Genomic DNA, 55694 nt, shown 5'->3' on the forward strand with positions numbered 1-55694 from the left:
GTGGTGAGCGGGCAGCCGCGGGGGGCGAGGGCGGCCCGGTAGGTGCCGTCGTAGAGGTTGCCGAGCGGGTCCCGCACGAAGTGGCAGCGGCGCACCGTGCCCTCCCCGTCCACGGAGATCACCGACTCGCCGGTGCGGCAGGGCAGCCCGGCGCTGGCGTGCGGGTGGCGGCTGTAGGGGAACAGCGGGTCGAGGCGGGTCCAGCCGTCGGCCTCGGGGCCGGTGTAGGTGTGGCCGTCGGCGGCGTTGATCCACAGGTAGACGTGGTCGGGCAGGTCGGCGCGGAGCCTGCGGGCGGCGTCCAGGTGTTCGGGCAGTCCGACGATGCCGACGCTGAAGCGGATGCCGCGCGCGGCCAGTTCGCGGCATTTGGTGAGGAACCGGTCGTAGGGGGTCTGGCCGGGGTGGAAGGTGCACCAGAGGGCGAGGGTGTCGGGGTCGGCGTCGGCCAGCCAGTCGGTGCGGCAGCTGAGGTTGGTCTGGATCGCGACGCGGCGGATGTGCGGGAGGTGGGAGAGTTCCGCGAGGGTGCGCCGGTACCAGGAGCGCACCAGCCCCTCGCCCCAGGGGGTGAAGAGGATCGACAGGCGGTCGTCGGTGTTCGCGGTGGCCCAGGCGGCGAACCGCTCCAGGGCGGCGCGGTCGGCGCGCAGTTGGTCGCCGGTGTCGCGTCGCTTCGCGAACGGGCAGTAGGGGCAGTCGTAGTCGCAGGAGGCGAGCGGGCCGCGGTACAGGAGGGTCAGGTCCATGACGGGCCGGTCACTTCCGCTCGTAGGCGGCCATGGCGGAGCGCACGGCCGGGGAGAACAGGTCGGGGCCGATCGCGTCGGAGTGGGCGAGGCCCTCGGGGGTCAGGCGCAGCACCGCGCCGTCGTCGGTGAGCCAGCCGCGGTCGGCGAAGCGGGTCAGTTCGGGGCCGAAGTGGTCGGCCGGGGCGGCGCCGAAGCGGGCCAGGTAGTCGGCGTGCTCCAGCCCCTCGGCCTGCAGGAGCGACTGGAGCAGATGGCGGCGGCGCGCCTCGTCGGTGTCGATGCGGCGGCCGATCTCGGCGTGCGCGAAGTCGGCGGCGGGGCGGGCGACGTAGTCGTCGATGATGCCGCGTATCTCGTGCATGTCCACGGCGTAGTCGAAGGAGTAGTGCAGGCCCGAGGTGTAGGAGCGGGCGCCGCAGCCGAGGCCGATCATGCCGTCGGTCTGGCAGGCGTAGTCGTCGGCGGTCTGCGGCGGGGCGTCGGCGCGGCGGAACATCCGCATCGACTGCTGGACGTAGCCGTGGGCGAGGAGGTGGTCGCGTCCGGCGCGGTACAGGCGCAGCCGCTGCGCGTCCCAGGCCGGGTCGGTGTCCGTGCCGGTGCGGCGGCCGAGGCCGGTGAGGGGGCGGACGTAGAGGGGGTAGAGGTACAGCTCCTCGGGCCGCCAGGCGAGAGCGGCGTCGAGGGAGTGGCGCCAGGTGTGCTCGGTCTGGCCGTCGATGCCGTAGATGAGGTCGATGTTGAGGACGGGGATGCGGGCGTCCCTGATGCGGCCGAGCGCGCTCTCCACCTCCGCGCGGCGCTGCGGCCTGACCGCGGACCTGGCCTCGGCGTCGACGAAGCTCTGGATGCCGAGGCTGAGGCGGGTGGCGCCGCGTTCGGCGAGGACCTGGAGGCGGTCGGCGGTGGCGGTGGCCGGGGACGCCTCGACGGAGAGCGGGACGGCGCGCAGGTCGGCGCCCATCCGGTGTTCGGCGATGTCGCAGAGCCGGGTCAGTTCGGCCGCGGTGAGGAAGGTGGGGGTGCCGCCGCCGAAGGCCGCGGTGGCGAACCGGCCGCCGTCGCCGAGCGCCTCGCGCACCGCGCCCGCCTGCCGGTCGAGGGCGTCGAGGTAGGCGGTGGTCAGGCCGTCGGGTGCGCCGATGCGGGTGAAGAGGTTGCAGAAGCCGCAGCGCACCTCGCAGAACGGGATGTGCAGGTAGAGGGAGAGCGCGTCCTTCGGCTGGTCCGCCCAGAGGGTGCGCAGCGCGGGCCGGTCGGGCAGGCGCCGGTAGGCGGTCTTGTGCGGGTAGGCGTAGACGTAGCTCTGGTAGGGGCTCGCGGTGGCGGGGGCCTGCGGTGCGACGGTCATCGGGCGGCCTCCGCCGGGTCGAGGAAGAAGTGCGCGTACGGGACGGTCCACACGGACGGGTGGCCGAGCCGGTGGCCGGTGTAGCCGTCGTCGCCGTAGGCGGTGCCGTGGTCGGAGCAGACGATCGCGAAGCAGGGCCTTCGGCTGCTCGCGGCGGCGAAGAGGCGTCCGATGTGCCGGTCGACGTACTCCAGGGCGGCGGCGTGGGTGGCGCGGCTGTCCCCGGCGTCGCGGGTGGCGCCGGGCAGGTGGAACCAGTTGGGCTGGTGCAGCGCGGAGACGTTGACGAAGAGGAACAGCTTCTGGCGCGCGGGGAGTTCGCGGACGATCTCCTCGGCGCGGGTCACCTGGTTCTCGAACGAGTGGGGTGAGGTGACGCCGAACTCCGGTTCCCAGTGCGCCTCGTGGAACAGGCCGGGCAGCACCGAGCCGAGCGGGCCGCGCCGGTTGAAGAAGCCCACGCCGCCGACGCAGACGGTGCGGTAGCCGGCGCCGGCCAGGCCGGAGACCAGGTCGGGGGTGTCGTAGACGAAGGTGCCGTCGGCGGTGCTCTCGCTGCCCGCGAAGCTCGCGGCGAACAGCCGCGGGTGCGGTCCTGGGGCGGCCGGGGTGGGCAGGAAGCCCGCAAAGATCGCCTGGTGGGAGGCGTAGGTGAAGCTGCCGGGTGCGTGCCGTTCCTCCCAGCGGCCGTCCGGGAGATGGCGGGCGAGGTTCGGCAGCCGCCCCTCGGCGGCGAGTTCGACGGCGACGTCGTGGCGGAGGGTGTCGAGGGTGACGAGGAGCAGGTCGTGACTGCCGACGATCTCGTTCATGTCCGGCGGGGACGTCGGGGCGGGCGGCGGCATGCGGGGTCCTTTTCGGAGCGGGTGGTGCGGGTGGCGCGGGATCAGTGGTGACGGCGGCTGAGGTGAGGTGGCTGCGGTGGAGGACGCGGTCAGAGAGGAGTGAGGAGGGCGCGGTGGGCATCGGGTCCGGGTGCCGGCGGGTGGCGGTGCAGGGCCGCCGCGACCTGGGTGGCGTAGGTGTCGAGGCCCTCCGCGCCGCTGCCCGGCAGCCCGGTGAGGCGGGGCAGCAGGTCACCGAAGGCGTTCACCTCGCCGACCGCGGCGCGGCCCCAGCCGACGGCGGGCAGCAGGTCGACGCCGACGCAGAGGGTGCGCGGGAAGCAGGCGGCGGCGCGTTCGCAGACGCCGAGCACGTCGGACCAGCGGGCCCCGGCGGCCTCGACGGACCGCCGGACGGCGTCGAGATCGCCTCGACGGCCTCCCAGGTGGAGGTTGGTGAGGGGGGTGCGGCTGGTGCGGACCACGGCATGGGTGGCCCGCCCGGCGACCACGACGACCCGCAGGTCGGCGGCCCGCCCGTCCTGGGACGCCTTCGGCAGCCAGCGCTCCAGATGCAGGCCGTCCGGGGCGAGCGCGTCGACGATCGCTGCGATGTCCGCCTCGCGTTCGTAGCGGCGCACCGCGAGGGAGTTGTGGAGGCTCCCGTCGGCGGTGCGCTCCACGGAGGTGGTCGCCCTGATCCGGCCGCCGCCACCGGACTCCACCGCCAGCACGCCGGACGCCGACGAGCCGTGCGCCGGTTTCACGAAGAGGCGCGGCATGCGGTGCTCCCGCATCAGCGCGCGCACGTCGTCCCAGCCGCGCACCGGGGGCGCGGCGGGTCCCGAGGTGGGCGAGGCGGGCACCGGGACACCGGCCGCGTCGAGGACGGCGTGGCAGCGGCGCTTGTCGAAGAGGACGGCGAGGTCGTCCGGGTCGTCAAGCCTGAGCCCGCCGCGCAGCCCGGCCAGCGCCCCGGTCAGCCCGGCGTACCAGCGGGCCGAGCCCTCCACCCGGGTGGGTTCGCCCTCGCCCCGCAGCAGCCGGTCGACCTCCTCGTCCTCCCCCGGCGAGTCGACGCGGACGATCTCCTCGGCCCCGAAGTCGGCGCCGCCGTCCCGCAGGACGTCGAGCCAGGCGACGACCCGGGGGGCGGGCAGCCCGGCCGCGCGGACCGCGTCCGCGAAGAGGGCGACGCGGCGGTTGTCCGGGTTGCCGACGACCGCGAACCGCCGGCCCGTCTCACTCACCGACGGCGACATAGCGGCTCTCCGGACGGTACGGGCGGACGCGGGCCGGGGTGATGTCGACGGCGACCCCGTGCGGTTCCAGCGAACCGCGCAGCCGCTGCGCCATCTCCTCGCCCATGAAGTGGTGGCGCAGGCCGAGATGGCGCAGATGGGTCAGGGGCTGCCCGGACAGCAGCGCGGCGCCGCCCTCGTCGCCGAGGGTGCCCATGCCGAGGTCGAGGGAGGTGAGGCCCGCGACCGCCGGCGCCTCGGCGACGGCCGCGGCGACGGCGTCCTGGAAGTCGCTGTTCTTCAGCCCCAGATGACGCAGCCCCGCGCACCGGCCGAGCGCGGAGAGCAGCGCCTTCACGTCGACGGCGGTGCAGTCGCCGCCGTACCCGGCGGTGCCGAGCCACAGGTCCAGGCTGTTCAGCGCGGGCAGGGAGCAGGAGGCGAGGGCGCGGACGGGTTCGGCGGGCAGACCTCCCGACTCGACCCGGAGCGTGCGCAGCCGGTCGTGGCGCAGCGGCTCGATCCGCAGTCCCTCACCGCCGCGCACGCCCAGCTCCGTCAGCTCGGGCCAGGCGCGCAGGACGCCGGTGAGGTCGCCCTGGCGGATCCAGGAGATCTCCGACTCCTCGGACTCGACGTCGGCGAGGAACAGGGCGCGCAGGCGCGGGAAGCGGCGCGCCTCGGCGAGCAGGAGACCGAGGACGGGGTCGATGCCGTGCTCGTCCCACTCCTCCCACCAGGCTCCGACGACGAGGGCGGTGACGTCCTCGGTGCGGACGTCGTCGAGGAAGCACCGCCAGAGCGGTTCGAACGGCTGCTCCCAGGACGCGCGCACCCGCCAGGCGACGGCCGCGGGTTCGGGCAGGGGACGGCGGCGGCCGTCCTGCCCCGGCTCGTAGTCGTGGACCGGCAGGTCGTGGAACCGCTTGAGGTGGGAGGGGTGGTAGCGCATGGCTCGGACGTCACTCCCCCACGGACACGTATCGCCAGACGGTGCCGTCGTCTTCCTCGTCCTCGTCGGCGTCGGCGCGGTCGAGGTCGACCTCGACGCCCGCGGCCTCCAGGGTCTGGCGGATCCGCTCCACGACCGGCTCGGTCAGGTAGTGGTGGTGCAGGTCGAGCTTCTTGAGGTGGGTGAGGGGCTGACCGGCGAGCAGGGCGGTGGCGCCGTCGTCCGTCAGCACGCCCATGGACAGGTCGAGGACCTCGAGGCGGGCGACGACCGGCGCGGCGGCCACGGCGGCGGCGACCGCGTCCTGCATCTCGCTGTTGCGCAGCGCCAGTTCACGCAGGCGGGGCAGGCGGGCGCCGGAGAGGATGCCCTCCAGGTCGGCCACCTCGCTGTCGCCGCCGTAGTCCGGGGTGCCGAGCCACAGGTCGAGGTGTTCGAGTGCGGGCAGGTCGCTGGCGCTGACCCCGCGCACCACTTCGGCGGGCAGGCCGCCGGTCTCCAGGGTGAGCCGGCGCAGCGAGGAGTGGTTGACGGCGGGGAGGACCAGGTCGGTGCCGCCGCGCGCGCCGAACTCCTCCAGCCGCGGGAAGGCCGTCAGGAGCGGGGACAGGTCGGTCTGGTGGATCCAGGAGATCTCGCACTCCTCCATCACCATGTCCCCGATGAACAGGGCGCGCAGGGCCGGGAACCGGTCCTTGGCGGCGACCAGCGCGTCGACCACGGAGGTCGAGGCGCTGTCGTACGCCTCCGACCACGCGCCGACGATCAGGGCGCGGACCCGGGTGGTGTCGACGTCCTCGCAGAACCGGGCGAAGGCGGCCTCCCACTCCTCGCCCGCGTCGTAGACGTCGCTGGTGACGCGCCAGGCGCAGCCGTCGGCCTCGGGCAGGTCGTCCTTGGCGGCGTCGGGGCCGGGGAAGGTGTACGCGGGCAGCCGGTACAGGGAGTCGAGGTGGTCACCGATGGTCATGCGGCTGCTCCTGGGAGAAGTGGATGCGTTCCGTGGTGGTCGCAGTTCTACCAACCGGCACTGACAACGCGGCGCGGAGGGTGGACGAACGGCCCGTGCGGCGACGGGATCCGGGGCCGTTGTCAGTGGTGGCTCCTACTGTCGTGGGCAGGTGGTCGGCGCAGGGTGCGCCGGCCGGACGGAGGTGTGCCGTGTACCGGCAGGGAGATGTGCTGATCGTGCCCGTGGCCGAGGAGGCGGTGCCGTCGCACGTGGCGGCGGCCCCGAGGGAGCCGCGCGACGGACGGGGGCGGCTGGTGCTGGCGCTGGGCGAGGTCACCGGACACGCCCACGCGGTGGTGGGCCCGGGGGAACTGGTGCGGGAGCCGGGCCCGTTCGGACCTTTCCTGCTCCATCTGCCGCAGGGCGGGCGGGTGGTGCACGAGGAGCACGGTCCCATCGCCCTGCCGAAGGGGTGGTTCCGGGTGATCAGGCAGCGGGAGTACGTGCCGGGCTCGGTGCGGATCGTGGCGGACTGAGCGGGGACGGCGGCGCGCCGGGCGCGGGTCGCGCACCCGGGGACGCGGACAGGCACAGGCACAGGCACAGGCGCAGGGGCGAGAACGGTGGCGAGGAAAGGTGAGTGACGGGGCGATGAACGTGATCGACGGTGTGGACGGGGCGGAGACGGGGACGCCGGACGGGCTCGCGTCGGCGGCCGGGCCCGAGAAGGCCGCGGGAGTGTCCGCGCCATCCGGGTCGTCCGAGTCATCTGAGGCGATGGTGGCGTCGGAAGTGTCGGAGGCCAACGGATTCTGGCGCGCGTGTGCCGCGCGGGCCACGCCCGCCGACCGGGTCGCGGCCGAGAAGGGGGTGCGGCTGGCCTACCGGCGGGCCGGTCTCGACGAGCCGGAGCGGGTGGTGTGGGCCGGTTCGCCGCGCGAGGCGGTCACCCTGATCCGGGCCATGACGGACACCGGACCGAGCGTCAGGGACGCGGTGCGGACCACGCCGTGGGCGGCGGAACGGGCGCGGCTGCACCAGGAGTTGGGGGCGGCGGGCTGGTCGGCGCACTGGGGCGCGACCGGCGGCAGGCTCTGGGAGACGACGCGGTCGCTGGTGGACCGGATACGGCAGGGAGTCCTGGACGACCTGCTGGGCACGGTGCCGGTCCCCGAGCCGACCGCCGACGCCGAGGCGCCTGAGCGTCTCGAACGGAAGCGGGCGCGGGCGGAGATCCAGCTGATCCTGCTGGACGCCGTGCTCGGCCAGCACGACGCGCCGTGGCTCGCGGCCTTCCCGACCGACCGGGCGCCGCTGGACGGACTCGGTGAGGTGTGCCGGACCGCGGGCTGGTGGTGGCCGTTCGCCGAGGTCGCGGTGGTGTGCGAACGGCCGGTCACGCTCACCCGGGACGAGGCCGGGCGCCTCGACAACGGCGCGGGTCCCGCGCTCGCCTTCCCGGACGGCTTCGCGCTGTACGCCTGGCGGGGCATGCCGGTGCCGGCCGCGTTCCTCGCGGAGCTGGCCGCGCTGACACCGGAGCGGATCAGGGCCGAGGAGAACGCCGAACTGCGCCGGGTGATGCTGGAGCACTACGGCTACGACCGCTATCTCACCGACTCGGGCGCGCAGCCGATCGACCGCGACGAGACCGGCACGCTGTGGCGGATCTCCCTGGCGGGCGACGAGGCGGTGGTCATGGTGGAGGTCCTCAACTCCACGCCTGAGCCCGACGGCACGGTCCGCACGTACTGGCTGCGGGTGCCGCCGTCCACACGCACCGCCCGGGAGGGCGTGGCCTGGACGTTCGGGGTGTCGGCGCAGGAGTACCAGCCCCTGCGGGAGACGTGAGCGACGGTGCCGCCGGGCGTCGTCCCGGCGTGCTCTCGCCCCGGCACCTCGCCCCAACGCCCCCTCGTCATGGCGCCTCGCCCCGGCGCGTCCTGGTCCCCGCGCCCCGACGTCAAGACGCGCTCCTCACGTGTCGGTGCGCCCGGGGCCCTGGTCACGCCGCCCCGGGCCCCCTTTACACCGCCCCGACCCCGTTCGCCCGGTTCCGCCGCCGCTCGACCAGGCCGCCCAGAGGTCCGCGAACACGCCTCCCGAGGACCGCAGTTCGTCGCCGTCGCCGTGTTCCACCACCCGTCCGTGGTCCATCACCAGGACTGTGTCCGCGGTGGCCGTCTGGGACAGCCGGTGGGCGACGACGACCGCCGTGCGGCCCTCGGTGACGGTGCGGGCGGCCCGGTCGAGGGTGCGGGCCGCGTCGCTGCCGCCCTCGGCGGTCGCCTCGTCCAGGACGACGACCTCCGGGTCGAGCAGGAGGACGCGGGCGAGGGCGAGTTGCTGGACCTGGCCCGCGGTCAGCTCCGTGGCGCCGGTGCCGACGACCGTGTCGGCGCCGTCGGGCAGCGCGGCGACCCAGTCGGCGGCGCCCACGGCGGCGAGCGCGGACGCGATGTCCTCGGTGGAGGCGGACCGGCGGGCGAGGCGGAGGTTGTCGGTGAGGGTCCCCCGGAACAGATGGTGTTCCTGGGTCACCAGCACGATCCGGCGGCGGCCGTCCGGCGCGGCGGCAGCGAGGTCGGCGGTGGCGACGCCGCCGAGGGAGACGTGCCCGGTGTGCGGTGGGCGCAGCCCCGCGATCAGCGTGGCCAGGGTCGACTTGCCCGACCCGGTCGCGCCGACGACAGCGAGGTGCCGGCCCGCGGGCAGGTCGAGGTCGATGCCGTGCAGGACATCGGGTCCGCCCCGGTACCTGTGGTGGACGCCCCGGACGGCGAGCGGCGCGCCGGCCGGCCCGGACGGCACCGTCGCCGTGCGGTCCGGGCGGCCGTCCTGTCGGCCGTCGCCCGGTCGGCCGCCCTCCGTCCGACCGCCGCCCGGTCGGCCGTCGTCCGGTCGGCCGTCGTCCGGGGGCCCGAGGGTGGCGACCCCGACGATCCTGGCCAGCCCGGCGCCCGCCTGCTGCACGCTGTCGAAGGTGCCGAGCATGGTGTTGACGGGGTCGAAGAGGCCGACGAAGAAGAGGGCCGCCGTGGTGGCCGCGCCGATGTCGGCGGTGCCCGAGCGGACCAGGACGAACGCCACCAGCAGGATGGCGGCGAGACCGATGAACTCGGCGACGTTGAGCCGTCCGTAGAAGCGGGTGGCCGCCCTGGTCGCCCGGAACTCATAGGTCATGGCCTGCTCCGACGCCGCCTCCACGTGGGCGCGCCGGCTCGCCCCGAGACGCAGCGCGCGCAGGGTGGGCAGCGCGGTGAAGGCGCTGAGCAGGGCCGAGGCGCGGCGGCCGTCGGCGGTCCTGCCGTCGGCGTAGATGGGGCGGGAGGTGCGCAGGTACCAGCGCAGGGTGTGGGCCTGGATCGGCACGGCGAGGAGCCCGGCGAGGGCGAACCGCCAGTCGAGGGCGGCGAGTCCGACGAGGGTGGCGGCGATGGCGAGGGCGGCGGAGGCGAAGTCGCCCAGGGCGCCGGAGGCGGCGGTGGTGACCCGGTCGGCGTCGCCCGAGACCCGTGCGACGAGGTCGCCCGTGCCGCCCGCCTCGACGACGTCGACGGGCAGGGCGAGGGCGGCGGCGACGGCGTCCTCGCGCAGCCGTCCGGTCACCGGCAGGACGAGCCGGGCCAGCAGGACGGCCGCGGCCCAGCCGGTGAGGGCGGCCGCGGCGGCGGCACAGGCCACCAGCAGGACGGGTCCGACGAGGGCGCTCGGGGCGCGGTCGTCGGCGATGGCCTGGGTGATGCGCCCGGTGGCGACGGGTGCGGCGAGGGCGAGCGCGCTGTCGACGACGAGGGCGGCGAGGACGGCCGCGAGCAGCGGGCCCCGCCCGCGCAGGACCCGGCGGAGATGGGCCCGGGTCTGCCGTCCGGTGGCGACGGGCAGGAGGGTGGGGGCGGATGTCGTCATCGGGTCACCGTCCGTCGGTAGGCCGGGCTTTCGGCCAGCAGGGCCGTATGGGTGCCGGTGTCGCAGCGGGCCGCGGCGGGGGTGCCGTGCAGGTGCACGACCCGGCCGCACCGGGCGAGCCAGGTCGGGCTGTTGGTGATGACCAGCGTGGTGCGGCCGGCCCTGGTACGGCGGACCCGGTCGGCGATGGTGTGTTCGGTGGCCGCGTCGACCGCCGTGGTCGGGTCGTGCAGGACGAGGACGGGTGAGCGGGCCGCGAGCGCGCGGGCGAGGGCGACGCGTTGGCGCTGGCCGCCCGAGAGGGTCTCGCCCCGGTCGCCCACGGAGGTTCCGGCGCCGTGCGGCGCGGCGTTGACGACCTGGTCGGCGAGGGCGGCGCGGGCGCCTTCGGCGGTGGCGGCGTCGCCGTCGGAGAGGGCGCCGAGGTTGTCGGCGAGGGTGCCGGGCAGCAGGGCGGGTTCGTGCGGGCAGACCAGGGCGGTCGCGCGCAGCGTCTCCAGCGGGAGGGCGGCGAGGTCGGTGCCGCCGAGGAGCACGGCGCCCTCGGCCGGGTCGAACTCACGGGCGAGCAGGGCGGTGACGGCTTCGGCGACGGCGGGCGCGTCGCACACCAGTCCGGTCATGGCCCCGCCGGGCACCCGGGCATCCAGGACGGACCCGTCGGGCAGCCGGACCCCGCGGAACTCCAGGTCGCCGTCGCCGAGCACCGTCGTCACCCCGTCGCTCCCAGGCGGCCCTGCGGCGACGCGCCCGGGACCGCGTTCCGACGCGCTCGCATCCCCGCCCCCGTCACCGCGCTCCGACGCGCTCGCGTCCCCACCGCCGGGACCGCGTTCCGACGCGGGCGCATCCCCACCCCCGGGACCCTCGGCCACGCCTGCATCCCCACCCCCGGCACCGCGCTCCGACGCGCTCGCATCCCCGCGCCCGGGACCCTCCGCCACGCCCGTATCCCCGCCCCCAGAACCGCCCTCCGCCACGCCCCCGTCCCCACCCCCGGAGCGGACGACGACCGCGTCCGTCCCGAGCCGGTTCGTGACCGCTTCCCCGGCGTCGGACGGGACCCGCCGCCTGCCGCCGGCCCCGGGGGCGCCCGTCGTCTCTCCTGGGTCGGTCACGGCCGGCGGAGTGACGAGCACCTCGTGGAGGCGGGCGGCGGACGCGAGCGCGCGGGCGTGTCCCGCGCGGGCCGCGGCCACCACCCGCATCGGGCCGATCACGAACTGCGCGAGCCCGAGCGCGGCGATGAACTCGTCCAGGCCGAGCCGCCCGTCCAGGGCGAGCCGGCCGCCGACCGCCGCGACGGCGGTGAGGTAGAGGCCGGTGAACGCCGTGCCCAGGGAGAGCAGCGCGGCCTCGGCGGACGCGGCGCGGCGCGCGGCCCGCACCGCGTCCTGGCTGACCCGGGCGTAGTCGGCGGCCACCGTCCTCTCGGCGCCGATGCCCTTGAGGACGCGCAGGCCGCGGATGAGGTCCTCGGCGAGCGCGGCGGCACCGGCCTGGTGGGCCTGTTCGGCGGCGCTGGTGCGGCGCAGCGTTGCGGAGAGACGGTGCTGCGCGGCCAGCAGCCCCGCGGTGCCGGCCACGACGAGCGCGCCGAGCGGCGGCGAGATCCGTACGAGCAGCAGCGCGGCGGCGAGCAGGACGACGACCGCGGCGACGGTGGAAGCGAGGGTGCGGGCGTAGGCGCCGACGCGTTCCGCGTCCCCCGCCGCGCGGCTGAGCAGGTCGCCCGGGAGCAGCCGGACACCGCCGGTCGGGCGCAGCACCGCCCCGGTGAGCAGGCCGCGGACCTGGTGTTCGGTGTGCTGGGCGGCGCGTTTGGCGGCGCGGGCGCCGAACCGGTAGGAGAGCGAGAGGAGCAGGAAGTCGGCGGCCAGCAGGCCGAGCCAGCCGGCCAGTTGGCCGGGGGTGCCGTCCTGGACGGCGTTGCCGACGGCCGCGCCGACGATGACCGGGACCAGTGCCTCGCCGAGTTGGTGGCTGCTGAAGAACAGGGAGGCGAGGGCGAGGTCGCGGCGCCGGGCGCGCAGGGACCGCCACAGCAGCGCGCGCGGCGAGGCGTCGGGTGCGGTGTCGGGCGGGGCGTCGAGGGGCGCCGGGGCGGCGGTCGGCCGTCCGGTCAGGGCGGGTGCGGTCACCTCGCCACGTTAGGGTTACCTCACAAGTGGCGTAAACAGCGCGGTGCGCCACCGTATGTCGCACATCAGCCAAGGCCCCGCGGGTGTCGGGAGCGCCTGGCCCGAGACCGGGAACAGCTCGTATGACGCAGGACAACTCCATCGACTTCGCCCGGTTCGAGATGTTCCGCGGGCAGTCCTTCGGGCGGCACGCGCACGACGAGCACCAACTCGCCTGGGCCAGCTCCGGGGTGGTGATGGTCGGGATAGAGGACCGCTGCTGGGTCCTGCCGCCGCATCTGGCGCTGTGGATCCCGGGCGGGGTGCGGCACACCACGGCCGCGCTGCGGGAGACGGTGCTGCAAGGGGTGTATCTGGACCCGGCGGGCTGCCCGTTCACCTGGACGGCGCCGACCGTGCTCGCCGTGTCGCCGCTGGCCCGGCATCTCATCGGGTACCTGGCGGGCGAACCGTCCGCCGCGGCCCGCGCGCACGCGGAGGCGGTCCTGGTGGAGGTGCTGCGACCCACGGACGGCGCGGTGTTCGAGCTGCCGCTGCCGACGGACGCGCGGGCACGCGAGGTGGCGGGGCTGCTCCTCGACGAGCCGGCCGACCCGCGCGGTCTCGACGAGTTCGCGCACGCCATCGGTTCCAGCGCGCGGACGCTGCTGCGGCTGTTCCTCGCGCAGACGGGGATGACGTTCAACCAGTGGCGGGTGCACGCGCGGCTCCAGGCGGCGCTGGTCCATCTCGCCGAGGGCGAGCCGGTGGGCCGGGTGGCGGAGCGGGTCGGGTACGCGACGCCGAGCGCGTTCGTGGCCGCGTTCCGGCGTGTCACCGGTCACACTCCGGCCGCCTACTTCGCGGGTTCGAGGAGCGGTGCGGGCGTCGAGGGGTGACAGGCGGCCCTTCGGTGGCGTTTTGACGACATGACGTGGCGTTCCAGCGGCTTGTGGGCGGCTCACCGACCTTCATAACCTAGTTAGGCAAGGCTAAGCTTATTGATCAATGGTTCCTTGCGTCGATATCCGTTCGCCGTCGAGGAGCACGATGACCACCCCCAGCGTGAGCGCGCCCGAGGCGAGGACCGGGCCCGCCACCCCGGCCACCGCCCCCGGGCCCGCCACCCCGGCCTTCGCCCCCGGGCGCGCCGCCCCGGCAAACGCCACCGGGCGCGGCGCGACGGCCCTGCGGCTGGCCGGACTGCTCGCGGCCTGCGTCCTGTTGCTGCTGGTCGCGGTCCTGAGCCTCGCGGTCGGCGCCAAGGCCATCCCGCCGGGCGACGTCGTGCGCGCGCTGCTGCACGGCAGCGACTCCGTCGACGCCTCGGTCGTCCTCGACCTGCGGGTGCCCAGGACGCTGCTCGGCATCACGGTCGGCGCGGCCCTGGCCGTGGCGGGCGTGCTGATGCAGGCGCTGACCCGCAATCCGCTCGCCGACCCCGGTCTGCTGGGCGTCAACATGGGCGCCTCGGCGGCCGTCGTCGCCACCCTCGCGCTGTGGCGCGAGGCCGGTACGGGGACCTCCGTCTGGTCGGCGCTCGCGGGCGCCGGGATCGCCGCGACCGCCGTGCATCTGCTGGGCGCGCGCGGCCGTTCCGGGCCCGCGCCGGTCCGGCTGGCGCTCGCCGGGACGGCCGTCAGCGCCGTGCTGGGCGCGCTGATCTCGGTGCTGACGCTGCTGCGGCCCGACGTGTTCGACCAGTTCCGCTTCTGGGGCGTCGGATCGCTCGCCGGGGTGCCGGTCGCCGCGTTCTGGCAGGTGCTGCCGTTCATCGCGGTGGGCGCGATGCTCGCCGTCGGCCTGTCCGGGTCGCTCAACGCGCTCGCGCTCGGCGACGACACCGCGCGCGCCCTCGGCAGCCGGGTCACCAGGACCCGGCTGCTCGGCGCGGTCGCCGTCACCCTGCTCTGCGGGGCGGCGACGGCCGCGGTGGGTCCGATCGCCTTCGTCGGCCTGGCCGTTCCGCATCTGGCGCGGGCGGTCACCGGCCCCGACCACCGCTGGCTGCTGCCGTACGCGATGCTGCTCGGGCCCGCTCTGCTGCTCGGTTCCGACATCCTCGGCCGGGTCGTCGGGCGGCCCGGGGAGATCCAGGCCGGCATCGTGACGGCCTTCGCGGGAGCGCCCGTCTTCATCGCCCTGGTCCGCCGCCGCAGGATCGCGGCCCTGTGAACGCGCCCACGGCGGACGCGCCCACGGCACCCGCCGTCCCGCACCCCGTCACCGTGCCCGGCCGCGTCCTGCGGCTGCGTGGCGAGCGGCTCTCGCTGCGCTGGCGGCCGCGCACCCTGACCGTCTGCCTGCTGCTCGCCGTGTGCTGTCTCGCGCTCGGCGCGCTCAGCCTCACCACGGGTGCCTTCCGGTTGCCGCTGCCCAGGGTGCTGGCCACCCTGCTGGGACAGGGCAGCGGCGCCGAGGAGTTCATCGTCCTCGACCTGCGGCTGCCCCGGCTGCTGTGCGCGGTGCTCGCCGGCGGCGCGCTGGGCATGAGCGGGGCGGTGTTCCAGAGCCTGTCCCGCAATCCGCTGGGCAGCCCGGACGTCATCGGCTTCACCAGCGGCGCGGCGACCGGCGCCGTCGTGCAGATCGTGGTCCTCCACGGCGGCGCGTACGCCACCGCCGTCGCCGCCGTCGCGGGCGGCCTGCTCACCGCGCTGGTCGTCGGGACCGTCGCGGCCGGCCGGGGGCCCTCCCTCGGCTACCGGGTCGTGCTGGTCGGTATCGGTGTCAGCGCGATGCTGACGTCCCTGACCGCGTACCTGCTGACCCGGGCGAGCCTGTACGAGGCGCAGGACGCGCAGCTGTGGCTGATCGGCAGCCTCAACTCCACGACGTGGTCGCTCGTCACACCGCTCGCGCTGGCCCTGGCCGTGCTGACCCCGGTCACGGTGGGGGCGGCGCGGACGCTGGGCTGGCTGGAGCTGGGCGAGGACACGGCGCGCGGGCTCGGGGTGCCGGTGGGAGGGACCCGCCTGCTCCTGGCGCTCGCGGCGACCGCCCTGGCCGCAGCCGCCACGGCCGCGGTGGGCCCGATCACGTTCGTGGCGCTGGCGGCCCCGCAGCTGTGCCGCCGGCTGGTCCGCTCGCCCGGCGCGCTGGTCGTGCCCGCCGCCTTCATGGGCGCGCTGCTGCTGTCGGCGAGCGACTTCGCCGCGCAACGGGTGCTGCCCTCGACGGAGTTGCCGGTCGGCGCCATGACGGGCGTCCTCGGCGGCCTCTACCTGTGCCGTCTGCTGGTCACCCGCCGCCGCACACCAGGCACCTGACCCCGAGCCGCTCCCCGCGAGCACCGCCGCCCGCCTCACCCGCTCCGTCGGCGCCGCCCTCACCGACACCGCCGCCGGGGCCGGCTACCGGAAGGCGTCCGCCGCGCTCAGGCCGGCCGTCGCCGCCGACCCGGAGCCGCGGGTCGGCTTCGTCTTCGACATCGACACCGACAAGAACACCGTCGGCGTGATGAACCCGAAGACCTGGGGCGTGCCGCGGACCGTGGGCGCGCTCGGGATGTCCTTGGTGCGGGTGCCCGGCGGAGCGGCGAACACCTACAGCCAGGCGGTCAGCCGGGAGAACGTGCCCTCGGTACCCGCCGACCTGCTGGTGTGGGCGGTCTCCTCGCCGCTGCCGGCCAACCCGCTGTGGAGGCGCACGCCCGCCGTCCGTGCCGGGCAGGTCTGGCAGCCCGAGCTGGCGTCCTGGTACGCGTACAGCTGGGCGGACTTCGGTGTGCTGCTCGACGGCCTCGCCGGCCGCGTCCGCTCCGCGAAGGCGGGCGTCGGACCGCGCGCGGCCGTCTGAGCGCGCCCGTCACCAGGGCAGCGCGCCCCTCACCAGGGCACGGCCGAACCGTCCCAGGAGAAGAAGCCGCCGGTGGGGCCGTCGTCCGGCAGGAGCGCCAGCCGGACGGCGCCCTCGGCGGCCTCGGCCGGGTCTCCCGCGTCCGGCATCGGGCTGCCGATCAGGTCGGTGGCCCGGCGCCCGGGGGCGAGCGCGTTCACCTTGAAGCCCTCGTCGGCGAGGGTCAGCCCGTACAGGACGGTCAGGGCGTTGAGCGCGGCCTTCGAGGACCGGTAGGCGGCGGAGCGTCCGCTGCCCGGCGGGAACTGCGGGTTGGGGTGGGTGGACCAGGTCAGCGACGCCGTGCCGCTGGAGACGTTGACGATCCGGGGCCGCGAGGAGCGGCGCAGGGCGGGCAGGAACGCGTTGGTGACCTCGACGACCGCGAAGACGTTGGTCTCGTAGGTGCGGCGCAGGTCCTCGACGCCGGTCTCGGCCGGCCCGCCGAGCGACGGCGAGATGCCCGCGTTGTTCACCAGGACGTCGAGCCGTTCGATCCGCTCGGCCGCGCGGGCGACGCTGTCCGGGTCGGTCACGTCCAGGTCGAGCGGTCGGGCCCGTCCGCCGATCTCTGCGGCCGCCCGCTCGCCGCGCCCCGGGTCACGGGAGCCGACGTGGACGGTGAAGCCCTCGGCCGCGAGGAGCCGGGCGACATGGAATCCGATGCCTTTGTTGGCACCGGTGACGAGTGCTGTGCGATCGTTCTTCACACCGTCCACGGTCCCCCGGCGGCGCCGGGCCTGCCAGGGACGACCTGTACCAGGCAGCGGAGGTGGCGGGGATGCCCCGTACGGAACTCGCCCGTTTCCTGCGCGATCGGCGCGCGGGCTGCAGTCCGCGCCGGTACGGCCTCCCGGAGGACACGTCGCGGCGCACGCCCGGTCTGCGGCGCGAGGAGCTGGCGGAGCTGGCCCACCTGTCGGTCGACTACTACACCCGGCTCGAACAGGCGCGCGGTCCGCGCCCCTCGCCGCGCGTCCTGGACGGCCTCGCCCACGCCCTGCGCCTCTCCCCGGCCGAGCGCAGCCATCTCTTCCGGCTGGCCGGGGCGGGCGAGCCGCCCGCCGGCGGCGCCGTCCGGCCGATCCGTCCGCAGGTGGCGGCGATGCTCGACCGGCTGCCCGGTACCGCCGCGATCGTCACCGACGCGGCCTACGGTGTCGTCGCGTGGAATCCGCTGGCCCGCGCACTGCTCGGCGACGAGGCCGGGGTGACGAACCTGGCCAGGCGGCGGTTCCTCGGCGCGGGTCGCCGGTACGGGAGTTCGAGCGCCGAGGAGTTCGGGCACACCGTGGTGGCGCGGCTGCGCCGGGCCGCCGACCGCTATCCGCACGATCCCGCGCTCGCCGCGCTGCTGGCCGAACTGCGCGACGGCAGCGAGGAGTTCCGGCGGATCTGGGAGAGCCGTCCGGTGCACGCGCCGGGCCACCGCACCAAGACCGTGGAGCATCCGACGGCGGGCCGGCTCCGGCTGAACTGCGATGTGCTGCTGGTGCCCGAGGACGACCAGGAGGTCGTCCTGATCACCGCGGACCCCGGTTCGCGCTCCGCGCACGCCCTGCGGGACCTCGCGTCCCACCTGGCTTGACTTGAGGGGCCCGCTCCCCCGCCGCCGCGGTCAGGCCACGGCGCCGACGGCGTCCGCGCGGGCGGGGACCATGCGGTCGTCGAGCCAGTCGTAGATGCGGGCCAGCGCGTACCGCTGGGCACCGGCGTGGCAGTGCGCGTCGGCGCCCTCGGCCGCGGTGAACCGGACCAACGTGCGGTCCTCGGCGGTGAGATGGGCGAAGACCTCGTCGGGCTGGCCGGAGAAGAAGAGGTCGTTCTCGGCCTCGCAGATCAGCACCGGGCAGGTGACGGACTCGGCGATGCCGTCGCGCAGGTGGTAGTCGAGGGCGCGCAGCAGGAAGCCGCGCGGCGATCCGCCGCCCATCACGTACTGGCCGTGGCTCAGGCCCCAGTTGGCGACGTCGCTCTCGGCCGCGGCCTGTTCGAGGGCCGCGTCGATCGCGGCGGCGGCCTCCGGGTCACGCAGCAGGGCCGCGAGCGCGGCGGGGTCGGACTCGGGGAAGTGCGCGGTGAGGGTCGCGCCGAAGTCGTACACGCCGTCGACGGCGATCACGGCGGCCAGCCGGTGCTCGAACGCGGCGGCCCTGACGCAGAGTTCACCGCCGAGGCTGATCCCGAGCAGGGCGATCCGGTCCTGGTCGGCGTCGGGGAGGTGTTCGGCGATCCAGTCGACGACGGCGCCGACGACTGTCTCCCAGTCGGGGCGGAAGTGCAGCCCCTGGTGGTGGCGGGTGCCGGGCTGGCCGGGGCCGTCGAAGGTGAGGACGTGGTAGCCGCGCTCCTGGGCGGCGAGGGCGCCCTGCACGTGCACCTCCTCGGCGCTGCCGTCGTAGCCGCTGTGCATGAGGAGCAGCGGACGGCGTCCCGGCAGCGGGCTCGGGTAGAAGTAGCCGGGCAGCTCCGCCCCTTCGAAGGGGATGCGGACCGGGCGCAGCACCTCGGGGCCCGCGAGGTCGGTGTAGCGGTGGAAGGCGGCGACGGCGCGGTCGTAGTTGTCGAGGATGCGCGGGTCGGAGGGGTCGCCGTGCAGGAAGAACTCGGCGTTGCGGTAGTAGTTCCAGGCGCGCAGCCAGGCGTCCCTGGCGCTGACCAGGTGGTCGCCCGCCTCGGCCCGCCGGGCGTCGGCGGCGATCCGGTCGGCGGTCTCCCGCCAGGCGTCGTGCCAGCTGTCGGGGTCGCCGCCGGTGATGCGCTCGGCGGTGCCGAGCACCTCGGCGAAGTCGGCTCCCCCGTAGGCGATGTGGCTCAGCGAGCGGACCGTCTCGAACCAGTAGGAGGGGTGGTCGTGGAACAGCAGCTGCTTCATGGGGACTCCTCGACGCTCTTAATGCGGGTGTGCTCGCAATAACGACGATAGGAGCCTCCTCGCCTCGATGCAAGCACTAACGCGAGTGCACCCGCGTTTGCCTGGGTAGAGTGTCGGCATGACCCATCCATCCGCGCCCAGAAAGCGCCCCGGCGGCCGGACCGCCCGCACCGGGCAGGCTGTCCACGAAGCCGTCCGCGCCCTGCTGGCCGAACGCGGCCAGGGCGGCTTCACGGGCCGTGACGTGGCCGAGCGCGCGGGCGTGCACGAGGCGACGATCTACCGGCGCTGGGGCAGCCTCGACACCCTGCTCCTCGACGTCGCGGTCACGGTGAGCAAGCTCAACGAGGACTCACCGCTGCCCGACACCGGAACGCTCCGCGGCGACCTGCTCGCCTGGGCGGGCGCGATGGCAGCCGACCTCGACCGGCCCGAAGGACTCGGGCTGCTCCGCTCGGTGCTGGCCGTCCGCGCCTCGGACGCCGACCGCTCGGGCCAGGTCACCGACTTCGTCTACGCGCGCGCCGCCCTGATCCAGCGGGTCCTGGACCGCGCACGCGAACGGGGCGAGCCGGTACCGGAGTTGACGACCCTGCTCGAACGGCTGGTGGCGCCGCTGTACTTCCGGGCGATCTTCACCTACCGGCAGCTGGACGAAGGGCTGCCGGAGTTGGTCGACAACGCCCTGGCGGCAGCGGTCCGGGAGTGACGGCCCGACGGCCGTCTCGCATCCGCCCAACAGGCTTGTTAAAAGGCCGAGTTGCTGACGCGCTGCCGGTGATCGGCAGGTTCGCCCGGGACGTGCTGCCGGGACGCGCGGTGCACGGTGCGGAAGCGGCTCATTACGATAGGCCCGGCGGCCTCGGACAGGCACGGCGGATTCGCCGGTCGCAGGACGGTCCGGGGCGACGACGGAGGAACGACGGGCTACGTGATCGTGGCACCGGCGGCAGGCACGGCGGTCTCCCTAGCCGCGCTCGTAGGCCGAGAACGACGACGGACACCGCTCACCCCCGAAGCGCGCAGGATCGAGGCGGCGGCCCCCGGGGCTTCGCGACGGGAGGAGACCCATGGAGCGGTACCGGGACCCCCTGGTCGTCTACTGGCGGCCGGGCTGCCCGTTCTGCGTGAAGCTGCGGCTGGGACTGCGCTTCACGCGGCTGCGGTACACCGAGGTGAACATCTGGCACGACCCCGACGCGGCGTCCTTCGTCCGCCTGGTGGCCGACGGCAACGAGACGGTGCCGACGGTGACCGTGGCCGGCCACCCGCTGGTCAACCCGTCCCTGGCGGAGCTGAGGCGAGCGATCAGGACCCACGCCCCCGACCTGCTGGACCGCCCTCGTTGACCTCGCGCGCCGCGCCGGACGGAGCGGAACGGGTACGCGGCGGGGACGGAGCCGCGCGTGGGTCCCGCGCGTCCCCGTCCCCGCCGACCCGCCCGGTCAGGCGGTGTGCAGACGCAAGCCGTAGCGGTTGAGGATCTCGTTGATCGGCTGGAACCAGGTCTCGCCGCCGCTGGTGCAGTTGCCCCAGCCGCCCGAGGTGACGCCCTGCGCCTGGTCGCCGCTGATGAACGAGCCGCCGGAGTCGCCGGGTTCGGCGCAGACGCTCGTCTTGGTCATCTGGTAGACCGCGCCCTGGCTGTAGTTGACGGTCTCGTTCAGGGCGAGGACCGCGCCGCAGTGCCAGTGCGAGGTGGATCCGGAGCGGCAGATCGAGGTGCCGACCGGCGCCACGTTCGAACCGCGCACGAGCTGGTCGGAGATCGTGCCCCAGCCGAGCACGACCGGCACCGTCCACCAGCCGCTGCCGACGCTCACCCAGGCGTAGTCGTCACCGGGGAACGACGATCCCTGGAAGGAGCCGATGTAGGAGCCGTCCCAGCCGCTGACACCCGCGCCCGCCTGCCCGCAGTGCCCGGCGGTGACGAACCCGCCGTACACCGAGAAGCCGATGGAGCAGCGGACGTTGCCCGTGTAGTACGGGTCGCCGCCGACCGTGCCGGCGGCGAAGGTCCGCGCCGGGGTCGCGACGGTCCTGACGGTCACCGGGCCGGTCTCCCTGGCCTTCGCCAGGAAGCGCTGGACATCGTTGTCAGCTCGCTCGGCGCCGACCACCGACACCACCACCGTGTTGGCCGCCGGGTCGACGTGCCAGCTCGTCACGGAGGCGGGGGCGGAGAGCTTGTCGATACGGGCCTTGGCTGCGTCCAGCTGGCGCGCGCTGCGTCCGACCGTGCGCAGGTCGGCGCCGGACGCCTCGACCGCGGCGCGCTGGGCCGCCGAAGCGCCCTTGGTGACGGCGACCCTGAGCCGGCCGCTGGTGGCGTCGAACCAGGACCCGGCGTAGGCGGAACCGGCGGCCTTCTCGGCCTTCGGGGCGACCTTGATGGCCGTCCGCTCGGCGCCGAGGCGGGCTTCGGCCTGCTTCTCGGTCAGGCCGAACTGCCGCTGCATGGCGGTGAGTACGCCGTCCGAGGCGGGTGCGGCGGTGGGGGTCGTGGCACCGGCCTCGCTGGCCGCCGCGGGGAGGGTCCCCGCCGCGCCGAAGGTGCCGAGCATCAGGAGGGCGGCCAGGCCGACATGCCTGAATCCTCTGCGTCTCATGGGTGTTGCCCTTCGTCGTTCCAGAAGTGTGGGGATGGAACAGCCCAGTTGCTGAGAGCGCTCTCATACGTGGCGGGACAGAGCTTATCCAGCCGACGTGGGTCAGGTCCATGCCAATGCAGGACTCGATACGGGGAGCGCGTCTCGCCAGGGGCGGGGGGGTTCGGGGAGCGGGGCCGGGTTCGACTAGTGGGGCCGGATCGACGGCTGGGGCCGATTCGACGAGCGCGCGGTCGGCCCGAAAGGCACGTCCGGCCGGCGGACCCCGCGACGCGGCTCCTTCCGATCGGCCAGGGCATCACGACAAGCGGCCCCGGCCGACCTGATCGGTCGGCCGGGGCCGGGGACCGCTGACGCGGCGGCCGGGCCTGGGCCCGGGACTACAGAACCTCGGGACCCGCGAGACGCACGGGACCCTCGGGGCTGCCTGACTACTCGCCGACGACGCCGGAGGCGGCGACCACGATCTTGGCGGCCGTGGAACCCGAGCGGGAACCGAGCCCCTCGATCTTCTTCACCAGGTCCGAGCCCTCGACGACCTCGCCGAAGACGACGTGCTTGCCGTCCAGCCACGGGGTGACGACGGTGGTGATGAAGAACTGCGAGCCGTTGGTGCCGGGGCCCGCGTTGGCCATCGACAGCAGGAACGGACGGTCGTGGCGCAGCTTGAAGTTCTCGTCGGCGAACTTCTCGCCGTAGATGCTCTTGCCGCCGGTGCCGTTGCCGTTGGTGAAGTCGCCGCCCTGGAGCATGAAGTCCGGTATGACCCGGTGGAAGGGCGAACCGGCGTAGCCGAAGCCGTGCTGGCCGGTGGCCAGCTCGCGGAAGTTCTGTGCGGTCTTGGGCACGACGTCGTCGAAGAGGTTGAAGACGATGCGGCCCGCGGCCTCGCCGTTGATGGTGATGTCGAAGTAGACGTTGCTCATGCCCCCATCTTTTCACTTCCTTTCCCATGGGCCGACCGGGAGGTCCCCCGCCACACCTCTCGATACCCGGCAGGGGTATCTCGGAGGCCCGGGTGAGCCCCGGTGGCCGCGGCGCGGGTCTGGACGACGGGCACGGCACCCTGCATTCTGACCACGCCATGACAACGTCGTCACCGGATCGGGAGGGTGACCGTGCGCGGATCTCTCGTCAGGGCCGCACTGGCCGCCGTGCTCCTGCTGCTGTCGGCGCCGCTCGCCCCGGCCGCGGCGACGACGGGCGCGAAATCCGGGCCGGCCCCGGTCACAGCCGATGCCGGCGTCGCCGCCGGTCAGGAGTGGACGCCCCCGCTCAGCACCCGGGGCCGTTGGATCGTCGACGCGAACGGCGACCGGTTCAGGATGCGGTCGGGGAACTGGCACGGCGCCAGCGGCACCTGGAGCGGCTCCGGCAGCGTGGACGACGACGCCGCGCACCACGCCGGTGAGAACTCCGGCCGGATCCCGCTCGGCCTCGACCGGGCGCCCGTCGCCGAGATCATCGCCGGGTTCCGGGAGATCGGCATCAACAGCGTCCGGCTGCCGTTCTCCAACGAGATGATCCACGACACCGTCCCCGTCACGGACCACGCGGTCGCCGCCAACCCGTCGCTGCGCGGCCTGACCCCGCTCGGGGTGTACGACGCCGTGGTGCGCGACCTCACCGCGGCCGGGCTCGCGGTGATCCTCAACAACCACACCGGCACGACCCGTTGGTGCTGCGGGGTCGACGGCAACGAACGCTGGAACGCCTCCAGGTCGACGGCCGCCTGGGAGGACGACTGGCTGTTCATGGCCCGCCGCTACCGCGACAACGAGCGGGTGGTCGGCGCCGACCTCTACAACGAGGTCCGCCGCTCGGTCCTCGACGACCCGAACTGGGGACTCGGCGACGACCACGACTGGTTCGCCGCCTCCCAGCACCTCGGCGACCGCATCCTCCTGGAGGCGGACCCGGATCTGCTGATCATCGTCGAGGGCATCAACTGGACCGGCGTCCCCGTCGACGGCTTCGCCCACGGGCGGCCCGCCCTGGAACCCGTCAGGCGCCTCTCGCACACCCTCGTGGACTCGGGCAAACTCGTCTACTCGGCCCACTTCTACGACTACACCGGACCCCACCACAGCGGCGCCACCGGCATCGGCGAGACCAGCGACCCGCGCTACCGCGACCTCAGCCCCGAGGAGTTGACCGCCGTCCTGACGCGCCAGGCGTTCTTCGTCAGCGGCGAGCAGGACCAGCACTTCACCGCACCCGTCTGGATCAGCGAGTTCGGCGTCGGCGGCCGGGAGGAGACCGGCGCGAAGCCACGCGCCTGGTTCGAGCGCTTCGTCGACCACCTCATCCGCGCCGACGCCGACTTCGCGTACTGGCCGCTCGTCGGCTGGCACCAGAACCGCACCGGCAACGGCTGGGCGCTGCTGCACTGGGACGCGGCCGGGAACCGGATGGGTCTCTACGACGGCGACGACTGGCGGGCCGCCGCCTGGACCAGGCTGATGACCGCGACCAGCCGCACCGGAGCGGTCCCACCGGTGGCCGAGTGGTCCCAACTCAGCCCCGACCACAGTGACTTCGTCGCGTCCCGGCGGATGCGGGCGCTGCCCGACTGGGACCCGGGGGCCCGCAAGGCGGTCTGCCCCGACGGGCAACGGCTGCTCGGGCTCGGCCACACGGGCAACCGGGGCCTGTGCTCGGACGTCACCGCCGGGGCGCTGTGGGCCGCGGCCGGCGGTCACGAGGTGGTGGTGGACGAACGGCATGTGGCGGCCGGCCGGGACTGGGCCTCGGGGTACACCAAACTCCAGTGCGCCGAGGGGCAGTTCCTCACCGGCTACAGCGTGCGCGGCCAGGCCGTCTCCGCCGGCCTGTGCGCGGCGGCCCCGGCCGGGCGGCTCGGCGGCACGGGCCGCACGGTGTGGTTCGACCGCGGCGACAGCCGGGGCCAGGCGCCCCGGGGCGGCGACTTCGCCTACGGCGCGTACAAGGGGCAGTGCGCCGACGACGAGTACGCGGCCGGGATCGCGTACACGGGCCGTCTCGGCTCGTCGCGGACTCCGGACGCGCTCTACTGCCGCCGACTGGCGTGACCCGGCCGGGGTCCGCTCACGGCGACTTGCGGCCGACGCCCGCGTACACCCAGTACTCGGACGGCCTCTCCGGCACCTCGTCCCCCGCATCGGGGCGCCACAACGGGACGTGGACCAGGCCGGGTTCGGTGAGGTCGAAGCCGTCGAAGAGGCCGAGTATGCGCTCGCGGGAGCGGGCAGTCACCGGCGAGGTGGCCTTCGCCCGGTACAACTGGCCGACGGCGGCGGCCGTGTCGGGCCGGTCCTCGTCGGTGGCGTGGGACAGCGCGAGCCACCCCTCGGCGGGCAGCGCGTCACGGAACGCGGCCACGACACCGGCGGGGTCCTCCGCCTCCGTCACGAAGTGCAGGATGGTGATCATCAGGACGGCGACCGGCTGGTCGAGGTCGATCAGCCTGCGCAGCCGGGGCGCGGCCAGGATGTCGGCGGGGCTGCGGATGTCGGCGTCGAGGACGTCCGCGTCCGGGTTGTCGGCGAGCAGGGACGCGCTGTGCGCCACCGCCACCGGGTCGTTGTCGACGTAGAGCACCCGGCACCGCGGGTCGAGCGCCTGGGCCACCTCGTGCACGTTGCCCTGGGTGGGGATGCCGGAGCCGAGGTCGATGAACTGCCGTACCCCGGAGTCGACGAGGAAGCGCACGGCGCGGCGCAGGAAGGCGCGGTTGGCGCGGGCCAGCGTCCGTACCTGGGGGTCGATGGCGGTGAACGCGGCCACCGCCTCCCGGTCGATCGCGAAGTTGTGCTGTCCGCCCAGCATCGCGTCGTACATCCGAGCGACACTCGCCCGGTTCGGCACTCCTGCACCGGAGAGTTCTTCACGCATCACAACTCCCACCTTGCACAGCCGTCTTGACGGCTCATCATATAGTTGGCGCACGACGCGGCCGGACGATCTCCCCACCGCGATCGGACCGGCCCCACCCGGAAAGGCACGACCCTGCCGAACGAACCACTCGATCGACTTGGCGGCACCGCAACCCCCACCCCCGCCCGCCGCCGCCCCTTCTCCTCCCCCGCGTCGGACGTCATCGGCTCGGAGCTGGATCTCCATCTGACCGGCAGCCATGTCGTGCACGCGCTGGCACCGGAGTTCTGCGACGCGGCCTCCGTGTACCTCCTGGAGCGGTGGCTGCTGGAGGAGAACGCGTACGCCGACGCCGATCCGCCGCAGATCGAGGCGCGCAGACTGGCCCTGCGGGTGGGCGCGGACGCCCTGGAGGACTGGGAGCGGCTGCTGCCGGTCGACCAGGTGATCGTCTTCCCCCGGGAGACCCCGTACGCCCGCGCCCTCGCCGAGGGCAGGACCCAGACCCTGGACGCCGTCGACCCGCACACCTCGGAGCGGCTGACCGCGACCGGGCCCGAGGACGCCGGCATCCAGAGCCTGCTGCGGTCGGCGTCGTTCCTGGTGGTGCCGTTGCGGCTGCGGGACGTGCCGGTGGGGTTCATCGCCTGCACCCGCGGTCCCGACCGGCCGGGGTTCGCGCCCGGGGACGCGGTGGCGGTCGAGCGGCTGGCGGCGCGGGCCTGCGTGGCGCTGGACAACGCCCGCCGCTACGAACGGGAGCGGCGCACCGCGCTCGCCCTGCGGGGCAGCCTGCTGCCGGGGACCGACCGCGCCTTCAAGGGCTGCCGGACGGCGCCCGGCTATCTGCCGTCGGGCAACGGCAATCTGATCGGGGGCGACTGGTTCGACGCGCTGGAACGGCCGGACGGCAGGGTCGGGTTGATCGTCGGGGACGCGATGGGCCACGGCCCCGAGGCCGCCGTCGCGATGATCCAGCTGAGCACGGCCGTGCGTACCCTGGCCCAGCTCGACCTGGGCCCCGTCGACCTGATGCGCCGGCTCGACGCGCTCGCCGCCACCATCCCCGGCGCGTCCTTCGCGACCTGCATGTACGCCGAGTGGGATCCGCAGAGCCACGCCTGCACCCTGGTGGGGGCCGGCCACCCGCCCCCGCTGCTGCGCCCGCCCGAGGGGCCCACCGCGCCGGTGGTGCTGAGCGGTGCGGGGCTGCCGCTCGGGCTCGGCAGCGGCGGCTACGAGGCCACCGTCCTCGACGTCACCGAACCGGCGCTGCTCGTCCTCTACAGCGACGGGCTCGTGGAGTCCAGGCAGTGCGACATCGAGCAGGGCATCAGCCGGCTCGCGGAGGCTCTCGACACGGCCGTCGATCAGGTGCCGCCCGGCTCGGACGGTCCCTGGCTGCCGTCCCTGTGCCGGGAGTTGCTCGGTTCGCCGGCCACCGCGAACACCGCCGACGACCGTACGCTCCTGCTGGCCGAGCTGACGCCGGACTGAGCCCGCTCAGGCACAGGTCCCCAGCTTCGCCCACACGACGTTGCCCGGGGTCAGGGCGGACCGCTCGACCCCCCACGCCTCGGCGAGCTGCTCCACGATGAACAGGCCGCGTCCGGTCTCGTCGCCGGGACCCGGACGGCCCCGCGGGCGGGCCACGTTCGCGCAGTCGTGCCGGTAGTCGTAGTCGTGGACCTCGACGCGCAGACAGCTCGCGGTCACCAGCCGGACCCCGCACAGGATCCGGCCGCTGATCGTGTGCAGCACCGCGTTGGTGACCAGCTCCGACAGCAACAGCACGGCGTCCGCGCACAGTTCGCGCGGCACCCGCCAGCCGGTGAGGCGTTCCTCCACACCGTGCCTGGCGGCTCTCACGCTGTCGCGGCGGGCCGGGAGTTCGAGCCAGTGGACCCGGCCCGTTCCGTGGGGGTCTAACAGAGAGGACGAGGTGGTCGTGCGGGGGGACACGGTGTTCGCCTTCCGGTGGTGGGCGGGCGGAGCGGTCCGCGCGAGGCAGCGGGCAGGTCCGTCTCGCGCGGCAGGGGTGTGCGCGCGCCGCACGTACCGTCGAACGCCGGGCCACGCCGATCTCGCACGGTGGGGCGGAGACCGACGGCGCGCTCGTTCTGATCGCTCACGCAATCCATCATGCTGTGACGCCAGTTCAAACTGCAACCGCCTCCCTGATAATTTCACTGAGCAGTTTTCGCTCTGGTCACATCACCAAGTCGCTGTCAGACTGGTGGTGGTGACTGTCTCTCAGGAGGTATGGCGTGAGCGAGGCTCGTTCGAGCTCGGGCACCGGTGCACCGACCGTTCTGCGAATGATCCTCGGTCGGCGGTTGCAGGAGCGACGACAACAGGCGGGCGCCACGCTGGAACAGGCAGCCACGGCGCTCCGGGTGACCCCGCTGACCATCCGCAGGCTGGAGAAGGCGGAAGTCGCCCTCAGACCGCTCTACGTGGAGAAGTTGTTAGAGACCTACGGGGCCGACCGGCAGGAGATCGACGAGTTCGTCGCCCTGGCCGACCAGGCCAACGAACCCGGCTGGTGGTACGCCTACCGTGACGTGCTGCCGTCCTGGTTCTCCGCGTACGTGAGCCTGGAGACCGGCGCGAAGACCCTGCGCACCTACGAACCGCACTACGTCACCGGGCTGCTCCAGACCTGGGACTACGCGCGGGGCGTGCTGCGCGGCGGATTCCCCAACGACGACGACGAGGAACTGCGCCGCCGGATCGATCTGCGGCTGCGCCGCCAGATCCTGCTGGAGCGAGCGGACGCCCCCACCCTGTGGGTGGTGATGGAGGAGGCCGTGCTGCACCGCGTGGTCGGCGGCCCCGAGGTGATGCGGGAGCAGATAGACAAGCTCCTCGAGGTCTCGGAGCTGCCCCATGTCAGCCTCGACATCGTCCCGTTCGCGGCGGGGGCGCACGTCGGCGCGTGTGCCCCGTTCACCTACTTCCGCTTCGAGGAACCCGAACTTCCCGACATCGTGTACAGCGAGATCCTGTCCGCCTCCATGTACCTGGACCAGCGCTCCGACGTCGTCGCCCATCTGGAGGCGCACAACCGGATGTCGCTGCTGACCTCGTCCGCGGACAGCAAGGCGCTCCTCACCCGTATGCGCAAGGAGTACTCATGACCCGCATCGACGGCACCCACGACACCCCCTCGGTCCACGTCTACAACGGCATGCCGGCGACCGACCTCGGCGAGCTGGGCTGGGAACGGCCCTGGAGCGGTCCCAACGGCGGCCAGTGCGTGGAGACCAAGCGACTCGCCGACGGCAGGGTCGCCGTCCGCCAGTCCACCGACCCCGCCGGACCCGCGCTCATCTACACCCCCCAGGAGATGTTCGCGTTCGTCGAAGGCGTCAAGAAGGGCCTGGCCGACCATCTGACGGTCGGCTGAGACACCACCCGGCAGACCCATCAGTGAGAGGGACAGGATGAGCACGCCCCACGCAGCTCGGGACATCGACACCAGCAAGCCGCACTCCGCCCGGATGTACGACTACTACCTGGGCGGCAAGGACCACTTCGCCGTGGACAAGCAGGCGGCGGAGACCGTCGCCGAGGCCTACCCGGGCATCTTCACCTGCGCACGCGAGAACCGCGCGTTCATGCACCGCGCGACGCGGGTGCTGGCCACGGAGTACGGCATCAGGCAGTGGCTGGACATCGGCACCGGGATACCCACCGAGCCCAATCTGCACCAGGTGGCGCAGTCGGTGGTGCCGGAGGCCAGGGTGGTCTACGCGGACAACGACCCGCTGGTCCTCAAGTACGCCGAGCGGCTGATGCGCAGCACCCCGCAGGGGCGCACGACGTACATCGAGGCGGACGTCAACGACCCCCAGTCGCTGGCGGACGCGCCGGAGTTGACGGAGGTCCTCGACCTGTCGAAGCCGGTGGCGCTGTCCCTGAACGCGCTGATGCACTTCGTGCCCGACGCCCAGAAGCCGTACGAGATCGTCGGCCGGCTGCTGGACATGCTCCCCTCGGGCAGCGCGCTGGCGCTCAGCCACTGCACGCCGGACTTCGACCCGGAGACCTGGAAGAAGGTCACCGACATCTACAACGGCGCCGGGACCCCGGTGCAGTTCCGCTCCCATGACGCGGTCGCCCGTTTCTTCGACGGACTCGACCTCCTGGAGCCGGGGGTGACGGTCGGCCACCGCTGGCGCCCCGACATCACCCCGGAGTTCTCGCACGCCGAGGTCAGCCTCTGGACCGGCGTGGGCATCAAGCCCTGAGCCGGCCGGACGACGGGGTCACCGCCCAGGGACCGACGGTCCGTGGGCGTGCCCCTCAGGCCCGGACGGCCGAGCCCCGCTCGCTCATCCGCGGGGCGCACAGGACGCGCTTCCTGCGCACCCGCTTGCCCTCGATCGCCGCGACGGTCAGCCGGGCCGCCTCGGCGGCGATGTCGGCGAGCCCCCAGTCGACGGTGGTCAGCGGCGGGGTCAGCACCCGGGAGACGGGGTGGTCGTCGAAGCCGACCACCGAGACGTCCCGCCCGACGCCGAGCGACGCCTCCGCGGCCGCCGCGTAGACGCCGTAGGCGAGCGAGTCGGAGAAGCAGAAGACGGCGGTCGGGCGGGGCGCGCTGTCGAGGACCCGGCGGGCCACCGCGGTCGCCTCCCCCAACTCCTGCGGGCACGGCACCAGTTCGGCGCGCAGTCCGAGGCGCCCCGCGGCCTCGCGCACATAGACGTCGGCGGGCCGGTCGGGGGTGCTCGGCCGGGTCGGGGTGAGCACCGTGACGCGCCGGTGCCCGAGCCCGTGCAGATAGTCGAGGACGGCGTCGATGCCGGCCCGGTTGTCGAAGATGACCTGCCCCGCGGTGCGGGCCCGGCTCAGCGAGTCGCCGACGGCCACCACGGGCAGCGCCTCCGCGATCGGCTCCCAGCCGTCGGCGCCGGGGTTGACCGGTGACACCAGCAGGGCGTCCACCCGCTGGTCGCGCAGCTGCTTGGCGAGCACCAGCTCGCGGTCGGGGTCGCCGCCCGCGTCCAGGATGAGGGCGTAGCGGTCACCGGCCAGCAGCTCCCGGCCGATGGCGGCCATCAGCTGCTGCTGCCAGAGGTCCTGGAGGTCGCCCGCGAGCACGCCGACCATGCTGGTGCGGCCGCTGGCCAGGGCACGGGCGATGGGGTCGGCCTCGTACCCGAGGTCGGCGGCGGCCTGGCGGACGCGCTGCTCGGTCTCCTTGGAGACGTGCTTGCCGCGCAGGGCGTAGGAGACGGCGGCGGTGGAGAGACCCGTGGCCTCGGCCACCTCCCTGAGGGTGGTGCGCTTGTTGGGCCTGGCCATGCGGAAAGCCTACCGGGCCAGGTCCTGAGGTCGGGCGACCCTTGACACGTCATCTTGTTAACCGTTTCACTGAACCGCATCAGTGAACCGCTTAACCCAGTGTTCGCCTGTCTTTCTGTCGTTCCGTCAGGACTCACCCGAGGACCGCCGCGTGCTCACCGACGTCCATCAGCACCTCTGGCCGCCCGCCTTCGCCGACCTGCTGCGGGCCCGCGCCACCCCGCCCCGCCTGGACGGCTGGACGCTCCACCTGGCGGGCGAGCCGCCCTTCCGGGTCGACCCCGCGGACCACGACGTCGCCGCCCGCGCCCGCCTCGCCGCCGCCGACGGTCTCGACCGGGCGCTGGTCTCCCTCTCCAGTCCGCTCGGCGTCGAGCACCTGCCGCCCGAGGAGGCGGCCGGGCTGCTGGCCGCGTTCCACGACGGCGCGCTCGCCCTGCCCGCGCCGTTCGGCGTCTGGGCCGCGGCCTGCGTCGTCGAGCCGGACCCGGACGCCGTGGCCAGGGAGCTGGACCGCGGCTGCGTCGGCCTGCAACTGCCCGCCACCGCGCTGCTGGACGGGCCCGGCTGGCGGCGGTGCGCCCCGCTGCTCGACGTCCTCACCCGGCGCGACAAGCCCCTGTTCGTCCATCCCGGGCCGGCCCCCGCCGCACCGCACGCGCCGTCCTGGTGGCCCGCGTTGGTGCCCTACCCGCAGCAACTGCACGCGTCCTGGTTCGCGTTCCGCGCCTTCGGACGCGGGCGCCACCCCGGGCTGCGGGTCTGCTTCGCGGCGCTCGCCGGTCTCGCCCCGCTGCACGGCGAGCGGTTCGCGGCCCGCGGCGGCGGCCGGGGCGAGGTCGACTTCGACGTCTTCTACGAGACGTCCTCGTACGGCACCCGCGCGGTGGACGCCGTGGTGCGGGCCGCCGGCATCGACGTGGTGGTGGCGGGCAGCGACCGCCCGTACGCGCCGCCCGTCATACCCGACCTGGGCGCGGACGCCGCCGTCCACGCCCTGCGCACCGCCAACCCGGCCCGTCTGCTGACCGGCGGGCCGCACTCAGGAGGGAGCCGTTCATGAACCCCGAGGCCCTGCCCGACCGCGTCCTCGACAAGCGCGAACTCAGGGCGCTCGTCGAGGATCTCGCCGCCCGCCCCGAACGCTGGCGCGAGCAGGTCGCCTTCTCCGACGAGCAGCGGCACTACGCGTCCCTGTACCGGGACGAGTACGTCGACGTCTGGCTGCTGTGCTGGACGCGCCGCAACGACACCGGCTGGCACGACCACGACCTCTCCTCCGGGGCGGTGCGCGTCGTGCAGGGCGCGCTCGACGAGTCCGTGCCACGCATCGGCGGCAGCCATCTCTCCGTCACGGTCGGCGCGGGCACGTCGTTCTGCTTCGGTCCCGAGCACATCCACCGGCTCACCGGGGCCACCGACGACGCGGTCTCGATCCACGCCTACTCGCCGCCGCTGTGGCGGCTCGGCCAGTACGACATCACGCGGGACGGCCTGATGCGCCGGATCTCGGTGTCGTACGCGGACGAACTGCGCCCACTGGACGGCACGGCGGCCTGAACCGCGCCCCGCGCACGGACTGTTGGGCCGCGCTTCACCACCGGGACGCCTGTGGCCTCTTGGCCCGGGAGGGAAAACCGGGGATCCTGAACTCCCCATTCCCCCCACAGCCGCCCGGCTGCGCCCGGACCCAGGGAGAACGCAGTGGTGTCACCCAAGACCAAGGCACACCGCAGGAGATGGCTCACCGGACTGGTCGGGGCGGCGGCGCTCGTCGTCGCCTTCCCGTCCGTCGCGATGGCCGCGCCGCCGACCGCGCTGCCCGCCAACGCGGAGGCGGCGGAGGTCACCTTCCAGCCGGCGTTCGACTACGACACGGACGGCTGCTACTCCACCCCGGCGATCGGCCCCGACGGGACCGTCAACGGCGGCCTCAACCCCACCGGGGCCCTGAACGGCAACTGCCGGGACGCCTCCGACCTGGACAACACCAACAGCTACTCGCGCTACAGCTGCAACAACGGCTGGTGCGCCTACATGTACGGGCTCTACTTCGAGAAGGACCAGGCCCTCGCGGGCACCAGCATCGGCGGCCACCGGCACGACTGGGAGCACGTCGTGGTGTGGGTGCAGAACGGCCAGGTCCAGTACGTCTCGACGTCCAACCACGGCTCGTTCACCGTGCACGCGGCCTCCACGGTCCGCTTCGAGGGCACCCACGCGAAGATCGTCTACCACAAGGACGGCATCAGCACCCACTGCTTCCGGCTGGCCAACTCCAACGACGAGCCGCCGGAGAACCACAAGGCCACCTGGCAGTACCCGCCGCTGGTCGGCTGGAACGGCTACCCGGCCGGCATCCGCGCCAAGCTCACCTCGTACGACTTCGGCAGCGCCAACTTCGGCCTGAAGGACGGCAGTTTCGCCTCCCACCTGGCCTCCGCCAAGCCGTCCGGCATCACGTTCGACCCCAACGCCTGACGCAGCGTCACCACCGTGCCCCCTCGGCCAGCGGATCGCCGAGGGGGCACGGCCGCGTCGGGCGGGCACGGAGCCGCTGAATGGACCAGCGCGACAGGGATCCTCCAGCGGGACCCACTATCGTGGCCGCATGTCCGTGCCCGAACTGATCCGTATCGTCTCCCGCGACTCGCCCATGGCGCTCGCCCAAGTGGAGCGAGTCCGCGCCGAGTTGACCGCCCTGTACCCCGGTGTGCGCACCGAGGTCGTGCCGGTGAGGACCACCGGCGACAAGTGGCTGGGCGACCTGTCCCAGGTGGAGGGCAAGGGGGCGTTCACCAAGGAGGTCGACGCCGCGCTGCTCGCCGGTGACGCCGATCTCGCGGTGCACTGCGTGAAGGACGTGCCCGCCGACCGCCCGCTGCCCGCCGGGACCACGTTCGCCGCCTTCCTGCGGCGGGACGACATCCGGGACGCCCTCGTCCACCCGGGCGGCCTCACCCTCGACGAACTGCCCGCAGGCACCAGGATCGGCACCTCGTCGGTGCGCCGGGTCGCGCAGCTCGCCGCCACCCATCCCGATCTCGAGTGCGTGCCGTTCCGGGGCAACGCCAACCGGCGGCTGGCGAAGCTCGCGGCCGGCGAGGCGGACGCGCTGCTGCTCGCGGTGGCGGGCCTCGAACGCATCGGGCGCTCCGATGTGATCAGCGAGGTGCTGTCGCCCGAGGCGATGATGCCGCCGATCGGCGCGGGCATCCTGGCGCTGCAGTGCCGTGAGGGCGACAGCGAGCTGATCGACGCCGTCAGCGCCCTCGGCGACTCGGACACCTACCGGGAGGCCACCGCGGAGCGGATGTTCCTGCATGTCCTGCAGGGCCACTGCAACAGCCCGATCGCCGGGTACGCGCGGGTCGACCGCAGCGGTGAACTGTCGCTGCGGGCCTGCGTCTTCACCCCGGACGGCAAGACCCGGCTGAACGCGCACGAGTGGGCGGGGCGACTCGACCCGGCCACCCTGGGCACCTCGGTGGCCGTGGCGCTGCTGCGCGAGGGCGCCCGTGAGATCATCGACGGCATCCCGCACTGAGGGAGCCTCCGCCACCCGCGACGGCGGCGGGGCCACCGTTCAGGCGGTGCCCCCGCCCGCCTGGTCGCGCAGGAAGTTGCTGACCTGGCAGGCGAGTTCCTCGCGGCCGGCGCCCTGGTGCGGGCCCGCCGGGTCCTCGCCCAGGCCGACGCCGCCGGCCCACAGCCGCCGCCTCGCCCACTCCTCCTCGACCCGCAGATGGATCTGCACGTCGACCTGGCCGAGGGCCGCCTCGGGGCCCGCCGCATACAGCACGGCGGTGGCCCGGCGCAGGGGATAGACGTCGAAGCCCTCGATGAACTGCGAGTTGCGCCAGTCGAGGAAGGCGCCCTCGCCCTCGGTGCCGATCCGCACGTCGATCTGGCCGTCCTCCAGGTGGATGCCGAGGTGTCTCGGGCCCCGGTTCTCGACGGTCACCCGGAGGCTGAAGTAGGCGAGCCCGGCGGCCGCGTCGTCCCGGCCGCGGGGCGGCTCGGCCGCCTCCAGGCGGTGCACCCGCACCCGCAGGCCGTCATGCTCGTCGTACTCCTGCCAGTCCCCGACCACGTTCGGCTCGTACACAGCGCACCCTCTCGACCTCAGAGAGTGCTTCCTATCTGTGTACTCTGCACACTGTCAAATGCGTGGAATGCGCTGTGGCCTGCCCATTCACCCCGGTTCATCGGTGATCAAGCCGTGCGCAGCGGGAATCCCCCGATGTGCGGCCCGCGCGCCCGCGGGCGCGTGCCGCACATCACGTCGAACGGCCATGATCAGCGGGCCAGTCGGCCCAGCAGCGAGGAGGCGGCGGTGATGCCGACCGCGGCCGCCACCAGCAGGACGCCGTAGTCGAGCAGGAGGTGCGAGGGGGTGCCGAGGAGCAGGCCGCGCAACGCGTCCACCTGGTAGGTGAGCGGGTTGACCTTGCTGATGGCCTGGATCCAGCCCGGCATCACCGACACCGGGTACAGGGCGTTCGAGGCGAAGAACAGCGGCATGGTGATGGCCTGTCCGAAGCCCATCAGCCGGTCGCGGCTCAGGACGATCCCGGCGATGGTCATCGACAGGCAGGAGAAGAAGGCCGATCCGAGGATCACGATCGCGGCGACGCCGAGCAGCCGCAGCGGGTTCCAGGTGAGCGCCACGCCGAGGAGCGCCGCGATGATGATCACGACGACGGCCTGGATCAGCGACTTCACGCCGGCCGCGAACGCCTTGCCGGTGATGAGCGCGGAGCGTGGGGTCGGGGTCACGAGGAGCTTGTTGAGGATGCCGGCGTCGCGCTCCCAGATGATCTGGATGCCGTAGAAGATGGCGATGAACATCGCGGACTGGGCGATGATGCCGGGCGCCAGGTAGTCGATGTAGGGGATGCCGCCGGTGGGGATCGCCTTGATGTGGGTGAACGTCTGACCGAAGATCAGCAGCCAGAGGGCGGGCTGCACCGCGCGGGTGTACAGCTCGGTGCGGTCGTGGCTGAGTTTCTGCAGCTCGACCGCGCACATCGCCACCACCCTCGCGGGCAGCAGCCGCCAGCCGGCGCGTGGCTCGGGCGGGCGGACGAGCAGGCCGATGCCGTTCGCGCGGGCGCGCTCAGCCGACGCGGCGCGCGGTGCGGCGGGTGCTTCGGACATCGCGGAAATCTCCTGACTTGTCGTCGAGGCCGCTGCCGGCGATGTCCCGGAAGACGTCCTCCAGGGTGGGCAGCGGAGCCGTGGCGGGCGCCCCCTCCGCGCGCCGCCGTTCGCCGAGCCCCGCACGCAGCTCGTCCGGGGTGCCGAGGGCGCGGATGCGGCCGCGGTGCATGAGCCCGACCCGGTCGCAGTACTGGTCGGCCTCGTCCATGTAGTGGGTGGTGACCAGGACGGTCATGCCGGTGACCTCGCGCACGACGTTGATGTGGTCCCAGACGTCGGTGCGGGCGATCGGGTCGAGGCCGATGGTCGGCTCGTCGAGGATCAGCAGCCGGGGCGCGCTGACCAGGGCCTGGGCGAGTTCGAGGCGGCGGACCATGCCGCCCGAGTAGGTGCTCGCGAGGCGGTCGGCGGCGTCGGTGAGACCGACGGCGGTCAGGGCCTGCGCGACACGTTCGGCGCGCTCCTTGCGGGCCACGTCGTAGACGCGGGCGAACAGGGAGACGTTCTGCCGGCCGCTGAGCCCGGCGTCGGCGGAGAGCTGCTGCGGGACGTAGCCGAGCAGTCTGCGCACCGCCATGCGGTCGTGCGCGGCGTCGTTGCCGAAGACCCTGACCATGCCGGCGGGGACCGGGAGCAGGGTGGTGATGCAGCGGATGGCGGTGGTCTTGCCCGCGCCGTTGGGGCCGAGCAGTCCGAAGACCTCGCCCTCCCCCACCGACAGGTCGAGTCCGTCCACCGCGCGGGTGTCGCCGAAGGCGTACACCAGGCCGGTGCAGCTGACCGCCGCGTCCGGGCCGTCGGGGCTCTGCCGGGTCATCGCTCCTCCGTCTCCTCGCGCAGTCGGTCGGCCAGGTTGCGCAGGGCCGGGATCGCCGCGCGCAACGCGTCCCGGTCCGCCTCGTCGAGGCGGGACACGGTGCCGCGCACCAGTTCGGTGCGGCGCCTGCGCCACTCGTCGAGGCGGGCCTCGGCGGCCTGGGTCGGCAGCAGTCGGGCCGCCCGCCGGTCGGCGGGGTCCCTCTCGCGGCTCAGATAGCCCTGCCCCGACAACTGGTTGACGAGTGTCGACACCGAGTTGCTCGCGAGGTGCAGGTCCTTGGCGGCGTCCGAGATGCCGATGCCGGGCTGCGCCACGACGAGCCGCAGCAGCTCGATCTCGGCGCCGCGCAGCTGCGGCGCCACCTGGGGCCGCAGCCGGCGGCGGAGGAGCCGTTGGACGCCCACGAGGGCGTCGATCAGCTCGTCGGGGAAGGTTTCTGGTTCCACGTTCCTCAGATTACCTCTTTAGCAGAGGTAACGAACCCAAGAGACGGTCAAGCCGGTCGCGGAGGTCATGGCGGCGGGAGCCGCCCGGAGAGGGTCGGCGACTGCCGAATTCTCCGCGCGCTCCCCGGGATTCCCGGAAACTTCCCGGAATTGCACGGGACGGCAACGGGATCGCATGGGATTACATGGGATTCCATCCGCCCATCATCACCCGGCGGAATTCGGGCCACCATTCATGACCGTCCGGTCGCAGCGCGTCACCGCATTTCCCTGAATTGTTTCGCGGGCGACCTGGGAGTAATTTGGAATTCAGTGCTTCGGACCGGAGGCACGTCCGTGGGAGCCGCCGTGCCGGGCTCCGGGCGTGGCCCTCAGGTCCGCGCGTTCGTCTCCCGCGGTGTCCCCACCCGGCACCGGCCTAGGGAGGTGCGCTCCATGCGTACCACCGGCAGAGCGAACCCTCATCCCCACGACGACTCCCCCGACACCGCCGCCGCCTTCGAGCGGCTGGTGACGCTGCCCGAGGGGCCCGCGCGCAGAGCGCTGCGGGACGAACTGGTCGGCGCCTGGCTGCCCATGGCCGAACGGATCGCGCGCCGCTTCCGGGGCCGGGGCGAGTCCTACGAGGACCTCTGCCAGGTCGCCGCGCTCGGCCTCGTCAAGGCCGTCGACGGCTACGACCCGGTCCGCGGCCACGCCTTCGAGTCGTACGCGGTACCGACCGTCACCGGCGAGATCAAACGGCACTTCCGCGACCACCTGTGGACGCTGCACGTGCCGCGCCGGGTGCAGGACCTGCGCAACCGGGTCCGCAAGGCGGCCAAGGAGCTGGCCCAGACGACCCCGGGCCGGCCGCCGACCGTCGCCGAGATCGCCGCGCGGGCGCAGCTCACGGAGAGCGAGGTGCGCACCGGCATGGAGGCGCTGGAGTGCTTCACCGCGCTGTCCCTGGACGCGGAGGTGCTCGGCACCGACGGCTACTGCCTGGGCGACGGCCTCGGCTCCCCCGACCCCGGCTACGACGTCGTGGTGGACCGCGTGACCGTCATGCCGTGTCTGAACCGGCTGCCCGAGCGCGAACAGACCATCCTCTACCTGCGGTTCTTCCACGGGATGACCCAGCAGGGCATCGCCGATCAGCTCGGCGTCTCGCAGATGCACGTGTCACGGCTGCTCAACCGCTGTTTCGCGGAGGTCCGCGAGGAGGTCCTCGCGGACGCGGACGCGGAGCTGCTGGCGGAGGCCGGTTGAGCACCGGCCCCACCGTCGCACTCGACGGGCCGCACGGCGCTTCCGGCCGGACACTGGGGGCAGACCGGTGGACACCGGCCGACCAGATCAGGACGGGACTGCCATGACCGACGACACGACCCGCCCCGCGTCCCGGACCGGGGCGCAGCCGCTCACCTCGCGCTCCGTCTTCGGATCCCCCTGCTGGGTCAGTCTGACCAGCCGGGATCTGGACGCCACCCAGGAGTTCTACTCGACGGTGCTCGGCTGGCGGTGGCAGCCCACCGGGCTCGGCGACCGCTTCCGGGTGGCCCTGGTGGAGGGCACACCGGTCGCCGGGATCGCGGCCGTCGCCGGCATGTGGCAGATGGCGGTGGCGTGGACGCCGTACTTCGCGGTGAACAGCGCCGACCAGTCGGTGGCGCGCGCCCAGGAGCGCGGCGGTACGGCGGCGGTCGGACCGCTCTCCTTCCCGCCCGGCCGGGCAGCGCTGCTCGCCGACCGGGACGGCGCGTCCTTCGGGATCTGGGAGGGCGAGCTGATCGGGAACTGGGAGACCTGGCGGCGCGCGGCCCCGGCCTTCATCCGGCTGCACACCCGGGACGCCTTCGCCGCCGCGATCTTCTACGGCGAGGTCCTGGAGTGGGCCTCGGACCGCCCCGGCTCCTGCGAGGTCCACTACGAGGGCGGCGAGGTGGTGCTGCGCAGCGGCGGCGACGTCGTCGCCCGGATCGAGTCGGGGGCGCTGGGCGCGGCCCCCGACCCGACCCTGCGGCCGCACTGGCAGGTGCACTTCGCCGTCACCGATGTGGCGGCGTGTGTGCGGGACGCCGAGCACGGCGGCGGCAGCGTCCTGTCCAAGGGCGACGACGAGGCGGTGCTGCGCGACCCCGACGGCGCCCAGTTCACGGTGACGCTGCGCGGCGAGCGCTGAGCCTCAACCTCACCCGGTGGCGGTGGCGGTTCGGGCCGGTCGGGTGAGCAGGACCAGGCTGCGGGCGTCGACGGTCAGCGCGCCGCCCGCCTTGTGCTCGGTCTCGTCGGGCGGCCCCTGCGGCTCGGCGGTGTCGAGGAGCGTCGTCCAGCGTTCGCCGTACGCGGCGCCGGGCAGGGTGAACTCGACCGGCTGCCAGTAGCTGTTGAGCAGGATCAGGAACGAGTCGTCGACGACGGGCCGGCCGCGCGGGTCGGGTTCGGCGATGGCGTCGCCGTTGAGGAAGACGCCGACGGAGTGCGCGTCGGGGCGTTCCCAGTCGTCCTCGGTCATCTCCCGGGCGTCCGGCGCCAGCCACACCAGGTCGGGCAGCGGCTGCCCGGGGTGGGTGGCGGTGTCGCCGCGGAAGTAGCGGCGCCTGCGCAGCACCGGGTGGGCGGCGCGCAGGCCGATCAGGTAGCGGGTGAAGTCGGTGAGGGCGCGGTGCCCGTCCGCTGCCCGCCAGTCGATCCAGGAGACCTCGTTGTCCTGGCAGTAGGCGTTGTTGTTGCCGCCCTGGGTGCGGCCCAGTTCGTCGCCGTGGCAGAGCATCGGGATGCCCTGGGAGAGCAGCAGGGTGGCGAGCAGGTTGCGCTGCTGGCGCTCGCGCAGGGCGAGGACGGCCGGGTCGTCGGTCGGGCCCTCGGCGCCGCAGTTCCAGGAGCGGTTGTCGCGCTCGCCGTCCCGGTTGTCCTCGCCGTTGGCCTCGTTGTGCTTCTCGTCGTAGGAGACGAGGTCGCGCAGGGTGAAACCGTCGTGCGCGGTCACGAAGTTGACGCTGGCGCGCGGTCGGCGCCTGCCGTGCTGGTAGAGGTCGGAGGAGCCGGTGAGGCGGGAGGCGAACTCGCCGAGGGTGTGCTCGGTGCAGCGCCAGAAGTCCCGCACGGTGTCCCGGTACTTGCCGTTCCACTCGGACCACAGGGGCGGGAAGTTGCCGACCTGGTAGCCGCCTTCGCCGAGGTCCCAGGGTTCCGCGATGAGCTTGACGCGGCTGATCACCGGGTCCTGCTGGATCAGGTCGAAGAACGCCGACAGCCGGTCGACCTCGTGGAACTGCCGGGCGAGGGTGGCCGCGAGGTCGAAGCGGAAGCCGTCGACGTGCATCTCGGTGACCCAGTAGCGCAGCGAGTCCATGATCAGCTGGAGGACGGAGGGGTGCCGCATGAGCAGGCTGTTGCCGGTGCCCGTGGTGTCGTAGTAGTGGCGCCGGTCGCCGTCCACGAGCCGGTAGTAGGAGGCGTTGTCGATGCCGCGGAAGGACAGGGTGGGCCCGAACTCGCTGCCTTCGGCGGTGTGGTTGTAGACGACGTCGAGGATCACTTCGAGTCCGGCCGCGTGCAGCGCCTTCACCATCGACTTGAACTCGGCGACCTGCTGGCCCCGACTGCCTTCGGCGGCATAGGAGTTGTGCGGGGCGAAGAAGCCGATGGTGTTGTAGCCCCAGTAGTTGGCGAGGCCCTGGTCGCGCAGGACGCCGTCCTGGGCGAACTGGTGGACCGGCATCAGCTCGACGGCGGTCACGCCGAGGGAGGTGAGGTGTCCGGTGACGGCGGGGTGGGCGAGTCCCGCGTAGGTGCCGCGCAGCGCCTCGGGCACCTCGGGGTGGGTGCGGGTGAGGCCGCGCACATGGGCCTCGTAGATGACCGTCTCGGCGTACGGCCTGCGGGGCGGGCGGTCGTCGCCCCAGTCGAAGGACGGGTCGGTGACGACGCCGAGCAGGGTGTGTCCCGCGCTGTCGGCGGGGGACGGGCCGCCCGGGGTGCGCTCGAACAGGGAGGCGTGGTTGTCGATCTGCCCCTCGACCGCCCGCGCGTACGGGTCGAGCAGCAGCTTCGCCGGGTTGCAGCGGTGGCCGAGGTGCGGCTGCCAGGGCCCGTGCACCCGGTATCCGTAGCGCTGCCCGGGGCCGACGCCGGGCAGCCGGCAGTGCCAGACGAACCCGTCGGACTCGGTGACCTGGACGCGTTCCTCGGTGCCGTCGTCGTCGACGAGGATCAGGTCGACGGCGTCGGCGACCTCGCTGAACAGCGCGAAGTTGGTGCCCTGACCGTCGAAGGAGGCGCCCAGCGGGTAGGGGTGTCCCGCCCAGACGGGCGCCGCCCCGGTGCGTCGGGACGCGGTCACCCGGTCTGCTCCAGCGTCGGGCCGGTCCGTTCGGGCAGGGTCATCACCGTCGCCGTGCGCGGGAGTCGGCATCCGGTGCGCAGGGCGGGTCCCGGCACGTTCGGTACCCGGGGCATCCGTTCGCCCGCCCTGGCCCGTCGCGAGAACCAGATGACCTTGCCGCCGGTGGCGGTGGCGCAGCAGCCCCAGCCGTCGCTGGTGGCGGCGATCTGCTCCAGGCAGGCGCGCAGTTCCGGGTCGGGGCGCAGTTCGCGGCTGTCGTCGCCGACGGCGGTGATCAGGTGCTGGCCGTTCCACCACATCTCGATGGAGAGCTTCTTGTCGGCGGCGTGCTCGTCGACGGCTCCGAGCAGCAGTCCGGCGCCGTGGCAGACGGGCTCGACCAGGGTCTCCAGGTCCCACAGGCGCAAGTACGCGGCCAGGATCCGGCCGACCTGTCCGACCCGCTCCGGGCCGACCTCCACGTCGAGGTGGTAGTAGCAGGGCACTGCTGTCTTCATCGTCGTTGGCTCCTCGTCGACGAGGCTCCCGCCGCCGGCCGTCCCCGCGGGACGGGCCGTGAACGCGCAGCGTGAGCACCGATACATCCTGAGTAGTTCCCAGCGTGCGAGTGCTAGTCCATTCGTGCAACACGAGCGGACGGCGGCAGCCCGGCCGACAAGATGGTTGAAGTTCTAACAAGACGCTGGGTCGCGGCGCGTGCACCATGTGTGAAGACCTCGACGCCCGTGACGGAGCCGTGCCCGTCCACGCGCGTCCATCGCCCGACGTCGTCAGACGCACCATCGAGCCCCGGAAGGTGATCGGCGCATGCTGCTCCCCGCCCCAGCCGAAGTCGCCCGCCACCTGCGGCGCTACCGGGCCTGGGAACGCCTGATGCTGGCCTCCCCGACCGATCCCGCGGTGCGTTCCGCCTTCGAGGACGCGGGCTACTCGCTCTGCGTCCTGATGGGCGAACGGTGCGCCCGCGAGGCCGCGGACGCAGCCGAACGGTATCGGCACGGCAGCGCAGGCAAGGGCGCGCCCCCGCGCGCCGAACGGACCGGCCTCCCCCGTACGGCCCTCTCCACCCGGCACGGATCGCCCACCGCGCCGGGGCACGCCCCCGCGGGCGCCCCGTCCGGGCCCACGCAGCAGTGAAGACCTCGTCCCGGCCGGTGTCCGGGCCCGACCACGGCGGAGGCCACACCCCCATGAACGCGCACGCGGTCCGGCCCATCGGCCGCATCCCGGTCCGGGACGTCCGTCCGGCCGTCGAACACGGCAGGCGGCCGGCGAAGGCGGTCGTGGGAGAGACCTTCGAGGTCACCGCGACGGTGTTCCGCGAGGGGCACGACGCGGTGGCCGCCGACGTCGTCCTCACCGACCCGCTCGGCCGTCCGGGGCCCCGGACGCCGATGCGGGAGTTGGCGCCGGGCACCGACCGCTGGGGCGCCGAGGTCACCCCGGGCCGCACCGGCCGCTGGACGTACCACGTGGAGGCGTGGAGCGATCCGCTCGCCACCTGGCACCACCACGCCGGGATCAAGATCCCGGCCGGCATCGACGTCGGGCTCGTCCTGGAGGAGGGCGCCGATCTGCACGAGCGGGCCGCCGACGGGGTGCCCGCCGACGCCGGACGCTCCCTGGTGCTGGCCGCGGCGGAGATCCTGCGCGACGACCGGCTGCCGGTGCGCACCCGGTGGGCAGCGGCGGGCTCCGCCCAGGTGACGGCGGTGCTGTGCCGGCATCCGCTGCGGGACCTGCTCACCGTCGGCGAGCCGCTGCCGCTGCTCGTGGAGCGTGAACGGGCCCTGTACGGCGCCTGGTACGAGTTCTTCCCGCGCTCGGAGGGCACGCCCGAGGAGCCGCACGGCACGTTCAGGACGGCCGCCCGGCGCCTCCCGGAGATCGCCAGGATGGGGTTCGACGTCCTCTATCTGCCGCCGATCCACCCGATCGGCACGACGTTTCGCAAGGGCCGCAACAACACGTTGTCCGCCGGCCCCGACGACGTCGGCGTGCCGTGGGCGATCGGTTCGCCCGAGGGCGGCCACGACGCGGTGCACCCGCGCCTGGGCACGACGGAGGACTTCGCCTGGTTCGTGGGGCGGGCCCGTGACCTCGGCCTCGAAGTCGCCCTGGACTTCGCCCTCCAGTGCTCCCCCGACCACCCGTGGGTCGACAAGCACCCGGAGTGGTTTAACCACCGGGCCGACGGGAGCATCGCGTACGCGGAGAACCCGCCGAAGAAGTACCAGGACATCTACCCCGTCGCCTTCGACGCCGACCTCGAAGGACTCGTCGCGGAGACGGTACGGGTGCTGCGGCTGTGGATGGGCCACGGGGTGCGGATCTTCCGCGTCGACAACCCGCACACCAAACCCGTGGTGTTCTGGGAGCGGGTCATCGGCGAGATCAACCGCGCCGACCCCGACGTCGTCTTCCTCGCCGAGGCGTTCACCCGCCCGGCGATGATGCGCACCCTCGGCGAGATCGGCTTCCAGCAGTCGTACACCTACTTCACCTGGCGCACCACCAAGCCCGAACTCACCGACTACCTCACCGAACTATCCGGGGAGAGCGCCGCGTCGATGCGGCCCAACCTCTTCGTCAACACCCCCGACATCCTGCACGCCTTCCTCCAGCACGGCGGCAGGCCCGCCTTCGAGGTCCGCGCCGTCCTGGCCGCCACCCTCTCCCCCACCTGGGGCGTCTACAGCGGCTACGAACTCTGCGAGAACACCCCGCTGCGCGAGGGCAGCGAGGAGTACCTCGACTCCGAGAAGTACCAGCTCCGCCCCCGCGACTGGGAAGCCGCCGCCCGCGAGGGCCGCACCATCGCCCCCCTGATCACCCGGCTCAACGAGATCCGCCGCGGCCACCCGGCGCTGCGCCGGCTGCGCAATCTGCGCTTCCACCCGACCGACAACGACGCGGTCATCGCCTACAGCAAGACCACGGGCGACGACACGGTCCTCGTCGTCGCCAACCTCGACCCGCACCACACCCAGGAGGCCACGGTCTCGTTGGACATGCCGCAACTCGGCCTGGAGTGGGGCGCATTCACGTCGATGAGGGACGAACTCACGGGAGAGACCTACGACTGGGGCAGGAGCAACTACGTACGCCTGGAACCCGGGCGGTCCCCGGCCCATGTGCTGCACGTCCTTCGCTAGTTCCGCACCCACCCGCCACCGATCGGAGGGCCACGGCCTCATGACAGTCAACCAGCCCGTCCCGGACACCTTCGAGGACACCCCCGCCAAGGACCGGGACCCGGATTGGTTCAAACGCGCGGTCTTCTACGAGGTTCTCGTCCGGTCCTTCCAGGACAGCAACGGCGACGGCGTCGGCGACCTCAAGGGCCTCACCGCCAAGCTCGACTACCTCCAGTGGCTGGGCATCGACTGCATCTGGCTCCCGCCCTTCTTCAAGTCACCGCTGCGCGACGGCGGCTACGACGTCTCCGACTACACCGCCGTCCTCCCCGAGTTCGGCGACCTCGCCGACTTCGTCGAGTTCGTCGACGCCGCCCACCAGCGCGGCATGCGCGTCATCATCGACTTCGTCATGAACCACACCAGCGACCAGCACCCGTGGTTCCAGGAGTCCCGCAAGGACCCCCAAGGCCCCTACGGCGACTACTACATGTGGGCCGACGACGACAAGCAGTACCAGGACGCCCGGATCATCTTCGTCGACACCGAGGCGTCCAACTGGACCTTCGACCCGGTCCGCAAGCAGTACTTCTTCCACCGGTTCTTCTCCCACCAGCCGGACCTCAACTACGAGAACCCGCAGGTGCAGGAGGAGATCCTGGCCGCGCTGCGGTTCTGGCTCGACCTCGGCATCGACGGCTTCCGGCTCGACGCCGTGCCCTACCTCTACGCGGCCGAGGGCACCAACTGCGAGAACCTGCCCGCCAGTCACGCCTTCCTGCGCCGGGTCCGCCGTGAGATCGACCTGATGTACCCGGACACGGTGCTGCTCGCGGAGGCCAACCAGTGGCCCGAGGACGTCGTCGACTACTTCGGCGACTACCGCAGCGGCGGCGACGAGTGCCACATGGCGTTCCACTTCCCCGTCATGCCCCGCATCTTCATGGCCGTGCGCCGCGAGTCCCGCTACCCCGTCTCCGAGATCCTCGCCAAGACCCCCGCGATCCCCTCCGGCTGCCAGTGGGGCATCTTCCTGCGCAACCACGACGAACTCACCCTCGAGATGGTCACCGACGAGGAACGCGACTACATGTGGGCCGAGTACGCCAAGGACCCGCGGATGCGCGCCAACATCGGCATCCGCCGCCGCCTCGCCCCCCTCCTCGACAACGACCGCAACCAGATCGAACTCTTCACCGCCCTGCTCCTCTCCCTCCCCGGCTCACCGATCCTCTACTACGGCGACGAGATCGGCATGGGCGACAACATCTGGCTCGGCGACCGCGACGCCGTCCGCACCCCCATGCAGTGGACCCCCGACCGCAACGCGGGCTTCTCCTCCTGCGACCCCGGGCGGCTGTCCCTGCCGACCATCATGGATCCCGTACACGGGTACCAGGTCACCAACGTCGAGGCGTCGATGTCGTCGCCCTCGTCGCTGCTGCACTGGACCCGCCGGATGATCGAGATCCGCAAGCAGAACCACGCCTTCGGCCTCGGCACCTACACCGAACTGCCGTCGTCCAACCCGGCCGTTCTGGCGTTCCTGCGCGAGCACGAGGACGACCTCGTGCTGTGCGTCAACAACTTCTCCCGCTTCCCGCAGCCCACCGAACTCGATCTGCGCGCCTTCGACGGCCTCCACCCCGTCGAGCTGATCGGCGGGGTGCGCTTCCCGGCCATCGGCGAACTGCCGTACCTGCTGACCCTCGGCGGCCACGGCTTCTACTGGTTCCGGCTCACCCGGGTCCCCGCCCGGAACAGTCGCCGCCGTTGAGCCAGCGAAAGGACCCGTGACCATGCCGAAGACCGCAACCCTCCGCCCCCGCCGCACCGCCACGGCCGGGCCGCCGACCTCGCTGGCCGGGCTGCTGCGCGAGTGGCTGCCCCGGCAGCGCTGGTTCGCGGGCAAGGACCGGGCACCGACCGAGCCGAACCTGCTGTCGATGACCGAGCTGTTCCCCGGCTGCCTGCACGTCCTGGTCGAGGCCGGTGACTGCTACCAACTGCTGCTCACCACCCGGGAGCAGCCGGTGCCGCAGCTCGCGCACGCCCTCATCGGCAGGGCGGAGCAGGGGCCGCTGGCCGGGCTGACGGTCTACGACGCCCTCCACGACCCCCGCTCGGCCCGGTTCCTGCTGGAGCGGCTGCGCCACCCCGGCACCGCGGGACCGCTGCGCTTCGAGGCCGACCCCGCGGTGCGGGTGCCCGCCGGCCTCCAGCCTCGGCTGCTGGAGACGGAGCAGTCCAACTCCTCCCTGGTGTACGGCGATTCCTTCATCCTCAAGGTGTTCCGTCGTATCGAGCCCGGTGTGAACCCCGATCTGGAGGTGCCGGGCGCGCTGACCGCGCGGGGATGCGGGCGGGTGCCCGCGCCGGTGGCGTGGTTCCGCACCACGTACCCGATGGGCGCCACCCTCGGTGTGCTCCAGCCGTATCTGCCCGACGCCCGCGACGGCTGGGCGCTGGCGCTGCGGGCGCTCGCCTCGGAGGACGATTTCACCGACGCCTCCTGGGAGTTGGGCGAGGCGATGGCCGAGGTGCATCTCGCGCTCGCGTCGGCCTTCCCGTGCGGGGGTCACGACGACGGCGGGCGGACGGCCGCCGCGATGGCCGAGCGGCTGACCGCGGCCGCCCGCGTCGTCCCCGCGCTGCGGCCCCATGTCCGCGGTCTGCGCGCCGCGTTCGACGCGCTCACCGCCTGCGGCCCCGGGCCCGCCGTCCAGCGCGTGCACGGCGATCTGCATCTGGGGCAGGTGCTGCGGACCGGCGGGCAGTGGTTCGTCATCGACTTCGAGGGCGAGCCGTCCAGGCCGCTCGCGGAGCGGCGCGCGCCGCAGTCCCCGGTGCGGGACATCGCCGGCATGCTGCGCTCCTTCGACTACGCGGCCCGCCAGCGCAGGCCCTGGCGTCCTCAGTGGGCCCGCCGCTGCCGCGAGGCGTTCTGCGCGGGCTACGCCGAGCGGGCGGACTGGGACCCGCGTACCGAACACGCGCTGCTGCGCGCCCATGAGACCGACCGAGCCGTCTACGAGGTCCTCTATGAGGCCCGGCACCGCCCTGACTGGCTCCCCGTACCGATGGCGGCGATCGAGCGTCTCGCCGTAAGAGGAGGCTGACCCCCGTGGCCCTGCGTGACACCTCGCTCCCCGAGCCGTCCGGCCCGCTGACCCCGGTGGCCGGTCCGTGCGGGGCCGCGCCCGCCCTGGCGCCCGACGACCGGGACCGGCTGCTCGGCGGCCGTCACCACGATCCGCACGCGCTGCTCGGTGCCCACCAGGTGCCGGACGGGATCGTGTTCCGGGCGCTGCGTCCGTACGCCCGGACGGTGAGTGTCGTCGTGGACGGTCTGCGCCGGCCGCTGCTGCCGGAGGGCGACGGACTCTTCTCCGGGGTGCTGCCGCTCGCCGCGATCCCCGCGTACACGCTGCTGGTGACCTACGCGGACGGCGAGCACGAGACGCAGGACCCGTACCGGTTCCTGCCGGCGCTCGGCGAGGTCGATCTGCATCTGGTGCGCGAGGGCCGCCACGAGCAGCTGTGGAAGGCGCTCGGCGCCGAGCCGATCGTCCACCAGGGCGTGGCGGGCACCCGGTTCACGGTCTGGGCGCCGAACGCCCGGGGTGTGCGGGTCACCGGCGACTTCACCTGCTGGGACGGGACGGCGCTGCCCATGCGGTCGCTGGGCTCCGCCGGGGTGTGGGAGCTGTTCGTGCCGGGCATCGGGGAGGGCGCCCACTACAAGTTCGAGATCACCTCGCGCCACGGCGGCCGGTTCCTGAAGGCGGATCCGATGGCCCGCGCGACCGAGGTGCCGCCCGCCACGGCGTCCGTGGTGACGGCCGCGCACCACCAGTGGCGGGACCAGGAGTGGATGGCGCGGCGCGGCGCGGTCCCGGTGCACGAGGCGCCGTTGTCGGTGTACGAGGTCCATCTGCCGTCCTGGAAACCAGGGTTGACGTACCGTCAGCTCGCCGATGAGCTGCCCGCCTATGTCCGCGATCTCGGCTTCACGCACGTGGAGTTGATGCCGGTCGCCGAGCATCCGTTCGGCGGCTCGTGGGGCTACCAGGTCACCGGCTTCTACGCGCCGACCTCCCGGCTCGGCACCCCGGACGACTTCCGGTACCTCGTCGACGCGCTGCACCGGGCCGGTGTCGGGGTGATCCTCGACTGGGTGCCCGCCCACTTCCCCAAGGACGACTGGGCGCTGGCCAGGTTCGACGGGGAGCCGCTGTACGAGCCCGGGGACACCCGGCGGGCCGAGCATCCGGACTGGGGCACCCTGGAGTTCGACTTCGGGCGGACCGAGGTGCGCAACTTCCTGGTGGCGAACGCCGTGTACTGGTGCGAGGAGTTCCACATCGACGGGCTGCGGGTGGACGCCGTCGCCTCGATGCTCTACCTCGACTACTCGCGCGACTCCGGGCAGTGGACGCCCAATGTGCACGGCGGACGGGAGGACCTGGACGCCGTCGCCTTCCTCCAGGAGATGAACGCGACCGTGTACCGGCGGGCGCCCGGGGTGATGACGCTGGCGGAGGAGTCCACCGCCTGGGACGGGGTCACCCGGCCCACCGACAGCGGCGGCCTCGGCTTCGGCCTGAAGTGGAACATGGGGTGGATGCACGACTCCCTGGAGTACATGGCCCATGAGCCGGTGCACCGCAAGTACCACCACCACGAGATGACGTTCTCGATGATCTACGCCTACAGCGAGAACTACATCCTGCCGATCTCGCACGACGAGGTGGTGCACGGCAAGCGGTCGCTGGTCTCGAAGATGCCGGGCGACTGGTGGCAGCGGCGGGCCGACCTGCGCGCCTACCTCGCCCACATGTGGGCCCACCCGGGCAAGCAACTCCTCTTCATGGGGCAGGAGTTCGCGCAGGGCGCCGAATGGTCCGAGGCGCACGGCCCCGACTGGTGGCTGCTCGACCCGGCGTACGGCGCCGAGGCCGACCACCGGGGCGTGCGCGACCTGGTCCGCGACCTCAACACCCTCTACACCGCCACCCCGGCCCTCTGGCAGCGCGACACGGACCCGTCCGGCTTCCAGTGGATCACCGGCGACGCGGCGGACGACAACGTCTTCGCCTATCTGCGCCTGGACGCGGCGGGCGATCCGCTGCTGGCGGTCTGCCACCTCTCCCCCGTGGTCAGGCACGACTACCGCGTCGGCGTCCCGGACACCGTCGCCGGCTGGCGCGAGGTCCTGAACACCGACGCGGAGCGCTACGGCGGCAGCGGGGTGACGACCGGTTCCGGGACGCTCACCCCGCGGGCGCGGGGTGCCCACGGGCGCCCCGCGAGTCTCCGGCTCACCCTGCCGCCGCTGGCCACCGTCTGGCTACGGCCCGCCTAGCGCCCGCCCGCCCGAGTGCGCGGCGAGGTCGCGTTCCAGGGCGTCGAGGGCCAGGCGTGCCTCGGTGATGCGGTCCCGCAGCGGCTCCTCGGGGCCCCTCGCCGGGCGGAGTTCGTCGCGTTCCGACTCCCGGGCCTCGTCGAGGGAGGTGATGACCACCCCGATGAGGACGTTGACCAGCACGAACGAGGCGAGCAGCACATAGGAGGCGTAGTAGAGGATGCTCCAGCGGGAGACCTCGAGGCCCGCGTGGACGGCGTCCCCGATGCCGTCCAGGGTCATGAGGAGGAAGAGGGTCAGCACCGCCCGGCCGATGGACCCGTAGTGCTGGGGGTCGGCGCGGCCGAAGAAGACCCAGCCGACCATCGCGTACACGTACAGCAGCAGCGCGCCCACCAGCAGGAAGCTGAGGGTGCCGGGGAGGCTGCGGACCACCGCGGCCAGCACGATGCGCAGTTGGGGCAGGAAGCGGGCGGTGCGCAGCACCCGGGCCAGCCGCAGCAGCCGCAGGATCGTGGTGTTCTCGCGCACCACGGGCAGGAAGGCGCAGAGCACCACGGCGAGGTCGAAGAGGTTCCAGGGGTCCTTCCAGAAGTCGCGCGGGCGGTCGGCGTGCGCCCCGAGCCGGATCAGGATCTCGACGGTGAACCCCGCCAGGCAGGTGTGTTCGGCCAGGCGCAACGGCCGGTGCCACTGCGCGGCGAGCCCGGAGTAGGTCTCCAGGCCCAGCAGCGCCGCGTTGAGGAGGATCACGACCAGGACCGTCACCGCGAACCAGCGGGCGTCGGTGCGGGCGCGGCACCACTGTGCCAGGTCGTGACGGGTCGACCGTAACTGAATCTCGGTCAACGGGACTTGCTGCTCCGGCATGTCGGGTGATCGCCTTCCACGAAAAATTTCTACAGCACTGTAGATGCCGGGAGGGAGGGTCGGTCGCGCGGCCCGGCATCTGAACCGGGCCCCGGGCCAATTGTCGGATCACGACACCGACCGGTCCCGCCTCGGCTAGATTCGAGCACCGCCGAAACGGTTCACGTCGGTGGAGTCGCACCCGTACACGTCAGGAGCAGCGCATGCGCGCCTACGCCCTCGCTCCCACCCCCGTCTCGCCCCTGACCGGCGGGCTCGCCGACAGTGTCTTCGAGACGGCGGTCAGGACCCCCGACCTCCCGGTGCTCGCCCGGCGGCCCGCGCCCGGCTCCTCCGTCTGGGAGGAGGTGTCCGCGGCCGGACTGCGGGACGAGGTGGTGGGTCTCGCCAAGGGCATGATCGCCTCGGGGATCTCACCGGGGCACCGGGTCGCGATCATGGCCAGGACCCGCTACGAGTGGACGGTCCTGAGCTACGCGCTGTGGACGGTGGGCGCCGAGGTGGTGCCGATCTACCCGACGTCCTCCCGCGACCAGGTCGAGTGGATCCTGCGGGACGCCAAGTGCGTGGCCGTGGTCGTCGAGGACGAACAGGCCGTGATGACGGTCGGATCGGTGTGCGGGGCGCTGCCGCTGCTGCGCCACGTCTGGCAGTTGGACTCGGGGGCGCTCGACGAGCTGACGGCCAGGGGCGAGTCGGTGCCGATGACGACCGTCGACTCGCTGCGCCGGATCGTGCTGCCCGACTCGACGGCCGTGATCGCCTACACCTCGGGGACGACGGGCCGCGCGCTGGGGTGCGCGCTCAGCCACCTCAACCTGGCCAGCTCCTGCGACACGCTCCTCGAAGGGTGGAGACAGACGGCGGCGCCGCCCGGCGAACAGGGGTCGGTGCTCGCCTTCCTGCCGTTCTCGCACGTGTACGGCCTGATGATCCAGAACCTCTGTGTCCGCGGCGGCCTGCTGATGGGCCACGAGCCGGATCTGAGCGGCGAGGCGCTGGCCGCCGCGCTGCGCTCGTTCCGGCCGACCTACTTCTACGCGGTGCCGTCGGTCTTCGAGAAGATGTACAAGACCTTCCACCACACCGCCCACCAGGACGGGCGCGGGGCGCTGTTCGAGCGGGCCGCGAGCACCGCGCGGGACTTCGCGGCGGCCCTGGAGCGGCAGCGGCTGGGCGAGGGTCCGGGCCCCGGGCTCGATCTGCGCCTGCAGCACGCCCTGTTCGAGCGGACGGTGTACCGCAGGCTCCGCCTCGCGTTCGGCGGCCGGGTGGTCAGGGGGACCTCGGGCGGGTCGCCGCTCAGCCGTGAACTCTCGCACTTCTACGAGGGCATCGGCGTCTATGTGAACGACGGCTACGGGCTGACCGAGACCGGCGGCGGGGTGACCATGCAGCCGCTGGGGCGGGAGAAGTCGGGGACGGTCGGCCGGCCGCTGCCGGGCGTCGACCTGATGCTCTCCGACGACGGCGAGGTCATGGTGCGCGGGCGCACGGTGTTCCAGGGGTACCTCAACGAGCAGGAGGCGACCCGGGCCGTGCTGCGCGGCGGCTGGCTGGCCACCGGGGACCTCGGCTGGCTGGACGCCGACGGGTATCTGACGATCACCGGACGCACCAAGGACGTCCTGGTCACCAGCAGCGGCAAGAGCGTCGCGCCGGCCGCCCTCGAACAGCGGCTGCGGACGCATCCGCTGATCCACCAGGCGGTCGTGGTGGGCGACAACCGGCCCTGCGTGGGCGCGTTGATCACCCTGGACCCCGAGTTCCTCGCGTACTGGCGCGGTTCGCTGTCGCTGCGGAGCGACACACCGAGCCGGGAGGCCCGGGAGGAGAACGCGCTGCGCGAGGAGATCGGGCGGGCGGTGGCCGCGGCCAACAGCACGGTCTCGCGGGCCGAGTCGATCCGGGTGTTCCGGGTGCTGGCGCAGCCGTTCGGGGTCGCCAACGGGTTGCTGACACCGTCGATGAAGCTGCGCAGGGACGCGATCGTCGAGCACTACGCGGCGGAGATCGACTCCATGTACCAGGCCCGCTCCCGCTCCCCGCGGCCGAACGTCCCCGAGGAGCCGCCCGGTTGGGACGAGTCGGACGACGTCTTCCGCTGACCGGCCGCCGCGCGGCGGCCGGTCAGTCCCGCTCGCGGGTCTGAGCGGAGGTGGGCACGGCGCGCAGCGGCACCAGGACGGCGATGGTCTTGCCGCCGCCCGGGCGCCGTTCGACGGCGACCTCGCGGGCCAGCCGCTGGACGAGCGGCCAGCCGTAGCCGTTGACCCGGTGTCCGGGCGGGGCCGCGCCCGCCGCGCTGCGCGGCACGGCGTCGCTGTGGTCGTGGACGAGCAGCCTGATGCCGTCGTCAGCGACGGACACCTCGAAGCCCGCCAGTCCCTCGCCGTGCCTGATCGCGTTGGTGACCAGCTCCGACACCACCAGCAGCAGATCGATGACGTCCTCGTCGCGGGCCGTGCGGGACGGCGAGTTCCACTGCTCCCGCACCACCGCGCGGGCGTGGGCGCGGGCGGTGGCCGCGCTCGCCACTCCCGGGTCCGCCGGCGCTTCCTCGGACAACGGCCCCGACAGGGCGGCCGGACGCACGGTGTCACTCACCGTTCCGTCACTGCCCTGGGCGCCTCCGTTGCCGTCGTGACGTCATCGGTGAAGACGAAGTACCCCGTGGTGCCAGTCACCTCAAACAGCCTTTCGATGCTCTCGTTGAACGGTCCCGCCACCACCATGGGCCGGCCGGCCAGCCGGTGGGTCTCCTGTTCCTCCAGCAGCACGTGCAGGATCGAGGAGTCGGCGAACTCCGTTGCGGACAGGTCGACGACGGTACACACCGACGGTGACCGCCGGGCCGTGCGCAGCGCCTCCTTCAGCAGGGGCGCGCTCTCGGCGTCGATGTCACCCCGAACCCGTACGACGACGCTGTCGTCCTCGGGGTCGCAGGTGACGGTATCCTCCCGCTCCTTCGCCATCTCGGTCTCCCCTCGTTCAGGAGGTCGCTGTCCGCTGCCTCGGCAGGTCGCGGTAGTACGCGGCGACCCGTGCCAGGTAGTCCGGGTCGAGGGTCTCGCTGTCGGTCTCGAAGCGGGGTGCCCCCTTCACCTCCGACCTGGTGCACGCCACGGTGATGGTGCGGTTCTCGCTGTCGATGCCCGTCACGGTACCGGCCGGGACGAGGGAGCTGCGCCCGAACCCCCAGACCGCGGTGTCCACCACCAGGTGCAGCATCCCGGCGGGGTCGGCCTCCCGCTCCGCCACTCCGATGGTGCCGTCGGCCGATTCGACGGTGTAGCCGGTCAGGTCCTGCCCTGGTACATGGCCGGTCGTGGGTGCGTAGGACCAGATGCTGTCGACGTTCACGCGGCTCCTTCCCTCACGGACGAATGTCGAGCCGCGGGTCGGGCGGCTCCACAGCACCGCTTACCCGGCCGCCTGGTTCGCACGCCGCCCGTTCGCGATCTCGCCCGTACGGCGGAGTCAGCCGGTTCCGGGGCGTTCCTGCTCGTCGAGCCGGGGCGCGGGCGAGGTGAGGTACGCGAACGTGCCGGTGAGGTCGAGCAGCCGCTCCACGCAGACGGGACGTTTTTCCAAGGTCAGCCGCGCGCCCGCCCGGTCGACGCGGCGGCGGATCTGCAGCAGGGCGGAGAGGCCCGAGGAGTCGATGCAGCGCAGCCCGGAGAGGTCGAGGCGCAGCCAGCCGGGGGGCGGGTCGGCCGCCGCGCCCGGGGTGAACAACCAGCCGACGAGGGTGGTGAGCTCGTCGTGGTTGTAGAAGTCCAGATCGCCGTCGACGCGGACCTGGACCGCGTCGGGTCCGCGTTCGACGGTGAGTCCGAACGACGACGGGTGAGGGTGGGTCATGCGATGCGTCCTGATCCGGGAGGGTGTGGCGCCGGCAGCAGGTGGTCCAGGGCCGCACGCGCCTGGCGGAGGGTCCGGGAGGCGCGCGGGAAGTCCTGGAGCTGCCGGCCGAGCAGTTCGAGGGCGGGGTCGAGTGAGCGGGCGGGCACGGAGCGGGCGTCGAGGACACCGGCCGTCCAGCGCAGGAAGCGCGGCAGGAACTCCGGGTCGTTCACGTAGAGGGCGACGGCCAGGTGGTCGACGATGTGGCCGATGTCCTCGGCGGTGCGCTCGCGCTGCTGGTCGGTGTAGGAGCGCATCGGCGGGTAGCGCTCCTCCAGCCGGGCGAGGGTCTCCTTGACGAGCTGGCGCCGGGTGGCGACGACCATCGTGTACTCCTGGTCCGCCAGGTGCGCCAGGCAGGACACGGCGCGCGCCTCGGTGCGCAGCGGGTCGGGGAGGGCCAGGCCGCGGTCCAGGACGTCGACGGCGGCGCGGGCGTCGGGCGCCCAGGCGTCGGCGCCCAGGGTGCGGGCGTAGCGGCCGTCGGGTCCGAAGGCGGCGCCGCCCGCGAGCACCGGGACGCCGACCGCCTGGCAGGCGGTGACGGCGGTGTGCGCGGTGGGCAGGTGGAGCGAGAAGGTCGCGGAGAGGGCGACGGCCCGGGAGCCGGTCCTGTGCAGATGGCCGACGAGGTGCGGGACGGGGACATGGGCGCCGAGGAAGTCGACCCCGTGGCCGTGGTGGCGCAGCACCTCGGCGAGCAGCCGGGCGGGCAGCGCGTGCCACTCGCCGTCGACGCAGACCACGGTGATCCGGCCGCCGGCCGGTTCGGGGCCGCGGTGGCGGGGGTGGTGGCCGAGGGCGGCTATGACGCGTTCGTGGATGGCGGTGGCGGCGTGCTCCTGGGCCACGGTGAGCCGGTTGGCGGCCCATTCGACACCGACCCGCGCCTGGACGGCCCCTATGACGTCCAGCAGAGCCGTCACGACCGGGAGTCCGGCGTCGACGGCGCCGAGGACGGTGTCGGACGCGCGGTACTCGTCGCCGTCGCGGACGGCCAGCCAGAGGCGTTCGCGGACGTCGTCGAGGTCCGCCCCGGCCGGGGCGGCGGGGGCGGTGGGGGC

53 protein-coding genes (2 of these 53 running past the window's edge) are annotated in these 55694 nt (G+C 73.2%); 26 read left to right on the forward strand and 27 right to left on the reverse strand.

Going from position 1 to position 55694, the window contains the following annotated elements; all coding sequences use genetic code 11:
- The 6 genes from DDJ31_RS01865 to DDJ31_RS01890 all read right to left on the reverse strand — a co-directional run.
- A protein-coding gene (locus DDJ31_RS01865; RefSeq protein WP_127182058.1) for an STM4011 family radical SAM protein crosses the window boundary here: on the reverse strand, positions 1–749 show its 5' portion. The gene continues 157 nt to the left of window position 1, outside the view; only the first 749 of its 906 coding nucleotides appear in the window; the start codon lies at positions 747–749; its stop codon lies off the left edge, out of view.
- Between the two features lie 10 nt (positions 750–759).
- Complete coding sequence (locus tag DDJ31_RS01870) at positions 760–2103, reverse strand: STM4012 family radical SAM protein (RefSeq protein WP_127182057.1); 1344 nt, start codon at positions 2101–2103, stop codon at positions 760–762.
- On the reverse strand, positions 2100–2915 hold the full coding sequence (locus tag DDJ31_RS01875) for an STM4013/SEN3800 family hydrolase (RefSeq protein WP_127183002.1): 816 nt from the start codon (positions 2913–2915) through the stop codon (positions 2100–2102). Before DDJ31_RS01875 ends, DDJ31_RS01870 begins: the two co-directional genes overlap by 4 nt.
- A gap of 122 nt (positions 2916–3037) precedes the next feature.
- Entirely contained in the window at positions 3038–4189 is a 1152-nt protein-coding gene (locus DDJ31_RS01880; RefSeq protein ID WP_127182056.1) for an STM4014 family protein, read from the reverse strand.
- On the reverse strand, positions 4170–5120 hold the full coding sequence (locus DDJ31_RS01885; protein WP_127182055.1) for an STM4015 family protein: 951 nt from the start codon (positions 5118–5120) through the stop codon (positions 4170–4172). Before DDJ31_RS01885 ends, DDJ31_RS01880 begins: the two co-directional genes overlap by 20 nt.
- A gap of 10 nt (positions 5121–5130) precedes the next feature.
- Positions 5131–6090: an STM4015 family protein gene (locus DDJ31_RS01890; RefSeq protein ID WP_127182054.1), complete on the reverse strand. Its 960-nt coding sequence runs from the start codon at positions 6088–6090 to the stop codon at positions 5131–5133.
- 191 nt (positions 6091–6281) lie between these two features.
- Between DDJ31_RS01890 and DDJ31_RS01895 the strand changes: the two genes are divergently transcribed.
- A complete protein-coding gene (locus tag DDJ31_RS01895; protein WP_127182053.1) occupies positions 6282–6608 on the forward strand; it encodes a hypothetical protein in 327 nt (108 codons plus the stop codon).
- Between the two features lie 241 nt (positions 6609–6849).
- Positions 6850–7923 carry a DUF6745 domain-containing protein gene (locus tag DDJ31_RS01900; protein WP_127183001.1) on the forward strand — a complete coding sequence of 358 codons (1074 nt, stop codon included), beginning with the start codon at positions 6850–6852 and terminating at the stop codon, positions 7921–7923.
- 126 nt (positions 7924–8049) lie between these two features.
- Here DDJ31_RS01900 and DDJ31_RS01905 read toward each other — a convergent pair whose 3' ends face one another.
- Together DDJ31_RS01905 and DDJ31_RS01910 are read right to left on the reverse strand one after the other, a co-directional pair.
- Complete coding sequence (locus tag DDJ31_RS01905) at positions 8050–9981, reverse strand: ABC transporter ATP-binding protein (protein WP_127182052.1); 1932 nt, start codon at positions 9979–9981, stop codon at positions 8050–8052.
- Entirely contained in the window at positions 9978–12122 is a 2145-nt protein-coding gene (locus DDJ31_RS01910; protein WP_127182051.1) for an ABC transporter transmembrane domain-containing protein, read from the reverse strand. Before DDJ31_RS01910 ends, DDJ31_RS01905 begins: the two co-directional genes overlap by 4 nt.
- Positions 12123–12244: 122 nt before the next feature.
- Here DDJ31_RS01910 and DDJ31_RS01915 point away from each other — a divergent pair, with 122 nt between their 5' ends.
- The 4 genes from DDJ31_RS01915 (at position 12245) to DDJ31_RS01930 (ending at position 15899) form a co-directional block, all read left to right on the forward strand.
- Positions 12245–13000, forward strand: coding sequence for an AraC family transcriptional regulator (locus DDJ31_RS01915; protein ID WP_127182050.1), 756 nt, complete (start codon positions 12245–12247; stop codon positions 12998–13000).
- 151 nt (positions 13001–13151) lie between these two features.
- Complete coding sequence (locus DDJ31_RS01920) at positions 13152–14276, forward strand: FecCD family ABC transporter permease (protein ID WP_127182049.1); 1125 nt, start codon at positions 13152–13154, stop codon at positions 14274–14276.
- Positions 14273–15370, forward strand: coding sequence for a FecCD family ABC transporter permease (locus tag DDJ31_RS01925; RefSeq protein ID WP_127182048.1), 1098 nt, complete (start codon positions 14273–14275; stop codon positions 15368–15370). Before DDJ31_RS01920 ends, DDJ31_RS01925 begins: the two co-directional genes overlap by 4 nt.
- A 190-nt stretch (positions 15371–15560) precedes the next feature.
- Positions 15561–15899 (forward strand): hypothetical protein, encoded by a 339-nt coding sequence (locus DDJ31_RS01930; RefSeq protein ID WP_127182047.1) that lies wholly within the window; start codon positions 15561–15563, stop codon positions 15897–15899.
- Between the two features lie 29 nt (positions 15900–15928).
- On the opposite strand, the gene DDJ31_RS01935 is transcribed toward DDJ31_RS01930, so the two are convergent.
- On the reverse strand, positions 15929–16648 hold the full coding sequence (locus DDJ31_RS01935; protein WP_127182046.1) for an SDR family oxidoreductase: 720 nt from the start codon (positions 16646–16648) through the stop codon (positions 15929–15931).
- Between the two features lie 71 nt (positions 16649–16719).
- On the opposite strand from DDJ31_RS01935, the gene DDJ31_RS01940 reads away from it, so the two are divergent.
- Complete coding sequence (locus DDJ31_RS01940; protein ID WP_127182045.1) at positions 16720–17526, forward strand: helix-turn-helix transcriptional regulator; 807 nt, start codon at positions 16720–16722, stop codon at positions 17524–17526.
- Positions 17527–17556: 30 nt separating this feature from the next.
- On the opposite strand, the gene DDJ31_RS01945 is transcribed toward DDJ31_RS01940, so the two are convergent.
- Complete coding sequence (locus DDJ31_RS01945) at positions 17557–18813, reverse strand: alpha/beta hydrolase family protein (protein ID WP_127182044.1); 1257 nt, start codon at positions 18811–18813, stop codon at positions 17557–17559.
- Between the two features lie 118 nt (positions 18814–18931).
- Here DDJ31_RS01945 and DDJ31_RS01950 point away from each other — a divergent pair, with 118 nt between their 5' ends.
- Together DDJ31_RS01950 and DDJ31_RS01955 are read left to right on the forward strand one after the other, a co-directional pair.
- Complete coding sequence (locus DDJ31_RS01950; RefSeq protein WP_127182043.1) at positions 18932–19522, forward strand: TetR/AcrR family transcriptional regulator; 591 nt, start codon at positions 18932–18934, stop codon at positions 19520–19522.
- A gap of 361 nt (positions 19523–19883) precedes the next feature.
- Positions 19884–20162: a glutaredoxin domain-containing protein gene (locus tag DDJ31_RS01955; RefSeq protein ID WP_127182042.1), complete on the forward strand. Its 279-nt coding sequence runs from the start codon at positions 19884–19886 to the stop codon at positions 20160–20162.
- Positions 20163–20258: 96 nt separating this feature from the next.
- Here DDJ31_RS01955 and DDJ31_RS01960 read toward each other — a convergent pair whose 3' ends face one another.
- Positions 20259–21422 (reverse strand): S1 family peptidase, encoded by a 1164-nt coding sequence (locus tag DDJ31_RS01960; RefSeq protein WP_127182041.1) that lies wholly within the window; start codon positions 21420–21422, stop codon positions 20259–20261.
- A gap of 431 nt (positions 21423–21853) precedes the next feature.
- Positions 21854–22348 (reverse strand): peptidylprolyl isomerase, encoded by a 495-nt coding sequence (locus tag DDJ31_RS01965; protein ID WP_127182040.1) that lies wholly within the window; start codon positions 22346–22348, stop codon positions 21854–21856.
- 192 nt (positions 22349–22540) lie between these two features.
- Here DDJ31_RS01965 and DDJ31_RS01970 point away from each other — a divergent pair, with 192 nt between their 5' ends.
- Entirely contained in the window at positions 22541–24475 is a 1935-nt protein-coding gene (locus DDJ31_RS01970; RefSeq protein WP_127182039.1) for a glycoside hydrolase family 5 protein, read from the forward strand.
- A gap of 16 nt (positions 24476–24491) precedes the next feature.
- Here DDJ31_RS01970 and DDJ31_RS01975 read toward each other — a convergent pair whose 3' ends face one another.
- Positions 24492–25298 (reverse strand): SAM-dependent methyltransferase, encoded by an 807-nt coding sequence (locus DDJ31_RS01975; RefSeq protein WP_127182038.1) that lies wholly within the window; start codon positions 25296–25298, stop codon positions 24492–24494.
- A 45-nt stretch (positions 25299–25343) separates the two neighbouring features.
- On the opposite strand from DDJ31_RS01975, the gene DDJ31_RS01980 reads away from it, so the two are divergent.
- Positions 25344–26777, forward strand: coding sequence for a PP2C family protein-serine/threonine phosphatase (locus DDJ31_RS01980; RefSeq protein ID WP_127182037.1), 1434 nt, complete (start codon positions 25344–25346; stop codon positions 26775–26777).
- 6 nt (positions 26778–26783) lie between these two features.
- On the opposite strand, the gene DDJ31_RS01985 is transcribed toward DDJ31_RS01980, so the two are convergent.
- Positions 26784–27242 (reverse strand): ATP-binding protein, encoded by a 459-nt coding sequence (locus DDJ31_RS01985; RefSeq protein WP_127182036.1) that lies wholly within the window; start codon positions 27240–27242, stop codon positions 26784–26786.
- A 305-nt stretch (positions 27243–27547) separates the two neighbouring features.
- Between DDJ31_RS01985 and DDJ31_RS01990 the strand changes: the two genes are divergently transcribed.
- From DDJ31_RS01990 to DDJ31_RS02000, 3 genes are read left to right on the forward strand one after another with little or no spacing between them, the layout of a single operon-like run.
- Entirely contained in the window at positions 27548–28420 is an 873-nt protein-coding gene (locus DDJ31_RS01990) for a helix-turn-helix domain-containing protein (RefSeq protein WP_127182035.1), read from the forward strand.
- Positions 28417–28689, forward strand: coding sequence for a DUF397 domain-containing protein (locus DDJ31_RS01995; RefSeq protein ID WP_127182034.1), 273 nt, complete (start codon positions 28417–28419; stop codon positions 28687–28689). Before DDJ31_RS01990 ends, DDJ31_RS01995 begins: the two co-directional genes overlap by 4 nt.
- A gap of 37 nt (positions 28690–28726) precedes the next feature.
- On the forward strand, positions 28727–29533 hold the full coding sequence (locus DDJ31_RS02000) for an SAM-dependent methyltransferase (RefSeq protein ID WP_127182033.1): 807 nt from the start codon (positions 28727–28729) through the stop codon (positions 29531–29533).
- A 55-nt stretch (positions 29534–29588) separates the two neighbouring features.
- On the opposite strand, the gene DDJ31_RS02005 is transcribed toward DDJ31_RS02000, so the two are convergent.
- Entirely contained in the window at positions 29589–30593 is a 1005-nt protein-coding gene (locus DDJ31_RS02005; protein ID WP_127182032.1) for a LacI family DNA-binding transcriptional regulator, read from the reverse strand.
- A 151-nt stretch (positions 30594–30744) separates the two neighbouring features.
- Between DDJ31_RS02005 and DDJ31_RS02010 the strand changes: the two genes are divergently transcribed.
- The 4 genes from DDJ31_RS02010 (at position 30745) to hemC (ending at position 34140) form a co-directional block, all read left to right on the forward strand.
- A complete protein-coding gene (locus tag DDJ31_RS02010; protein WP_127182031.1) occupies positions 30745–31656 on the forward strand; it encodes an amidohydrolase in 912 nt (303 codons plus the stop codon).
- On the forward strand, positions 31653–32153 hold the full coding sequence (locus DDJ31_RS02015) for a cysteine dioxygenase (protein ID WP_127182030.1): 501 nt from the start codon (positions 31653–31655) through the stop codon (positions 32151–32153). Before DDJ31_RS02010 ends, DDJ31_RS02015 begins: the two co-directional genes overlap by 4 nt.
- A 144-nt stretch (positions 32154–32297) precedes the next feature.
- Positions 32298–33074 (forward strand): NPP1 family protein, encoded by a 777-nt coding sequence (locus DDJ31_RS02020; RefSeq protein WP_127182029.1) that lies wholly within the window; start codon positions 32298–32300, stop codon positions 33072–33074.
- Between the two features lie 130 nt (positions 33075–33204).
- Positions 33205–34140 carry a hydroxymethylbilane synthase gene (hemC, locus tag DDJ31_RS02025; RefSeq protein WP_127182028.1) on the forward strand — a complete coding sequence of 312 codons (936 nt, stop codon included), beginning with the start codon at positions 33205–33207 and terminating at the stop codon, positions 34138–34140.
- 39 nt (positions 34141–34179) lie between these two features.
- Here hemC and DDJ31_RS02030 read toward each other — a convergent pair whose 3' ends face one another.
- The 4 genes from DDJ31_RS02030 to DDJ31_RS02045 all read right to left on the reverse strand — a co-directional run bounded on the left by DDJ31_RS02030 (position 34180) and on the right by DDJ31_RS02045 (position 37022).
- A complete protein-coding gene (locus tag DDJ31_RS02030) occupies positions 34180–34701 on the reverse strand; it encodes a hypothetical protein (RefSeq protein WP_127182027.1) in 522 nt (173 codons plus the stop codon).
- Between the two features lie 191 nt (positions 34702–34892).
- Complete coding sequence (locus DDJ31_RS02035) at positions 34893–35753, reverse strand: ABC transporter permease (protein WP_127182026.1); 861 nt, start codon at positions 35751–35753, stop codon at positions 34893–34895.
- On the reverse strand, positions 35713–36573 hold the full coding sequence (locus tag DDJ31_RS02040) for an ABC transporter ATP-binding protein (protein WP_127182025.1): 861 nt from the start codon (positions 36571–36573) through the stop codon (positions 35713–35715). Before DDJ31_RS02040 ends, DDJ31_RS02035 begins: the two co-directional genes overlap by 41 nt.
- A complete protein-coding gene (locus DDJ31_RS02045; protein WP_127182024.1) occupies positions 36570–37022 on the reverse strand; it encodes a MarR family winged helix-turn-helix transcriptional regulator in 453 nt (150 codons plus the stop codon). Before DDJ31_RS02045 ends, DDJ31_RS02040 begins: the two co-directional genes overlap by 4 nt.
- A 435-nt stretch (positions 37023–37457) precedes the next feature.
- Here DDJ31_RS02045 and DDJ31_RS02050 point away from each other — a divergent pair, with 435 nt between their 5' ends.
- Both DDJ31_RS02050 and DDJ31_RS02055 read left to right on the forward strand, forming a co-directional pair.
- Positions 37458–38273 (forward strand): SigB/SigF/SigG family RNA polymerase sigma factor, encoded by an 816-nt coding sequence (locus DDJ31_RS02050; RefSeq protein WP_127182023.1) that lies wholly within the window; start codon positions 37458–37460, stop codon positions 38271–38273.
- Between the two features lie 103 nt (positions 38274–38376).
- The gene (locus DDJ31_RS02055; protein ID WP_127182022.1) at positions 38377–39186 is read left to right on the forward strand and encodes a VOC family protein; all 810 of its coding nucleotides are present in this window, start codon (positions 38377–38379) and stop codon (positions 39184–39186) included.
- A 9-nt stretch (positions 39187–39195) separates the two neighbouring features.
- Here the strand turns inward: DDJ31_RS02055 and glgX are convergent, their stop codons facing one another.
- Together glgX and DDJ31_RS02065 are read right to left on the reverse strand one after the other, a co-directional pair.
- A complete protein-coding gene (gene glgX / locus DDJ31_RS02060) occupies positions 39196–41349 on the reverse strand; it encodes a glycogen debranching protein GlgX (RefSeq protein WP_240678315.1) in 2154 nt (717 codons plus the stop codon).
- Positions 41346–41849 carry a pep a2 gene (locus DDJ31_RS02065; protein ID WP_127182020.1) on the reverse strand — a complete coding sequence of 168 codons (504 nt, stop codon included), beginning with the start codon at positions 41847–41849 and terminating at the stop codon, positions 41346–41348. The genes glgX and DDJ31_RS02065 overlap by 4 nt, the downstream gene beginning before the upstream one ends.
- Positions 41850–42159: 310 nt before the next feature.
- On the opposite strand from DDJ31_RS02065, the gene DDJ31_RS02070 reads away from it, so the two are divergent.
- Genes DDJ31_RS02070 through glgB form a run of 5 tightly spaced genes read left to right on the forward strand, consistent with a single transcriptional unit; the run spans position 42160 to position 49854 of the window.
- Positions 42160–42489 carry a DUF5133 domain-containing protein gene (locus DDJ31_RS02070; protein WP_127182019.1) on the forward strand — a complete coding sequence of 110 codons (330 nt, stop codon included), beginning with the start codon at positions 42160–42162 and terminating at the stop codon, positions 42487–42489.
- Positions 42490–42542: 53 nt separating this feature from the next.
- On the forward strand, positions 42543–44507 hold the full coding sequence (locus DDJ31_RS02075) for an alpha-1,4-glucan--maltose-1-phosphate maltosyltransferase (protein ID WP_127182018.1): 1965 nt from the start codon (positions 42543–42545) through the stop codon (positions 44505–44507).
- A 40-nt stretch (positions 44508–44547) separates the two neighbouring features.
- Positions 44548–46266 carry a maltose alpha-D-glucosyltransferase gene (gene treS / locus DDJ31_RS02080; RefSeq protein ID WP_127182017.1) on the forward strand — a complete coding sequence of 573 codons (1719 nt, stop codon included), beginning with the start codon at positions 44548–44550 and terminating at the stop codon, positions 46264–46266.
- Positions 46267–46288: 22 nt separating this feature from the next.
- Positions 46289–47608: a maltokinase N-terminal cap-like domain-containing protein gene (locus tag DDJ31_RS02085; protein ID WP_127182016.1), complete on the forward strand. Its 1320-nt coding sequence runs from the start codon at positions 46289–46291 to the stop codon at positions 47606–47608.
- A gap of 5 nt (positions 47609–47613) precedes the next feature.
- Entirely contained in the window at positions 47614–49854 is a 2241-nt protein-coding gene (glgB, locus tag DDJ31_RS02090; protein WP_127182015.1) for a 1,4-alpha-glucan branching enzyme, read from the forward strand.
- On the opposite strand, the gene DDJ31_RS02095 is transcribed toward glgB, so the two are convergent.
- Positions 49840–50724 carry an ion transporter gene (locus tag DDJ31_RS02095; protein ID WP_127182014.1) on the reverse strand — a complete coding sequence of 295 codons (885 nt, stop codon included), beginning with the start codon at positions 50722–50724 and terminating at the stop codon, positions 49840–49842. The genes glgB and DDJ31_RS02095 overlap by 15 nt on opposite strands.
- Before the next feature lie 203 nt (positions 50725–50927).
- Between DDJ31_RS02095 and DDJ31_RS02100 the strand changes: the two genes are divergently transcribed.
- A complete protein-coding gene (locus DDJ31_RS02100; RefSeq protein WP_127182013.1) occupies positions 50928–52832 on the forward strand; it encodes an AMP-dependent synthetase/ligase in 1905 nt (634 codons plus the stop codon).
- 22 nt (positions 52833–52854) lie between these two features.
- Here DDJ31_RS02100 and DDJ31_RS02105 read toward each other — a convergent pair whose 3' ends face one another.
- The 5 genes from DDJ31_RS02105 to DDJ31_RS02125 form a co-directional block, all read right to left on the reverse strand.
- Complete coding sequence (locus DDJ31_RS02105) at positions 52855–53331, reverse strand: ATP-binding protein (protein WP_311636670.1); 477 nt, start codon at positions 53329–53331, stop codon at positions 52855–52857.
- Entirely contained in the window at positions 53328–53699 is a 372-nt protein-coding gene (locus tag DDJ31_RS02110) for an STAS domain-containing protein (protein WP_127182012.1), read from the reverse strand. Before DDJ31_RS02110 ends, DDJ31_RS02105 begins: the two co-directional genes overlap by 4 nt.
- Before the next feature lie 16 nt (positions 53700–53715).
- Entirely contained in the window at positions 53716–54087 is a 372-nt protein-coding gene (locus DDJ31_RS02115) for a PRC-barrel domain containing protein (RefSeq protein WP_127182011.1), read from the reverse strand.
- A gap of 117 nt (positions 54088–54204) precedes the next feature.
- The gene (locus DDJ31_RS02120) at positions 54205–54588 is read right to left on the reverse strand and encodes an STAS domain-containing protein (protein ID WP_127182010.1); all 384 of its coding nucleotides are present in this window, start codon (positions 54586–54588) and stop codon (positions 54205–54207) included.
- Positions 54585–55694: the 3' portion of a cobalamin B12-binding domain-containing protein gene (locus DDJ31_RS02125; protein ID WP_127182009.1), read on the reverse strand. 27 nt of this gene lie beyond the right edge of the window; only the last 1110 of its 1137 coding nucleotides appear in the window; its start codon lies beyond the right edge, outside the window; it ends in the stop codon at positions 54585–54587. The genes DDJ31_RS02120 and DDJ31_RS02125 overlap by 4 nt, the downstream gene beginning before the upstream one ends.

This window comes from Streptomyces griseoviridis (genome assembly GCF_005222485.1).
Lineage (GTDB): Bacteria > Actinomycetota > Actinomycetes > Streptomycetales > Streptomycetaceae > Streptomyces > Streptomyces hintoniae.

Bases quoted from the DNA above. Each gene is read 5' to 3' on its own strand.
- DDJ31_RS02040 (WP_127182025.1), bottom strand. From the start codon at position 36,573: ATGACCCGGCAGAGCCCCGACGGCCCGGACGCGGCGGTCAGCTGCACC.
- DDJ31_RS02085 (WP_127182016.1), top strand. From the start codon at position 46,289: ATGCCGAAGACCGCAACCCTCCGCCCCCGCCGCACCGCCACGGCCGGG.
- DDJ31_RS02035 (WP_127182026.1), bottom strand. From the start codon at position 35,753: ATGTCCGAAGCACCCGCCGCACCGCGCGCCGCGTCGGCTGAGCGCGCC.
- DDJ31_RS02075 (WP_127182018.1), top strand. From the start codon at position 42,543: ATGAACGCGCACGCGGTCCGGCCCATCGGCCGCATCCCGGTCCGGGAC.
- DDJ31_RS01975 (WP_127182038.1), bottom strand. From the start codon at position 25,298: ATGCGTGAAGAACTCTCCGGTGCAGGAGTGCCGAACCGGGCGAGTGTC.
- DDJ31_RS01875 (WP_127183002.1), bottom strand. From the start codon at position 2,915: ATGAACGAGATCGTCGGCAGTCACGACCTGCTCCTCGTCACCCTCGAC.
- DDJ31_RS01885 (WP_127182055.1), bottom strand. From the start codon at position 5,120: ATGCGCTACCACCCCTCCCACCTCAAGCGGTTCCACGACCTGCCGGTC.
- DDJ31_RS01995 (WP_127182034.1), top strand. From the start codon at position 28,417: ATGACCCGCATCGACGGCACCCACGACACCCCCTCGGTCCACGTCTAC.
- DDJ31_RS02050 (WP_127182023.1), top strand. From the start codon at position 37,458: ATGCGTACCACCGGCAGAGCGAACCCTCATCCCCACGACGACTCCCCC.
- DDJ31_RS02070 (WP_127182019.1), top strand. From the start codon at position 42,160: ATGCTGCTCCCCGCCCCAGCCGAAGTCGCCCGCCACCTGCGGCGCTAC.
- DDJ31_RS01950 (WP_127182043.1), top strand. From the start codon at position 18,932: ATGACCCATCCATCCGCGCCCAGAAAGCGCCCCGGCGGCCGGACCGCC.
- DDJ31_RS01870 (WP_127182057.1), bottom strand. From the start codon at position 2,103: ATGACCGTCGCACCGCAGGCCCCCGCCACCGCGAGCCCCTACCAGAGC.
- treS (WP_127182017.1), top strand. From the start codon at position 44,548: ATGACAGTCAACCAGCCCGTCCCGGACACCTTCGAGGACACCCCCGCC.
- DDJ31_RS01880 (WP_127182056.1), bottom strand. From the start codon at position 4,189: ATGTCGCCGTCGGTGAGTGAGACGGGCCGGCGGTTCGCGGTCGTCGGC.
- DDJ31_RS02110 (WP_127182012.1), bottom strand. From the start codon at position 53,699: ATGGCGAAGGAGCGGGAGGATACCGTCACCTGCGACCCCGAGGACGAC.
- DDJ31_RS01920 (WP_127182049.1), top strand. From the start codon at position 13,152: ATGACCACCCCCAGCGTGAGCGCGCCCGAGGCGAGGACCGGGCCCGCC.
- DDJ31_RS02065 (WP_127182020.1), bottom strand. From the start codon at position 41,849: ATGAAGACAGCAGTGCCCTGCTACTACCACCTCGACGTGGAGGTCGGC.
- DDJ31_RS02120 (WP_127182010.1), bottom strand. From the start codon at position 54,588: ATGACCCACCCTCACCCGTCGTCGTTCGGACTCACCGTCGAACGCGGA.
- DDJ31_RS01955 (WP_127182042.1), top strand. From the start codon at position 19,884: ATGGAGCGGTACCGGGACCCCCTGGTCGTCTACTGGCGGCCGGGCTGC.
- DDJ31_RS01890 (WP_127182054.1), bottom strand. From the start codon at position 6,090: ATGACCATCGGTGACCACCTCGACTCCCTGTACCGGCTGCCCGCGTAC.
- DDJ31_RS02100 (WP_127182013.1), top strand. From the start codon at position 50,928: ATGCGCGCCTACGCCCTCGCTCCCACCCCCGTCTCGCCCCTGACCGGC.
- DDJ31_RS01905 (WP_127182052.1), bottom strand. From the start codon at position 9,981: ATGACGACATCCGCCCCCACCCTCCTGCCCGTCGCCACCGGACGGCAG.
- DDJ31_RS02095 (WP_127182014.1), bottom strand. From the start codon at position 50,724: ATGCCGGAGCAGCAAGTCCCGTTGACCGAGATTCAGTTACGGTCGACC.
- DDJ31_RS01965 (WP_127182040.1), bottom strand. From the start codon at position 22,348: ATGAGCAACGTCTACTTCGACATCACCATCAACGGCGAGGCCGCGGGC.
- DDJ31_RS02000 (WP_127182033.1), top strand. From the start codon at position 28,727: ATGAGCACGCCCCACGCAGCTCGGGACATCGACACCAGCAAGCCGCAC.
- DDJ31_RS01940 (WP_127182045.1), top strand. From the start codon at position 16,720: ATGCCCCGTACGGAACTCGCCCGTTTCCTGCGCGATCGGCGCGCGGGC.
- DDJ31_RS01945 (WP_127182044.1), bottom strand. From the start codon at position 18,813: ATGAAGCAGCTGCTGTTCCACGACCACCCCTCCTACTGGTTCGAGACG.
- hemC (WP_127182028.1), top strand. From the start codon at position 33,205: ATGTCCGTGCCCGAACTGATCCGTATCGTCTCCCGCGACTCGCCCATG.
- DDJ31_RS01960 (WP_127182041.1), bottom strand. From the start codon at position 21,422: ATGAGACGCAGAGGATTCAGGCATGTCGGCCTGGCCGCCCTCCTGATG.
- DDJ31_RS01900 (WP_127183001.1), top strand. From the start codon at position 6,850: ATGGTGGCGTCGGAAGTGTCGGAGGCCAACGGATTCTGGCGCGCGTGT.
- DDJ31_RS01915 (WP_127182050.1), top strand. From the start codon at position 12,245: ATGACGCAGGACAACTCCATCGACTTCGCCCGGTTCGAGATGTTCCGC.
- DDJ31_RS01930 (WP_127182047.1), top strand. From the start codon at position 15,561: ATGAACCCGAAGACCTGGGGCGTGCCGCGGACCGTGGGCGCGCTCGGG.
- DDJ31_RS02005 (WP_127182032.1), bottom strand. From the start codon at position 30,593: ATGGCCAGGCCCAACAAGCGCACCACCCTCAGGGAGGTGGCCGAGGCC.
- DDJ31_RS02015 (WP_127182030.1), top strand. From the start codon at position 31,653: ATGAACCCCGAGGCCCTGCCCGACCGCGTCCTCGACAAGCGCGAACTC.
- DDJ31_RS02055 (WP_127182022.1), top strand. From the start codon at position 38,377: ATGACCGACGACACGACCCGCCCCGCGTCCCGGACCGGGGCGCAGCCG.